This is a genomic window from Brevibacterium renqingii (assembly GCF_017808095.1).
In the GTDB taxonomy this organism is placed as follows: Bacteria; Actinomycetota; Actinomycetes; order Actinomycetales; family Brevibacteriaceae; genus Brevibacterium; species Brevibacterium renqingii.
This window is the reverse complement of the sequence record NZ_JADBHG010000005.1, coordinates 54,802-111,744: the sequence shown is the minus strand read 5'-3', so window position 1 is coordinate 111,744 and position 56,943 is coordinate 54,802. Positions and strand designations below refer to the sequence as shown.

The 56,943-nt window shown below is 66.5% G+C and carries 51 protein-coding genes (2 of these 51 cut by a window edge); 29 read left to right on the top strand and 22 right to left on the bottom strand.

The features are described 5' to 3' along the window. The 4 genes from IIE29_RS11045 to IIE29_RS11030 form a co-directional block, all read right to left on the bottom strand. Positions 1-367 carry the 5' portion of a 3-oxoacid CoA-transferase subunit B gene (locus IIE29_RS11045; RefSeq protein ID WP_209325309.1) on the bottom strand. 296 nt of this gene lie to the left of the window's left edge, so only the first 367 of its 663 coding nucleotides appear in the window; it begins with the start codon at positions 365-367; its stop codon lies off the left edge, out of view. An 11-nt stretch (positions 368-378) separates the two neighbouring features. After that, positions 379-1,149 (bottom strand): CoA transferase subunit A, encoded by a 771-nt coding sequence (locus tag IIE29_RS11040; RefSeq protein ID WP_209325308.1) that lies wholly within the window; start codon positions 1,147-1,149, stop codon positions 379-381. Further along, complete coding sequence (locus IIE29_RS11035; RefSeq protein WP_209325307.1) at positions 1,137-1,835, bottom strand: hypothetical protein; 699 nt, start codon at positions 1,833-1,835, stop codon at positions 1,137-1,139. Before IIE29_RS11035 ends, IIE29_RS11040 begins: the two co-directional genes overlap by 13 nt. A 103-nt stretch (positions 1,836-1,938) precedes the next feature. Further along, positions 1,939-3,066, bottom strand: a complete 1,128-nt coding sequence (locus IIE29_RS11030) for a coenzyme F420-0:L-glutamate ligase (RefSeq protein ID WP_209325306.1) — start codon at positions 3,064-3,066, stop codon at positions 1,939-1,941. Between the two features lie 350 nt (positions 3,067-3,416). Between IIE29_RS11030 and IIE29_RS17160 the strand changes: the two genes are divergently transcribed. The 3 genes from IIE29_RS17160 to IIE29_RS11015 are packed head-to-tail and all read left to right on the top strand — an operon-like array spanning position 3,417 to position 8,364. Continuing rightward, positions 3,417-3,857 (top strand): WhiB family transcriptional regulator, encoded by a 441-nt coding sequence (locus IIE29_RS17160; RefSeq protein ID WP_343071877.1) that lies wholly within the window; start codon positions 3,417-3,419, stop codon positions 3,855-3,857. After that, a complete protein-coding gene (locus IIE29_RS11020) occupies positions 3,854-6,910 on the top strand; it encodes a glycosyltransferase family protein (protein ID WP_209325305.1) in 3,057 nt (1,018 codons plus the stop codon). Before IIE29_RS17160 ends, IIE29_RS11020 begins: the two co-directional genes overlap by 4 nt. Next, on the top strand, positions 6,907-8,364 hold the full coding sequence (locus IIE29_RS11015; RefSeq protein ID WP_209325304.1) for a DUF5719 family protein: 1,458 nt from the start codon (positions 6,907-6,909) through the stop codon (positions 8,362-8,364). Before IIE29_RS11020 ends, IIE29_RS11015 begins: the two co-directional genes overlap by 4 nt. Positions 8,365-8,452: 88 nt before the next feature. Here IIE29_RS11015 and IIE29_RS11010 read toward each other — a convergent pair whose 3' ends face one another. Beyond that, complete coding sequence (locus tag IIE29_RS11010; RefSeq protein WP_209325303.1) at positions 8,453-8,815, bottom strand: metallopeptidase family protein; 363 nt, start codon at positions 8,813-8,815, stop codon at positions 8,453-8,455. Positions 8,816-8,903: 88 nt separating this feature from the next. On the opposite strand from IIE29_RS11010, the gene IIE29_RS11005 reads away from it, so the two are divergent. The 3 genes from IIE29_RS11005 to ahcY all read left to right on the top strand — a co-directional run bounded on the left by IIE29_RS11005 (position 8,904) and on the right by ahcY (position 12,285). After that, complete coding sequence (locus tag IIE29_RS11005) at positions 8,904-9,260, top strand: DUF3499 domain-containing protein (RefSeq protein ID WP_209325480.1); 357 nt, start codon at positions 8,904-8,906, stop codon at positions 9,258-9,260. Beyond that, on the top strand, positions 9,257-10,741 hold the full coding sequence (locus IIE29_RS11000) for a phosphohexomutase domain-containing protein (protein WP_209325302.1): 1,485 nt from the start codon (positions 9,257-9,259) through the stop codon (positions 10,739-10,741). Before IIE29_RS11005 ends, IIE29_RS11000 begins: the two co-directional genes overlap by 4 nt. A 71-nt stretch (positions 10,742-10,812) precedes the next feature. Beyond that, entirely contained in the window at positions 10,813-12,285 is a 1,473-nt protein-coding gene (gene ahcY, locus IIE29_RS10995; RefSeq protein ID WP_209325301.1) for an adenosylhomocysteinase, read from the top strand. Here the strand turns inward: ahcY and IIE29_RS10990 are convergent. Further along, a complete protein-coding gene (locus tag IIE29_RS10990; RefSeq protein WP_343071876.1) occupies positions 12,279-13,184 on the bottom strand; it encodes an RDD family protein in 906 nt (301 codons plus the stop codon). The genes ahcY and IIE29_RS10990 overlap by 7 nt on opposite strands. A 66-nt stretch (positions 13,185-13,250) precedes the next feature. Here IIE29_RS10990 and IIE29_RS10985 point away from each other — a divergent pair, with 66 nt between their 5' ends. Then, positions 13,251-14,249 carry a stage II sporulation protein M gene (locus IIE29_RS10985; protein ID WP_209325300.1) on the top strand — a complete coding sequence of 333 codons (999 nt, stop codon included), beginning with the start codon at positions 13,251-13,253 and terminating at the stop codon, positions 14,247-14,249. 13 nt (positions 14,250-14,262) lie between these two features. On the opposite strand, the gene IIE29_RS10980 is transcribed toward IIE29_RS10985, so the two are convergent. From IIE29_RS10980 to IIE29_RS10960, 5 genes are read right to left on the bottom strand one after another with little or no spacing between them, the layout of a single operon-like run. Continuing rightward, on the bottom strand, positions 14,263-15,549 hold the full coding sequence (locus IIE29_RS10980; RefSeq protein WP_209325299.1) for a DUF58 domain-containing protein: 1,287 nt from the start codon (positions 15,547-15,549) through the stop codon (positions 14,263-14,265). Beyond that, positions 15,550-16,584: an AAA family ATPase gene (locus tag IIE29_RS10975; RefSeq protein WP_209325298.1), complete on the bottom strand. Its 1,035-nt coding sequence runs from the start codon at positions 16,582-16,584 to the stop codon at positions 15,550-15,552. Then, complete coding sequence (locus IIE29_RS10970; protein ID WP_209325297.1) at positions 16,581-17,834, bottom strand: DUF4350 domain-containing protein; 1,254 nt, start codon at positions 17,832-17,834, stop codon at positions 16,581-16,583. Before IIE29_RS10970 ends, IIE29_RS10975 begins: the two co-directional genes overlap by 4 nt. Beyond that, on the bottom strand, positions 17,831-18,538 hold the full coding sequence (locus IIE29_RS10965; protein WP_246475896.1) for a DUF4129 domain-containing protein: 708 nt from the start codon (positions 18,536-18,538) through the stop codon (positions 17,831-17,833). Before IIE29_RS10965 ends, IIE29_RS10970 begins: the two co-directional genes overlap by 4 nt. After that, positions 18,535-19,584, bottom strand: a complete 1,050-nt coding sequence (locus IIE29_RS10960) for a DUF7847 domain-containing protein (protein WP_209325296.1) — start codon at positions 19,582-19,584, stop codon at positions 18,535-18,537. Before IIE29_RS10960 ends, IIE29_RS10965 begins: the two co-directional genes overlap by 4 nt. A gap of 135 nt (positions 19,585-19,719) precedes the next feature. Between IIE29_RS10960 and mtrA the strand changes: the two genes are divergently transcribed. The 7 genes from mtrA (at position 19,720) to secA (ending at position 29,791) form a co-directional block, all read left to right on the top strand. Further along, positions 19,720-20,400 (top strand): MtrAB system response regulator MtrA, encoded by a 681-nt coding sequence (gene mtrA, locus IIE29_RS10955; RefSeq protein WP_181275618.1) that lies wholly within the window; start codon positions 19,720-19,722, stop codon positions 20,398-20,400. After that, complete coding sequence (gene mtrB, locus IIE29_RS10950) at positions 20,397-22,319, top strand: MtrAB system histidine kinase MtrB (protein WP_209325295.1); 1,923 nt, start codon at positions 20,397-20,399, stop codon at positions 22,317-22,319. Before mtrA ends, mtrB begins: the two co-directional genes overlap by 4 nt. Further along, positions 22,316-24,040 (top strand): LpqB family beta-propeller domain-containing protein, encoded by a 1,725-nt coding sequence (locus IIE29_RS10945; RefSeq protein ID WP_209325294.1) that lies wholly within the window; start codon positions 22,316-22,318, stop codon positions 24,038-24,040. Before mtrB ends, IIE29_RS10945 begins: the two co-directional genes overlap by 4 nt. Positions 24,041-24,132: 92 nt before the next feature. Next, entirely contained in the window at positions 24,133-24,855 is a 723-nt protein-coding gene (locus tag IIE29_RS10940) for a ComF family protein (protein ID WP_209325293.1), read from the top strand. 66 nt (positions 24,856-24,921) lie between these two features. Beyond that, complete coding sequence (hpf, locus tag IIE29_RS10935) at positions 24,922-25,584, top strand: ribosome hibernation-promoting factor, HPF/YfiA family (RefSeq protein ID WP_209325292.1); 663 nt, start codon at positions 24,922-24,924, stop codon at positions 25,582-25,584. A gap of 220 nt (positions 25,585-25,804) precedes the next feature. Next, complete coding sequence (locus tag IIE29_RS10930) at positions 25,805-27,046, top strand: winged helix-turn-helix domain-containing protein (protein ID WP_246475895.1); 1,242 nt, start codon at positions 25,805-25,807, stop codon at positions 27,044-27,046. Between the two features lie 54 nt (positions 27,047-27,100). Then, positions 27,101-29,791, top strand: coding sequence for a preprotein translocase subunit SecA (gene secA, locus IIE29_RS10925; protein ID WP_209325291.1), 2,691 nt, complete (start codon positions 27,101-27,103; stop codon positions 29,789-29,791). 18 nt (positions 29,792-29,809) lie between these two features. Here secA and IIE29_RS10920 read toward each other — a convergent pair whose 3' ends face one another. After that, entirely contained in the window at positions 29,810-30,193 is a 384-nt protein-coding gene (locus IIE29_RS10920; RefSeq protein WP_209325290.1) for an Rv3235 family protein, read from the bottom strand. A 101-nt stretch (positions 30,194-30,294) separates the two neighbouring features. Further along, positions 30,295-31,011, bottom strand: coding sequence for a LysM peptidoglycan-binding domain-containing protein (locus IIE29_RS10915; protein ID WP_209325289.1), 717 nt, complete (start codon positions 31,009-31,011; stop codon positions 30,295-30,297). 149 nt (positions 31,012-31,160) lie between these two features. On the opposite strand from IIE29_RS10915, the gene IIE29_RS10910 reads away from it, so the two are divergent. After that, positions 31,161-31,676: a hypothetical protein gene (locus IIE29_RS10910; RefSeq protein WP_209325288.1), complete on the top strand. Its 516-nt coding sequence runs from the start codon at positions 31,161-31,163 to the stop codon at positions 31,674-31,676. 37 nt (positions 31,677-31,713) lie between these two features. Here the strand turns inward: IIE29_RS10910 and IIE29_RS10905 are convergent, their stop codons facing one another. Further along, a complete protein-coding gene (locus IIE29_RS10905) occupies positions 31,714-31,935 on the bottom strand; it encodes a helix-turn-helix domain-containing protein (protein ID WP_181275627.1) in 222 nt (73 codons plus the stop codon). A gap of 141 nt (positions 31,936-32,076) precedes the next feature. Here IIE29_RS10905 and IIE29_RS10900 point away from each other — a divergent pair, with 141 nt between their 5' ends. The 3 genes from IIE29_RS10900 to IIE29_RS10890 are packed head-to-tail and all read left to right on the top strand — an operon-like array spanning position 32,077 to position 34,449. Beyond that, positions 32,077-32,724 (top strand): SAF domain-containing protein, encoded by a 648-nt coding sequence (locus IIE29_RS10900; RefSeq protein WP_209325287.1) that lies wholly within the window; start codon positions 32,077-32,079, stop codon positions 32,722-32,724. Next, positions 32,724-33,974, top strand: a complete 1,251-nt coding sequence (locus tag IIE29_RS10895) for a CpaE/TadZ family protein (protein ID WP_209325286.1) — start codon at positions 32,724-32,726, stop codon at positions 33,972-33,974. The genes IIE29_RS10900 and IIE29_RS10895 overlap by 1 nt, the downstream gene beginning before the upstream one ends. 10 nt (positions 33,975-33,984) lie before the next feature. Continuing rightward, positions 33,985-34,449 carry a DUF6912 family protein gene (locus IIE29_RS10890; protein ID WP_209325285.1) on the top strand — a complete coding sequence of 155 codons (465 nt, stop codon included), beginning with the start codon at positions 33,985-33,987 and terminating at the stop codon, positions 34,447-34,449. 87 nt (positions 34,450-34,536) lie between these two features. Here IIE29_RS10890 and IIE29_RS10885 read toward each other — a convergent pair whose 3' ends face one another. Further along, positions 34,537-35,001: a DUF2505 family protein gene (locus IIE29_RS10885; RefSeq protein WP_209325284.1), complete on the bottom strand. Its 465-nt coding sequence runs from the start codon at positions 34,999-35,001 to the stop codon at positions 34,537-34,539. A gap of 140 nt (positions 35,002-35,141) precedes the next feature. Here IIE29_RS10885 and IIE29_RS10880 point away from each other — a divergent pair, with 140 nt between their 5' ends. Together IIE29_RS10880 and IIE29_RS10875 are read left to right on the top strand one after the other, a co-directional pair. Beyond that, positions 35,142-40,022, top strand: coding sequence for an NAD-glutamate dehydrogenase (locus IIE29_RS10880; RefSeq protein ID WP_343071875.1), 4,881 nt, complete (start codon positions 35,142-35,144; stop codon positions 40,020-40,022). A 124-nt stretch (positions 40,023-40,146) separates the two neighbouring features. After that, a complete protein-coding gene (locus tag IIE29_RS10875; protein WP_209325282.1) occupies positions 40,147-41,661 on the top strand; it encodes a sensor histidine kinase in 1,515 nt (504 codons plus the stop codon). Positions 41,662-41,779: 118 nt separating this feature from the next. Here IIE29_RS10875 and IIE29_RS10870 read toward each other — a convergent pair whose 3' ends face one another. Continuing rightward, positions 41,780-42,028, bottom strand: a complete 249-nt coding sequence (locus tag IIE29_RS10870; protein ID WP_009374875.1) for a WhiB family transcriptional regulator — start codon at positions 42,026-42,028, stop codon at positions 41,780-41,782. 262 nt (positions 42,029-42,290) lie between these two features. Here IIE29_RS10870 and IIE29_RS10865 point away from each other — a divergent pair, with 262 nt between their 5' ends. From IIE29_RS10865 to IIE29_RS10850, 4 genes are all read left to right on the top strand, one after another. Further along, entirely contained in the window at positions 42,291-42,842 is a 552-nt protein-coding gene (locus tag IIE29_RS10865; RefSeq protein ID WP_209325281.1) for a gamma carbonic anhydrase family protein, read from the top strand. A gap of 110 nt (positions 42,843-42,952) precedes the next feature. Beyond that, entirely contained in the window at positions 42,953-44,377 is a 1,425-nt protein-coding gene (locus IIE29_RS10860; protein WP_209325280.1) for an NAD(P)H-quinone dehydrogenase, read from the top strand. A 141-nt stretch (positions 44,378-44,518) separates the two neighbouring features. Then, positions 44,519-44,860: a YciI family protein gene (locus IIE29_RS10855; protein ID WP_209325279.1), complete on the top strand. Its 342-nt coding sequence runs from the start codon at positions 44,519-44,521 to the stop codon at positions 44,858-44,860. After that, positions 44,860-46,140, top strand: a complete 1,281-nt coding sequence (locus tag IIE29_RS10850; RefSeq protein WP_209325278.1) for an RNA polymerase sigma factor — start codon at positions 44,860-44,862, stop codon at positions 46,138-46,140. The genes IIE29_RS10855 and IIE29_RS10850 overlap by 1 nt, the downstream gene beginning before the upstream one ends. 26 nt (positions 46,141-46,166) lie before the next feature. Here the strand turns inward: IIE29_RS10850 and IIE29_RS10845 are convergent, their stop codons facing one another. From IIE29_RS10845 to IIE29_RS10835, 3 genes are all read right to left on the bottom strand, one after another. Next, positions 46,167-47,978, bottom strand: coding sequence for an acetyl/propionyl/methylcrotonyl-CoA carboxylase subunit alpha (locus IIE29_RS10845; RefSeq protein WP_209325277.1), 1,812 nt, complete (start codon positions 47,976-47,978; stop codon positions 46,167-46,169). Positions 47,979-48,101: 123 nt separating this feature from the next. Beyond that, positions 48,102-48,782 carry a Maf family protein gene (locus IIE29_RS10840; RefSeq protein ID WP_209325276.1) on the bottom strand — a complete coding sequence of 227 codons (681 nt, stop codon included), beginning with the start codon at positions 48,780-48,782 and terminating at the stop codon, positions 48,102-48,104. Beyond that, positions 48,779-49,699 carry an SGNH/GDSL hydrolase family protein gene (locus tag IIE29_RS10835; protein ID WP_343071874.1) on the bottom strand — a complete coding sequence of 307 codons (921 nt, stop codon included), beginning with the start codon at positions 49,697-49,699 and terminating at the stop codon, positions 48,779-48,781. The genes IIE29_RS10840 and IIE29_RS10835 overlap by 4 nt, the downstream gene beginning before the upstream one ends. 64 nt (positions 49,700-49,763) lie before the next feature. Between IIE29_RS10835 and IIE29_RS10830 the strand changes: the two genes are divergently transcribed. Then, complete coding sequence (locus tag IIE29_RS10830) at positions 49,764-51,209, top strand: AI-2E family transporter (RefSeq protein WP_209325275.1); 1,446 nt, start codon at positions 49,764-49,766, stop codon at positions 51,207-51,209. A gap of 102 nt (positions 51,210-51,311) precedes the next feature. On the opposite strand, the gene greA is transcribed toward IIE29_RS10830, so the two are convergent. Together greA and IIE29_RS10820 are read right to left on the bottom strand one after the other, a co-directional pair. Beyond that, entirely contained in the window at positions 51,312-51,806 is a 495-nt protein-coding gene (greA, locus tag IIE29_RS10825) for a transcription elongation factor GreA (protein WP_209325274.1), read from the bottom strand. A 257-nt stretch (positions 51,807-52,063) separates the two neighbouring features. Further along, entirely contained in the window at positions 52,064-52,489 is a 426-nt protein-coding gene (locus IIE29_RS10820) for a DUF4307 domain-containing protein (protein WP_209325273.1), read from the bottom strand. A gap of 123 nt (positions 52,490-52,612) precedes the next feature. On the opposite strand from IIE29_RS10820, the gene mca reads away from it, so the two are divergent. After that, the gene (mca, locus tag IIE29_RS10815) at positions 52,613-53,656 is read left to right on the top strand and encodes a mycothiol conjugate amidase Mca (RefSeq protein ID WP_209325272.1); all 1,044 of its coding nucleotides are present in this window, start codon (positions 52,613-52,615) and stop codon (positions 53,654-53,656) included. Next, positions 53,653-54,027, top strand: coding sequence for a hypothetical protein (locus IIE29_RS10810; RefSeq protein ID WP_209325271.1), 375 nt, complete (start codon positions 53,653-53,655; stop codon positions 54,025-54,027). The genes mca and IIE29_RS10810 overlap by 4 nt, the downstream gene beginning before the upstream one ends. A gap of 162 nt (positions 54,028-54,189) precedes the next feature. On the opposite strand, the gene trhA is transcribed toward IIE29_RS10810, so the two are convergent. After that, positions 54,190-54,975: a PAQR family membrane homeostasis protein TrhA gene (trhA, locus tag IIE29_RS10805; protein WP_209325270.1), complete on the bottom strand. Its 786-nt coding sequence runs from the start codon at positions 54,973-54,975 to the stop codon at positions 54,190-54,192. Between the two features lie 103 nt (positions 54,976-55,078). Here trhA and IIE29_RS10800 point away from each other — a divergent pair, with 103 nt between their 5' ends. Together IIE29_RS10800 and phoH2 are read left to right on the top strand one after the other, a co-directional pair. Next, complete coding sequence (locus tag IIE29_RS10800) at positions 55,079-55,840, top strand: isoprenyl transferase (protein WP_209325269.1); 762 nt, start codon at positions 55,079-55,081, stop codon at positions 55,838-55,840. A 267-nt stretch (positions 55,841-56,107) separates the two neighbouring features. Further along, positions 56,108-56,943: the 5' portion of an RNA 5'-3' helicase PhoH2 gene (gene phoH2 / locus IIE29_RS10795; RefSeq protein WP_209325268.1), read on the top strand. It continues 472 nt past the right edge of the window; only the first 836 of its 1,308 coding nucleotides appear in the window; the start codon lies at positions 56,108-56,110; its stop codon lies beyond the right edge, outside the window.

Here is a 56,943-nt window from a genome sequence, read left to right as displayed (position 1 = left end):
CCATCTTGCCCGGGATCATCCAGTTCGCGATGTCGCCGTTCGTGGCGACCTGCATGGCGCCGAGGATCGCGGCATTGATCTTGCCGCCGCGGATCATGCCGAAGCTCGTCGCCGAGTCGAAGTAGGCGGCGCCCGGGTTCATCGTGACGATCTCCTTGCCCGCATTGATGAGGTCGGGATCGATCTCATCCTCGGTGGGGTAGGGGCCGACTCCGAGCAGACCGTTCTCGGACTGGAGGACGAGGTGGACGTCCTCGGGCAGGAAGTTCGGCACCAGGGTGGGCATGCCGATGCCGAGGTTGACGTAGCTGCCGTCTTCGAGTTCCTGGGCGGCGCGGGCCGCCATCTGATTGCGTGTCAATGACATGGTGTGTCTCCTCAGGCTTCCCGTACGGTGCGCTTCTCGATGGGCTTGTCCGCCACCTGTTCCGGCGTCAGCGGAACCACACGGTGGACGAAGACGCCGGGCACGTGGACATCGTCCGGATCGATCTCGCCGGGTTCGACGAGCTTCTCCACCTCGGCGATGGTGATGCGAGCGGACTGGGCGGCCGGGGGATTGAAGTTCCGGGCCGAGGAATGGAAGACGAGGTTGCCGTGCCGATCGCCGATGGCGGCCCGGACGAGGGCGTAGTCCGGGGCCAGCGACTTCTCGAGGACGTATTCCTTCTCTTCGCCGAAGGTGTCGAAGACCTTCGTCTCCTTCGCCGGCGACTCCTTGACGACAGTGCCGTTCTCGTCGTACTTCCAGGGCATGCCGCCCTCGGCGACCTGCGTGCCCGCACCGGTGATCGTGTAGAAGGCCGGGATCCCGGCGCCGCCCGCACGCAGCTTCTCGGCCAGCGTCCCCTGCGGGGTGAGTTCGACCTCGAGCTCGCCGGAGAGGTACTGGCGGGCGAATTCCTTGTTCTCACCGACGTAGGAGGCGATGATGCGACGGAGCCGGCCGTCGGCGAGCAGAATGCCCAGACCGCGTCCATCGACACCGGCGTTGTTCGAGATCACTTCGAGGTCCTCGGCTCCCTGGTCCTGGAGGGCGCGAATGAGGAATTCGGGCACACCCACGACACCGAAGCCGCCTACGGCGATCGATGATCCATCTGCAATGTCGGCCACCGCCGCTGCGGGGGTATCAACTACTTTGTCCATGTGCCCAGTGTGCCACGGACCACTCCTAGCTCGTCTGCCAGGTCCATGATTCGAGCCTCGTCGACTCCGTTGGTGAGCAGGACCTCGCCGCCGCCGAGGAGGTGGCTGAGGAATTGCGGCCACTCAGCGGGAAGCGGTGTCGATTTCGACACGAGGAGTCCCTGCGGGCGCCCGGCTCCGTCACTCGCGTCGTCCTGTCGCGTCCAGTCGATGAGCTGCCCGTCGAACTCGAGTGTGCCTGTGGCGGCGAGCCGTCGGGAGGCGACATCGGGATGGGCGCGAATGGCGGAGTTGACGTCGATGAAGTCCTCGCCGACCGGTGTGCTCAGAGCCAGGGCCGGCGGGTTGAAGACGAAGACCTCTTCGGCCGCGGACACGGACTCGTCGTCCTCGTGTCCGAAGGGGACGATGGCCAGGTGCTCCTGGGCCGGAGGCGTGTCCGAGATGACCACGCGACCGTCGGCGAGGAGGACGCTGAGGATCGCGACGAGTTCGCGCCAGTGCAGGCCCTGCGGCAGGGGAGCGAAGAGGGTGAAGTCCGGGCCGAGATCGAAGTCGCCGAAGAGGCCGACGCCTTTGTTCACCCAGTTCGAGACGACCGGTCCGGTGAGGTCGAGACTGTCGTGCTCGGGACCGCGCCAGAGCAGGACCGGCCCGCCGGTGTGTGTGATGGCTGTGAGATCCATATCCGCCTTCATCGTTGTCTGGTGTGTGTCATTGCCGATTGCGGCCCGTTCGCCGAGGTGGTGCGCGAGCGGATTCCGGTTCTGTGGCCCGAAGCGCCGCTGGTCAGGGGACGATGAGTCCGATGTCGATGGTCACCCCGCGAGGGAAGGCCCCGAGCTCTCCGTCGACCCACTGGTAGTGCGTGGATGCGCTGAGGTCCTCGGCGAACAGGGCCGTGTGGAGCCGTTCGACGAGGGAACCGAGTCCGACCATGGCTTCGAGCAGAGGGGGACCGCCCGACTGTGCCGTGGCCGGAGAGTCAGAGGGGCTGAGCGTGATGCGCGAACCGGATCCCTCGATGCGCATCCTCCAGGCCGCATGTCCGGGAGTCCGCGACTGTCCGGCGCGGACGACGCGAATTGCTCGGGAGACCCTTTCGAGGATGTCATCTCCGTTGTCGCCGGCAGGGGCGCCGCCGGGCAGATCGGTCACACCGAGGCCTCGCTGGACGGCTTCGACATGTCCGTAGCGGAACCAGTCGTCGCGAAGTTCGCGCGACAGAGCCCTGGCCCCGGCTCGGCCGTTGTCGAGATATCCGCCCGCTCCTCTGACCAGAGCCATCGGCAGGCCGCGGGAGGAGCCCTTGACCAGGTCGGCCGCGGCCGCGATCTCATCGGCGACGGCGCGCACCGTCACCGTCTGGACGCGACCGTCGTCGTCGGGACGGCCGCGCTGATCGTCGAGCCCGGAGAGTCCGGAGAGGCCGAGGGCGATGTCTCCGACCCCGACCCGCCAGGGGCGCGAGCTCGTATCGGAGACGACCAGGCCGATGCGGACGGAGAACGCCTGCTCGACCCGCTTCCGCAGAGCGTCGGCGGATCGGTCGCTGTCGAGCGGGTGGAGGACGACCGTGCCGCCCGAGTTCGACTGGTCGAGGCCCGCGGCCGCCTGCACGGTGCCGGCTGGAGTGCGCACGACCTGAACAGTGGTGCCGGAGCCGTAGGAGCGTTCGGTGACGAGATGAGTGCCGGTGGCTGCGACGAGCTCTTCGAACTCGGCCCGGTCGGCCACGGTGCGCAGCCGGCCCTCGGCCTTGGACACGACCTTCGAGGCGATGACGAGGATATCGCCGTCCTTGAGGTCGATGCGGTTGCGGCGCAGCGCGTTGATGAGGATCGCGGCGAGGTCGGATCCCGGTGCGATCTCCTCCTCGACGGGAGGGGCGTAGACGGTGAGGAGACGGTCATTCATGCTCGGCCGCCGGTGATTCGACTCTCATTCCTCCATAATCCCATCGACGGCGACTCATTTCTAAATTCTCCAGATTTGCTCAGGACTGTCCTACAGGTTGTGCCCGGCAGTCATCGCATTCCCTATATATGGGGTTCCGGGCGCGTGTGCATGTGAAGGTGTGTTCGAATATGCGTTCAGGTCGTATTCCAATACTCCATGAGGGCTTGACGGAGCGGTAATGACACACGTGTAATTTATACCTAAAGGGGAACGCGCCGAGCATGAATCCTTCAGGGTTCGACCGTACATCGGACTGATCGCCTCAGTCACGGTGACGGACCTGCTCAAGCGTGAGAAAGGGGAAAGCCGTGCAAAGCGCACAGAGAGAATGGCGGGAGAGGGAAGACTTCACCGCCGCACCGGGAGTCACCTCCCGTCGTGCCGAAGACTGGTTCGTCGAGCCCGGAGCACGTACACCCGATACGCTGCCTGATCCGCTGGCCGTCGATCCGAGCGATCTGACACCTCTGCCGACGGACAACTCCGCTGTCTCGCCGCTGTCGCTGCTCCTCGGAGCCGCGGACGACGGAGAGTTGTCGTGGCAGGACCAAGCGCTCTGCGCACAGACCGACCCCGAGGCGTTCTTCCCGGAGAAGGGCGGATCGACTCGAGAGGCCAAACGGGTCTGCGCATCCTGTGAAGTCCGCTCCGAATGCCTCGAATACGCTCTGGCCAACGATGAGCGATTCGGCATCTGGGGCGGTATGTCCGAGCGCGAACGCCGCCGGCTCAAGAAAAAGGTCGTGTGAGCCCAGCCGTCACCGCCGTTGTCGCCTCGGGCGACGACGCCAGCAAGGTTGAGCTCGAAACAGCTCTGCGTCCGCACTTCCCCGAGATCCCGGTGGTGGATCTCGGGGGACGCTCCGTGCGTGAGGCGTCTGAGATCCCCGTTGTCGCGGAATCGGACTTCCTGTGGTTCCTCACCCCCGACGCCCGCCCGGAACCCGACTGCCTCGATGAGCTCCTCGACGCCATCGGGGAGACCGAATCCGTCGCCGCCGTGGGACCGAAGCTCATGCGCGGCGATCGCATCGTCTCGGCCGGGGTGAGCACCACCTCGGCGGGGGAGCGCTTCAACCCCGTCGGTACCGGCGAGATCGACCAGGGGCAGCGCGACGGTCGGACGGAGACGCTCGGCCTCGACCTGCCCGGCATGCTCGTGGCCACGGACGAGCTCGAACGGATCGGCGCTCCCTCCCGCGTGCTCGGCCCCGCCTACCGCGGAATCGAATACTCCCGGCGCCTGCGCGATCTCGGCCGTCGCGTCGTCCTGGCCCCACGGGCGCGCATGGAGATCTCCGCCCGGGCCGCCGCCCAGCTGGGCTCGTCTCCGCTGCCGCCGGTCTCGAAGTTCCAGATCCGCACCGAGCAGCGCTACCGTCTCAGCCTCGCCAGTCCCGGTCTGCCCTCGCTGTTCTGCCGACTCGTCCTCGTCAATCTGGGACACATCCTCGGCGGCCTGCTGTCGAACGACTTCCGCTCCGCCGGCTGGCATCTGAGCGCCCTCTTCGGGCTCGCTGCGGACATGACCGCCACCTCGCCGCTGCGCCGGGCCAACGCTCGCCGCAGCCGACTGGCCAAACGGGCGACCACCTCCCATGTGGCCGCTCTCTACGCCGATGCCGACGAACTCGCGGTCCAGCGCAGATCCATGAGCGGCGATGCCGCGGAAGAGCACCCCGCCGAAGTCGCGGACGGAGGAACCGACGCCGAGGCCGAGCTCAACCCGGTGGGCGATACCGAGGAGGCCATCGACTCGTTCTCCAGACTCGAGGTCTCCGGCGGCTCGAGCCTGCTCCGCGCTCCTCTGACCTATGTGGTCCTGGCGGCCGCGGTGATGAGCGGCTTCGTCTCCTTTCGGCTCTTCGGCCCCGGCCACCTCGTCGGCGGCGCGCTCGGCTCCACAGACATCGGAGTGGGAGAGATATTCTCCCGCCTGCTCGACCGTCACCTCGACATCTCGACCGGGGCGGCCGTACCCTCCGACCCCTACCACCTCGTTCTCGGGATCCTCTCCCTGCCCTTCCTCGGCCATGTCGACATCATGGTCAGGACTCTGCTGCTCGCCGCCCCGATCCTCGCCGGCATCGCCGCCTATGCCGGTGCCGGCTGCGTGCTTCCGCGCCGCTGGGTGCGCGGATTCGCCGCTCTCCTGTGGATCGCCTCCCCGCTCTTCACCTCCGCGCTCTCCGACGGCCGCCTCGGTGTGGTCTTCGTCTGGATCACCGCCCCCCTCGTGGCACTGACCCTGCGACGGAGTCTGCGCACCGGGTCGATCGCGGCCGCCGCGGGCAGCGGGCTGCTGCTGTTCGTCATCATCGCCGGAATTCCTCTGATGCTGCCGGTGGTCCTCCTCGGCACCGTGCTGCTGGTTCTCACCGGTCGCGGGCTGCGCCACCTGTGGCTGTCGGCGCCGACCCTGTTCCTCGGCTGGCCGTGGCTGTGGGCAGCGGTGCGTGAACCGGGGGCGCTTCTGGTCATGCCCGGGCAGACACTCGCCCCGGAGCCGGCTCCCACCTATCTTCTTGCCGTCGGATTCCCGGAGCCGATCGATATGTCGTGGCTGGCAAGCCTCGCTGCCTCCGTCGGCATCGATTCGATCTCGTCCGGCGTCCTCCAGATCTGGGCACCCATCCTCGTCCTGCCGATGCTGGTGCTGGCCTTCTTCACCCTCATCGAGGCGCGACTCGAACTGTCCCGGCTGGTGTGGGCCGTGGCCCTCTACCTCAGCGGGCTCGTCCTCGCTGCGATCCAGGTGCATCTGCCCGCGCAGACGGGTGCGTTCCACCTCATCGGCTCCTATCCGGCGGCAGGGCTGACACTGGTCAGCCTCGGGTCGATCCTGCTGCTCGGACTCGGCGCCGATCGCACTGCGGCGACCCGGTCCGGCAGCGGACGGATGCCCATGCGCGGGCTCGTCGGGCTCGTCGCAGTCGCCGCCATCGGTCTCATCGCAATCGGGGCCGGGCGGGCCGCAACCTCGACCGATGCCGTCACCGCCAGCGAGGACAGCACGGTCCCGGCACTGGCCGCGGATCGCGCCGACGGCGATGTGCGAGCTCGGACCCTGCGGCTGGACAATGTGGACGGGGAGGTCCTCGCCACTCTCATCTCCTCAGCCGACGGAACTGTGCTGGGCACTTCGACCGTGACCGCGGCCGAGACCGTCGGGGGCTGGCCGTGGGAGAGGCGACCGCTGCCCATCTCGGAGGATGAGGTCCTCGCCGCGCAGGCGGCGGCCGCCCTGTCCGCCGATGACACCGGTGACGTCAGCGAGATCCTCGGCCAGCTCGGTGTCGACTTCGTCCTCGTCGGCTCCGATGCCGAGAACCTGCAGAACTCGGTGTCCGTGGCACAGGGACTCATCCCGGTCGGTCCCACAGAGTCGGGTCAGCTGTGGCGCGTCGACAAGCCCTTCAGCGGGCGGTTCCTCATCCGGGACGGCGAAGGAGCAGTGAGCTCCGCGACGATGCACGGCACCACCGCCGAGGTGCCCGCCGGGAAAGACGGGCGCACCCTGATCGTCGCCGACGCCTCCGACGACATCACCGCAAGCCTCGACGGTGAGCAGCTGCCGCCGGCGAAGCAGGCCGATGAGTCCTGGGCGAGCGAATTCGACCTCCCTGCCTCCGGCGGACAGGTCGAGATCTCACTGAACTCACCGCTGTATCCGGTCGGCGTCATCGCCGGCTGGGCGCTCGGCGTGCTCAGCCTCGTCGTGGCCGTTCCCTTCGGTGAGGCCGACCGACGAGGCAGGAACTCCCGCTCTGCGGGGCGGAGCAGCGAGGAGACGACAGCATGAAGCAGCTGCGCAGCATCGTGACCTTCGGGGCCATCGCCGTGCCCGGAGTGCTCGTCGCCACGACCTCTTTCCTCACCCCACTGACCCCGGGCACCCTCGACCGCAGCCCCGAACAGGTGCGTATGCCGACGGCCGACACCCGCGTCGTCTGCCCCGGCCCGCTCCTGACCGACAGCGAAGCCGAAGGCACCGACGCCGAATTCGTCGACGATTCGAAGGTCTCGACCCGGGTGGTCTCCGCCTCGGCACCGATCGGAGCGGCCGACGGATCGACCTCTTCGGCCCGGCTGCAGGTTGCCGACCTCGGCGGCTCAGTCGATTTCGACAACCCGGCCGGGCAGGGGTTCGTCTCCGGAGACGACAGCATCGACTCGACGAAGCTCGTCACCGGCTTCGCCCGCCCCGGCGCTCCCGCGCTCACCACGGGGCTCGAGACCATCGAAGGCAGTTCGGGCGACCTCACCGGTCTGGCCACCCTCACCTGTGCGCAGGCGTCGAGCAGCTTCCGGATCCTCGCCGGATCCGGTGTCACCGGATCGAACTCCCAACTGCTGCTGAGCAACCCCGGCGATGTGGCCGTCCAGGCGAAGGTCGCTGTGATGACTCCTTCCGGCCGGTCGGGCGATCCCACCGAAGTGAGCATCAGAGCCGGCGAGCAGAGGGCTGTGCGACTGGGCGGTCTGGCAGCCGGAGCCGAGTCGCTGGCCGTCGACGTCACCGTCGACGGGGGAGTCGTGGCCGGTTCCGTGCAGGAGTCCGTCCTCGACGGTCTGAAGCCCCAGGGCATCGATCTTGCCGCCGGTGGCGCCGATGCCGCCCGGCAGCAGGTGCTGACCGGTCTGAACGGCAAGGATGTGCGTGTGCGAGTGGCGAACCCGGGCAAAGGCCTTGCTGAGGTCTCGCTCAAGGCCTACGGACCTGACGGGGAGATCGACATCCCCAGATCCTCGATGACCGTGGTCGGCCACGGGGTGGCCGAAGCCGAACTCGGCGATCTCGAGGCCACGAGCCTCGTCGTCGACTCGGACCGGCGGATCCAGGCCGGAGCCTTCATCGGTCAGGACGGAGACGACGGCGCATCCGACTTCGGCAGCGTCGCGACCACGGACTCCCTGGCCGAGAGCCAGCTCCTGGCGCTGCCGCGCACCGGCAGCAGCTCCCTGCATCTCTCACCCGGCCAGGGACGGGTGCAGGTGCAGGGAATGCTCGACGACGGTTCGCTCACCGACCCGCAGTCCGTGGATCTCAATCCCACGGGAACGACCGTGCTCGATCCGGCCGAGGTCTCCGACGAAGCGGTGCGGGCACTGGTCCTCAAGGGCACGCAGGCCCAGGGGTCCCAAGCCGACGGAGTGCATGCGACCCTCGTCGTCGCCACCGACGACGGAATCTCCACCGTCGCCCCGGCCCCGGCCCCGGCCGGCGTGGCCTACCGCGACATCCGCCTCGGCTGAGACACTGTTCGGTTCGCAGCGATCGACCTGGCTGGGAATCGACAGGGCAGGGCATGGCTGCACCGAGACGAGGGCCGGGGGCCGCACATCAGGTCCGGCGCAGGATATCGACTTGATCGGCCACGACCTCGGCGATGAGAGCATCTCTGACTTCGCTGCCGGCGTGGTCCTCGATGACCCGTCGGTAGAGGACGATGTGAGTCGTTCGATTCGCAGTTGCGGGGAACACACGTCCGAAGCTCGGCTCGGTCGAACTCGCCGGCGGGACGGCATCGACGGCGAGCACCACATCGGCGAGCAGACCCGGCTCCCGCTCGCGCAGACGAGCGAATTCCGCGGCCGCGACCTTGGCGAAGCTCTCGGCCCGAGTCAGCCGCGCCGGCACCTGCGCACGGTGCAGCGGTGACCGCAGACCGCGTCCGTGCCGGTCACGATGTCGCCTTGCTCTCATAGCACGTCATTCTACGTGCGAGGCCGCTGCGCCTGAACGAATCGCCGCTCCGCGGCGTGTAGAGTGGTGGACTGTGTCAGCCGTGAGAATGTGTTCAAAAGTCAGCTGCTCGCGTCCCGCCGCAGCCACCATGACGTACGTGCACGCTGATGCGACCGTCGTCATCGGTCCCTTGGGCAGGCGGGCCGAGCCGGGTGCCCATGACCTGTGCGCCGAACATGCGGCGAAACTGACCCCGCCCGTGGACTGGCAGCTCATCCGCATCGATTCCGGGCAGGCACCGCCCGAGCGCAGCCATGACGACCTCCTGGCCATCGCCGATGCGGTGCGGGAGGCAGCCGACCGCGCGGACGCGACCTCACCGGGCCGCGAACGCAGCACAGCGGACGATCCCGCCGCGACCGGCCGCAGACACGGCCATCTGCGGATCATCGGCGACTCATGAGCGAAGCGGGCCCGCAGCCGTCCGCACCCGGTCCGACAGCCTCGCTCGCAGCGGACTCGGAACTCACGCATGCCAGGGTCACGGCTTTGGCAGCCGCCGTCGGTGCCTACGACATCCGCGGACGCATCCCCGATCAGCTCAACGAGGACATCGTCTTCAGCCTCGGATGGGCGACGGCCACGACGATGGCGGAGCTCCACACCGCCTCCGAGATCGTGATCGGCCACGACATGCGGCCGAGCTCGCCCGGGTTCGCCCGAGCCTTCTGCGCCGGGGTCGAGTCCGCCGGATCCACGGCGACCCTCTTGGGCCTGTGCTCGACCGACCAGCTCTATTTCGCTTCGGGCATCTTCGGACTGCCGGGAGCGATGATCACAGCCAGCCACAATCCCGCCGACTACAACGGCATCAAGATCTGCGGCCCGCATGCCGCCGGCGTCAGCCTGGAATCCGGGCTGTCGCGGGTGCAGGAGCTCGCCCCCGCAGCACCGGCAGCCGACGGCCGGACCGTCGCCGCCGATGCTCGGACGGCGGCGATCATGCGGGAACGCTATGTCCGCCGGGTGCGTGAACTCACCCGCGTCGACGAAGTCACGGGTCTCAAGGTCGTCCTCGATGCCGGCAACGGAATGGCCGGCCGCCTCCTCGGCGAGGTCTTCGGCACCGACGCCGGAGACGACCGAGTGCCCTTCGAGGTGATCGGACTGTTCACCGAGCTCGACGGCACCTTCCCCAACCACGAGGCGAACCCTCTCAGGCCCGAGAACCTCGTCGACGCCGCGCGTGCTGTCGTCGACGCCGGTGCCGACCTCGGGCTGGTCTTCGACGGGGATGCCGACCGCTGCTTCTTCATCGACGAGACGGGAGCGACGATGTCGGCCTCGGCCGTCGGCGCACTCGTCGCCGAACGTGAGATCGCACGGGCCCGGTCCGAGGGGACCGAACGGCCGACCGTCATCCACAATCTCATCACCTCCCGCAGCGTGCCGGAGACGATCATCGCCGCCGGCGGATGTCCGCTGCGTTCGAAGGTCGGACATTCGGGCATCAAGACGCTGATGCGCGAAACCGGTGCGGTCTTCGCCTGCGAGCATTCCGCGCACTTCTACTTCGAGGAGTTCTTCGGCGCGGACTCGGGCATGCTCGCCGCCTGCCACCTCATCGCCGCCCTCGCCGAATCAGCGGCCCCGGCCTCCCGTCTCGTCGCAGACTACGACCGTTTCGTCCAATCCGGGGAGATCAACTTCACCGTGGCCGATCCCGACGCCGTGCTCGCCGAGTTCGCCGCGCAGGCGGGCCAGTTCCCGCCGCACACCGTCGAGGACCTCGACGGCATCGGACTCCTGGGCGAGGACTGGTGGGTCAACCTGCGCAAGTCCAATACCGAACCTCTGGTCAGGCTCAATGTCGAGGCGGCGGACGAGGCGCAGATGAAGGCGCTGACCCGCCGAGCAGGCGATTTCGTCACCGCCCGCGGCTGACTGCTCCGCGCGTGACGGGACAAGTCACGGATACGGGCAATAGACTCGAACACGATCCGATTGTCCGCCGTATGGGAGGTACCGTGCTCGATTCCACCGACTTCAAGGTCGCCGATCTGTCGCTCGCCGAGGCGGGACGGCACCAGATCCGCCTGGCCGAACGGGAGATGCCCGGGCTGATGGCCCTGCGGGAGGAGTACTCCTCGTCCGCTCCCTTGGCCGGGGCCCGCATCGCGGGCAGCCTGCACATGACCGTGCAGACCGCGGTGCTCATCGAAACCCTGGTCGCGCTCGGCGCGGAAGTCCGGTGGGCCAGCTGCAACATCTTCTCCACTCAGGACGAGGCCGCCGCCGCGGTCGTCGTCGGCTCCGGCACCCCCGAGGCCCCTGTCGGAGTCCCGGTCTTCGCGTGGAAGGGGGAGACGCTCGAGGAGTACTGGTGGGCAGCCGATAAGATCTTCGACTTCCCCGAGGGCCCGAACCTCATCCTCGACGACGGCGGCGACGCGACCATGTACGTGCTCAAGGGCACCGAATTCGAAGCCGCCGGGGGCGTGCCCGCCGCGGCAGAGGACGACCCGGAGGAGTACAAGGTCCTCCTGACTCAGATCGCCTCGGCGATGGAATCCGCGCCTGGCCGCTTCGCCCGCCTCGCCGCCGGTATCAGGGGCGTGAGCGAGGAGACCACGACAGGAGTCAACCGCCTCTATCGTCTGGCCGAACAGGGGGCGCTGCCGTTCCCGGCGATCAACGTCAACGACTCGGTGACGAAGTCGAAGTTCGACAACCGCTACGGCATCCGCCATTCCCTGCCCGATGGCCTCAACCGCGCCACCGATGTGCTCATCGGCGGCAAGATCGCCGTCGTCATCGGCTACGGGGACGTGGGCAAGGGAGCCGCCGAGGCGCTGCGGGGGCAGGGCGCTCGCGTCATCGTCACCGAGATCGATCCGATCTGCGCGCTGCAGGCGACGATGGACGGATACCAGGTCGATCACCTCGCCGAGGTGGCCCCGCAGGCAGATATCATCATCACGACGACCGGCAACACCCGTGTTGTCGACATCGCAGTGCTGCAGACGCTCAAACCCGGCGCCATCGTCGGCAACGTCGGCCACTTCGACGACGAGATCGACCTGGCAGGTCTCTCCCGGCTGCCCGGGGTGGAGAGGATCGAGATCAAACCCCAGGTCCACGAATGGAGCGTTCCGGTGCCGGCCGATGCCGGACTCGGCCGTACGCGCACGGACTTCCTCGTCCTCTCCGAAGGCCGTCTGCTCAACCTCGGAAACGCCACCGGTCACCCGTCATTCGTCATGAGCGCGTCCTTCAGCAACCAGGTGCTGGCACAGATCGAGCTGTGGACTGCGCATGAACGCTATGACGACGCGGTGCACCGACTGGCGAAGGAACTCGACGAGAAGGTTGCGCGTCTCCACCTGCCGGCACTCGGGGCGAAGCTGTCCGAGCTGAGCAAGGAACAGGCCGAGTACATCGGCGTGGACGTGGCCGGGCCCTATAAGCCCGATCATTACCGCTACTGATCCGCCGGGCCGTTCCGGGGCGGTGCCGCCGTCTCTCGTCGTCCGGTGCCGCGCGCACGGTCGGCTGTGGCCACTCTGCGCCGGCGCAGGCTCAGACCGTGGGGGAGGGCATCGACGCCGGTCCGGAAGGCGGAAGAGCGAGCCGAACGCCGATTGAGCTTCTCGATCTCTGCGGCTCGCTGCCGGTGAATGACCGCAGAGAGGAACTGTTCGGGGAAGGTTCCCTCCGGCGGAGCGGGAGCGACGTAGGGATTGAGTTCGGTGGCGAGCTCGATCGCCCGCTGCCACCGGGATTCGGAGCCGAGCTGCGGAGCCATGGCGAGGAACGTCACGATGCGTCGATGCAGCCCCGCGGGCAGTGGGGACACATCCGTGCGTGCCAGCCAGTCCTGCAGCTGAGGTGCCACATGTGTGCGGACAGGCGGAGGCGGGGCGCTGCGCTCGCTCACCGCCACGGTTCCGGCCATATAGTCGCCCAGGCGCTTCGCCTGCGGTGAGACGAGACCGGACAGGGCCGCGATCCCGCCTCCGGTGGAGAGGATCTCGAACGGCCAGAGCAGCGCCCGGACGAACGAATGGCGCAGCCGCACCGCACCGCCGTCGTCGCGGACGATGCGCAGACCGAGGGCGAGCTTGCCGAGGGACCGGCCGTGTGTGAGCACCTCGATGAGCATCGGCAGAACCACGAAGACGGCAATCGTCATGACGGTCATCACCGAGCCCAGGAGCAGTCCATTGAGGTCGGAGGTCTTGAGCAGGAGCCAGAACATGGCGACGAGCAGGCCGATGTTCACCAGCGAGTAGGCGATGTAGTCGATGAGGCAGCTCAGCGCCCGCGCCGCCAACGCGGCGGGGCTGACGCTGAGTTCGACGGCTTCACCGGTCACCAGAGTGCTCACCCGACCATCGTGTCATATCTCGTCGGCCGCCGGGTCAGGGCAGGCGGCCTCCGTTAGGGTTGAGGCATGGATCCGAATCTTCTGGCCGAGCTGCACGGCGACGACTGGCAGGAGCTGTCGGCGTTGGCGAAGAAGAACACCCTGAGCCCGAACCAGACGAGACGGTTCCTCGAGCTCTATCGGGCCGCGTCGAAGGACCTGTCGCGGATCATGACCGTCGCCCCGGACTCACTCGAGGCCGCCCGCCTCTCCGCCATCGTCCACCGGTCGCGCAATCATCTCTCCGCTGTGCCCAGCGGGGGACTGTCGGGGCTGTCACGCTTCTTCGTCATCAGCCTGCCGCTGTCGCTGTACCGGCTGCGGTGGGACTTCGCCATCGTGGCTCTCGCCTTCCTCGCGGTCGCGGTCGTCTCCGGGATCTGGGCGGGGACGCATCCGGAGGTGCTCGAGACGTTCGGGGATCGGGAGTTCCGTCGGCAGTTCGCCGAACACGATTTCGTCGAATACTACAAGGAGAACCCGAACGGGTTCTTCGCAGTCGGGGTGTGGACGAACAACGCCTGGATCGCCGTGCAGTTCGTGCTGCTCGGCATCACCGGCGTCTACGTCGTCGCCGGACTGTTCTCGAATGCCGTCAACGTCGGATTCTCCGGAGCCATGATGTTCGAATTCGACCGTGCCTCCGACTTCTTCCTCTACATCCTGCCGCACGGGATTCCGGAGATCAGCTGCATCATCCTCGCCGCAGCGGCCGGACTCAGGCTCTTCTTCGCCTGGGTCGTGCCCGGACCGAGACCGCGGCGGGACAGACTGGCGTCGGAGGCCCGTTCCCTGCTCCTCGTCGCCGGAGGACTCGTGCTGCTGCTCTTCGGATCAGGTCTGATCGAAGGGTTCGTGACTCCGAACCCGATTCCACCCGTGCTCAAGATCGCCATCGGGGTGCTGTACACCGCGGCCGTCGTCGCCTATGCCCGCTTCTTCGGCAGGCGGGCGGCGCAAGCCGGTCTCAGTGCAGATCTCGAGGAGCATCAGGCAGGCTACTCGGTCATCTCGACTGACCGTTAGAACAGTAGCGGGCTCACAGCCCTCCTGTGACCTTGAGCCGGATGTAGTGGTCGGCGAGGGCACCGGGGAGGTCTTCGGGCGAAGCTTGGATCGAGGCGATTCCGAGCCCGCGCAGACGGGTCTGCAGCGATGCCGCGGTCAGCAGCTCCTCCTCGGCCGCGGCAGCCGTGAAGATCTCCTCGACGTCGCCGCGGGCCTCGGCCAGTTCCCGCAGCGCGGGGTCTTCGACGCCGGCGATGACCACCCGATGGTGGGCGGTAAGGGTGGGCAGGACGGGGAGGATGTCATCTGCGAGCGTGGTCTCATCGAGCGCCGTCATCATGACCACAAGCGCCTGCTGGCGAGTGGTGGCCAGCACGGCGGCGGTGATCGTTTCCCAGTCCGCGTCGTAGAGCTCCGGGTGCACCGGTGTCAGCGCCGCCGACAGCTCATGGACGGGATCACGGGCTCTGAGACTCGAAGCCACGGCGCGGACCCGGGCATCGGCGACGATGACGTCGACGCGGTCTCCGGCACCGGTGGCCAGGGCTGTGAGCAGCAGCGAAGCCTCGAGGGCGGCGTCGAAGACCGTGCCCTCGCCGCAGCGGCGAGCGGCCAAGCGTGAGGAATCGACGACGATGACGATTCGGCGGTCCTTCTCCGGCCGCCAGGTCTTGACCACGAGATCGGAGGCGCGTGCACTGGCCCGCCAGTCGATGGAGCGGACATCATCACCGTCGACATAGTCCCGCAGCGAATCGAACTCTGTGCCCATACCGCGGATCATCACGGCGGATCTTCCCTCGAGCTCACGCAGCTTCTGCGTCTTCGACGGCAGTTCGCGGCGGGACGCGAACGGGGGCAGCACCCGAATCGCCGCGGGCACCTCGACGCTCTTCTGCCGGGCGATGAGCCCGAGCACGCTGCGGCTGCGCACGGTCACCAGATCGGCGTCCAGAGCGCCTCGGCGCACCGGCCGCAGCTCGGTGCGCACCTGAGTCTCCTCGCCGGCGGCGAGCACATGGCGTGACCGGGTCTGCACTGCCCCGGCGCTCGGAGCCCAGGCATCACGGACGTCGATGCGCAGGAGGCGAGGGGAACCGTTGATGAGGGTGAGGATGCTGTGGGTCTCGTCGCCGAGCCTGACCTGCGGCCCGGGAGTGCGCTGCAGCCGCAGAGCGTGCACCGGAGGCACGAGGAAGAAGTCGACCACCGCGGCGAGGACGAGCACAGCGATGACGATCAGTGCCGTCGGCCATGCGGGCACCAGCATGATGGGCACGAGCCCGAGGAGCGTGAGCAGGAACAGCCGGGCAGTCATTCAGCGTGGCACTTCAGTGGTGGCGAGGATCGAGTCGAGGACCTGGGAGACGTCGAGTCCGTCCATCTGCGCCTCGGGACGCAGGATGACCCGGTGTCCGAGTGCCATATGCGTCAGAGCCTTGACGTCATCGGGAATGACGTAGTTCCGTCCGCTCAGCCAGGCATGCGCCCGAGCCGCGCCGAGCATCCGTGCGGCTCCGCGCGGCGAGACGCCCAGAGCCAGTGAGGGCGCCTGCCGGGTGGCGCGGGCGAGATCGACTATGTACGTGATGATCTGAGGAGCGATGTAGATACCTGAGATCGCCTCCCGGGCCTTCGCGATGAGGTCTGCATCGGCGACCGGCCGCAGGCCCGCGGCGGAGAGGCGGGCGGCGTCGAAGCCGCGCGCATGACGATCGAGGATCTCGAATTCGTGCTCCCGGGCGGGCAGGTCGAGCACCAGCTTGAACAGGAAGCGGTCGAGCTGAGCTTCCGGCAGCGGATAGGTGCCTTCGTATTCGACCGGGTTCTGCGTGGCAGCGACCATGAACGGTTCGGGCAGCCTGCGGGAGCGGCCGCCGACGGAGACCTGGTGCTCCTCCATCGCCTCGAGCAGCGCCGACTGCGTCTTCGGCGGGGTGCGGTTGATCTCGTCGGCGATGAGGACGTTAGTGAACACCGGGCCCGGACGGAACGAGAAGTCCGAGGCCGAGGCGTCGTAGACCAGCGAGCCGGTGACATCGCTGGGCATGAGATCGGGGGTGAATTGGACGCGTGAGCTCTCCAGGCTGACCGCGGCGGCGAAGCTGCGCACGAGCAGGGTCTTGGCCACACCGGGGACGCCTTCGAGGAGCACATGGCCCTGGCACAGCAGCGCGATGAGCATGCCGGTGACTGCCTGGCCCTGCCCGACGACGGCCTTGGCGATCTCGGTGCGCACACCGGTGAATGCCTCTCGCAGCGGGTCCGCGGCCGGTGCTGTGGCCGCGGCCGGGGAGTCGGGGCCGTCTTCGCGGCGCTGCGGGGCGGTGTGTTCCTGAGGCGACTGGGTCATGGGATCTCACTTTCGATCTGGGTGAGCTGATGGACGAGGTCTGTGAGCTCGGCATCCGTGCGCGCGGATGCCGTGACGAAGACATGGTGGAGATCACCGGGATCCCGCCCGGTGGCACCGGCGACGGAAGCGATGATCTCGTCGGTGCGGGCCTCGGAGCCCAGCGACAGGCGCTTTGCGATCCGCAGCAGCGCCGCCGTGCGCAGAGTGTGCAGCGCACCGTCCCGGTCGTGGCTGCGAGCGCTCAGCGCAGCCCTGCCCCGGACGGTCTCCACCGCGGGCACGATCACGGGCAGGCGTTCGACGGCCAGCGGCCCGAAGCGCCGTCCGAGCACGAGCATGAGGACGAGCGCGCAGGGGATCAGCCACAGTCCGCCGGCGAGGAACCAGCCGGGCACGAAGTCGATCGTCGACGGCGGCGGCTGTTCGGCGTCGTCGAACTGCGGATAGTAGACGACGAGGTGCGGAGTCTGCGCGAGTTCGGACAGGACGAGTGAGGCGTTGCCTTCCTCGTCGATGTGCTCGTTCGTCACCCAGTCGGAGTTGCCGATGACGCTCAGCGGTACGGGACCGGCGGCGTCGGTGATCAGCTGTCCGCGTGCGGAGCCGGGGGCCACCTCGGCGCCGTCGATCTCATCGACTCCCGGCCCGGCGAACGGGTAGCAGGCGGTGATGCCCTCGGTGCCCTTGGCGGTTTCGGCGTATTCGACGGTTCCGGTGGTCACCGTGCCGGCCGCCTGCGGTCCAGGCGCAGGACACTCCGGTTCCGAGGTGGGGTCCGGGCTGCCCAGCGGACTCGAATTGTCGTTGACGGCGATCCGATCGGTGAATTCCCCGATCGCCGGACCCGGGTCGACGAGGACCAGACGGTTTCCGTGTGTGCGCAGCGTCGATTCGAACCCGTCGACGTCCCCGCTCGACATCGCTTCGGCGTTGGCGGGGATGAGCAGAGTCGTGTCCGGTCGTGCGGCCGCGGCGCGGGCCTGCTCCTGGTCCTCGGTGGTGGTCACCTCGACATCATGGGCACGCAGCGTCTCCACCAGGGCCTTCATTCCGTTTCGGGCCGTGGAGTCGTAATGCAGCGGATCGTCTGTCTCGGCGTCGGAGGTCATGAGCAGAGTTGCGATGACCGTGAGGAGGAGGACGATGGCCGCCGCGATCCACACTCCTGCCGAACGCAGTCGGGCGCGAAAGGGAACATGGGCGCTCGAGCGGGTGCCACGGGCGGCCACATCCGACTGGGCGCTCATGGCATCGCTCCTTCCCGCTGCCCGACGGGCAGCGAGCTCAGAGTCCGATCCAAGTCGCACAGACCCGCATAGACCGCCGCCAGATCCCGGTCCGGCCGCGCACGCGTGCCGATCTGCTCGCCGTAGAGGAGATCGTTGAAGATCTCAGCGGCATCGTGGACGGCGACAGCACGGGCGGGCAGCGCAGCCTCGGCCTCGTGTGCGATCTCGCTGGCAGTCGCCGAGGTTTCGAGTGAGACGACGCCTCTGCTCGAGAGCACGGCGAAGATCGCTCGGGACTCATCGATGACTGCGGCCCGGAAGTCCCCCGCCCGCGCGGCCCGCGCCGCACTCTCGCGCCACGGCCCCGGCTCCGGCAGAGACACGACCGGGTCGAAGGCCGACAGCGGCAGCCCGGTCCGCCTCAGTCCTGCCCGACGGATGCGCCAGACGACGAGGGCGATGACCGCGGCCAGCGCAAGTGCGACGATGAGCAGCAGCCATGGCGAGTTCGCCCGCAGAGCAGCGTTGACGAGCGAGTCCCACAGGGACGAGATCCAGCGGCCGATCTGCTCCAGCGGTGTGAGGTCGTTCTCCGAGTACTCCGGCTTCGACAGTTCGCGTTCGACCCATTCGCGGCCGGTCCGACGGTCGATGGCCATCGACTCCGGTCCGAGACGTCCGATCGGCTGCGGCGAAATGTGCCCGAGCAGTGAGGCGATCATCCTTCCTCCTCGGCGCGGATGAGGACGAGGTCGAGGCCCTCCGTGCGCATCTGCTGATCGAAGAAGCAGACGGTCACGAGGCAGGAGAAATACGCGAAGAGCACGGCCGAGGAGATGAGCGTCAACCCCAGAAGGAGGGCGGCGGAGACGAGTCCGATGGCGATCTGGGCGGACTCCGAGCTCTCCATCGTGGCCATCCCCACGCCGAGGACGAACGAGATGACGAGGACGAGCGGGGAGATGACGAGCTGGACGAGCTGGTTGGACAGGAAATACCCGAGAGCCAGTTGGCCGAGCAGCCGCCAGAACCCCCGGCCGGTCAGCGCCCAGGACCGTTTGAGTCCGTCGCGAACGCTCAGGTCCTCGACTGCGATCGCAGAACCGAGGAAGGCCAGCCGCAGGTTGAGCCAGAGGAGCGCGAAGAGCCACAGGAGGGCGGCCAGCCCTGCCCAGACGAATGCGAGGACGGGGGAGTCGACCATTGCGAACAGCGCGGTGGGGGCACCGAGGGCGAGCAGGAGGCCGAGGTTGATCGCACACATGAGAGCAGCGGCGAACACGAGCCGCCGTCGCCGGCCGGCCAGCGCAGCCCAGGCCTGCGACAGAGTCGTCTTCCGTGCGCCGAAAGAGGCACGGGTGCCGGTGGCGACGAGACCGGAGAGCAGATGGGCGAGGCCGAGGCTGAGCAGGCTCAGGGCCGCCGACCCCAGTTGGGCGAGCACGAGGAATCCGGAGGTCGCATCGTCATTGCTGCTGAGGTCGCTGAGGAAGGGGAGGAACTGCAGGGCCGCGAGTGTTCCGGCGGCGGTGAGCAGCAGGCTCCAGAGCGTGAAGACGATGAGCGAGGAGCCGATGCTCAGACCGGGGACGAACCGGAGCAGCCGGAACCCCGAGTCGAGGGCCTCGATGAAGGTCAGGGCGCGTTTGGGCAGCAGACCGCGCGGCGGTGGCGGGCGCCAGTCGTGTGGCCGCGGAGACGGAGAGCGCATCTGCCACCGACCCGTGTGCCAGTCGACCTCGGAGGTCCACGCGTTCGATCGTCCCATCACCGCACAATCCTGCCATGTTTCGCCGACGGGTGCCGAGCAGCGTCCACCTGGTGCTGAGCGCTTCGGCATCTGCCCGATAGGGTAGGAGTGTCGAGAACCGAAGAACTGGCGAACATAAGGGACAATGGGAGCATGAACGCTCGAATCCTCGTAGTTGATGATGACACGGCCTTGGCCGAAATGATCGGAATTGTGCTCAAAAGCGAAGGCTTCGAGCCCTTCTTCTGTGCCACGGGCGATCAGGCCTTCGAGGAGTTCCAGAAGGTCGGTCCGGACCTCGTCCTCCTCGATCTTATGCTCCCGGGCAAGGACGGTCTCGAAGTCTGCCGGGAGATCCGCGAGGTGTCCTCGGTTCCCATCATCATGCTCACGGCGAAGTCCGACACCGTCGACGTCGTCCTCGGTCTCGAATCGGGCGCCGACGACTATGTGCCGAAGCCGTTCAAGCCCAAGGAGCTCGTCGCTCGTGTCCGTGCCCGCCTGCGGATCTCGGAACCCCAGGCGCCGGAACTGCTCACCGTCGGTGATGTCGTCGTCGACGTCGCGGGGCACACCGTGACGAAGGGGGGTTCGCCGGTGTCGCTGACACCCCTCGAATTCGATCTGCTCGTGGCCTTGGCTCGCAAACCCTGGCAGGTGTTCTCCCGGGAGACTCTCCTCGAAGAGGTCTGGGGCTATCGCCATGCCGCCGACACCCGCCTGGTCAACGTGCATGTGCAGCGCCTGCGGTCGAAGATCGAACGCGACCCCGAGAAGCCCGACATCATCGTCACCGTCCGCGGCGTCGGCTATAAGGCCGGCAGAGCCGCGTGAGTTCCGACTCGGCCGCGGGCGGGACCCTCCGCACCGCGGCCTCGGCGCTGCGAACGTTCTGGAACTTCATCCTCAGATCGTTCAGCCACTCCCTGCAGGTCAGGATCGTCGTGCTCACCATCGTGCTCACCTCGGTGGCCATCTTCGGCGTCGGCACATACATGTCCCAGCAGATCGCCCGCGGGCTCTTCGACACTCGCCTGGACTCCCTGTCCTCGCAGACGCGGTCGATCCTCTCCGAGCTGCGGTCCCTGGCCCCGGTCGACGGCCAGGCGGTGACTCAGGACACCCTGTCCTCGCAGCTGTCCTCGATCTACAACCGTTCGGCGGGCTCTGTGTATTCGCTGACCCTGGAGCCGAAGGATCCGAACACCTCGTTCTCGACGATCACCGCCGGCGAGTCGAGCGAGGAAGGGGAAGCGGCCGATGTGCCCGTCAGCGACGAACTCCGCGATGCCATCCGCAAGGCACCGACGGACGACAAGCTCTATCAGTCGGTGAGCCTGCCCGACGGCACCGGTCCCGGACTGCTCATCACGCAGGAGCTGCAGATCCCCGGCGCCGGACAGTTCCAGCTCTACTACCTCGGCGATCTCAGCGAACAGCAGGACACCCTGGACTTCGTCCAGCGATCGATGCTCGTGGCCGCCCTTGTGCTCGTCGTGCTCATCGGTGCAGTCGCCTGGATCGTCACCCGCCTCGTCGTCACTCCTGTGCGCACGGGCGCCGAGGTGGCCAGGCTCATCGCCGACGGCGACCTCGACGAACGCATGCCGGTGCACGGCAACGACGAGATCGCTGTGCTCGGTGAGAGCTTCAACGATATGGCCGACACCCTCCAGCATCAGATCGAGCAGATGGAGAGGCTCTCGGTCCTGCAGCGGCAGTTCGTCTCCGACGTCTCGCACGAACTGCGGACGCCCCTGACCACGATCCGCGCCGCGGCGGACCTCATCTACGACTCCCGCGACGAACTCGACCCGGTCACCGCCCGCAGCGCGGAGCTGCTGAACTCGCAGGCCGAACGCTTCGACAGTCTGCTCTCGGACCTGTTGGAGATCTCCCGCTACGATGCCGGTGCCGCGGCGCTCGTGGCCAAACCCGTCGACATCGGCGCGATCGTCACCGCCGTCGTCGAGACGGTCTCGATGGTCGCCGAACAGATGTCGACGGGCGTCGTCGTCCACGCTCCGTCCTCGCCGGTGATGGCCGAGGTCGACCGGGTGCGCATCACCCGCATCGTGCGCAACCTCGTCGTCAACGCGATCGAGCACGGTGAGGGCAACCCGATCGACATCTACGTCGCCTCCAACGCCGAGGCGGTCGCGGTGAGCGTCCGCGACCACGGCGTGGGCATGAACGAGGAGCAGGTCGAGCACGTCTTCGACCGTTTCTGGCGAGCCGACCCGGCCCGCAAACGCACTCTCGGCGGCTCCGGACTGGGGCTGGCGATCTCGCTCGAGGACGCGCACCTGCACAACGGCTGGCTGCAGGTCTGGGGCAAACCCGGGGAAGGCTCGTGCTTCCGCCTGACCATTCCGCGCCGGCCGGACCAGGAGATCACCTCCTCGCCGCTGCCGCTGCCGCCCCGTGATGCCCAGATCAAGGGCGCGGCCCTCGTCGCTGGTCCCCTGTCCTCCGACGGTTCCGTGCGGATCCAGACCGGTTCGATCCCGATCGTCGTCGAAACCGATCAGCCGGAGCCGTCCCGGACGGGCTTCGCCGAGGCGCCCGAGGGGGCCGGGACCCACAGCGAGGCGCCGACGACGGAGACGGTCGGTGAGCAGAAGGAGCTCCCGGCACTCGCCGAGGCGGACGCGACGACCGACGCAGGTGCCGAGGAATCCCCGGTCGACGACAGCGGATCCACCGGAGAGGCGTCCACCGGCGAGGACAGCAGCGAAGGAGGAAGGCCATGAAGAGCACCAGGTCCAGACGATCCCGAATGACGATGCTGCTCCTGTCCATGTGCGCCTCCCTCGCCCTCGTCGGCTGCTCATCGATCCCGACCTCCTCACCCGTCGGGCACATCGAAGACGACTCGGGCGACCCTGCGGCCAGCAACGCTCGGATCCCCGACGGGCCGGAGCCCGGCGACAGCATCTCCGAGATCGTGCGCGGCTTCCTGGCCGCGGGTGCGGGAACCGGCAACAACTTCTCCGTGGCCCGATCCTTCCTCACCGAGGCCGAAGCACAGGAATGGAGCCCGCAGGAGTCAGTGTCGGTGATGCCCAATGACACGGATCTCGACTCGCTGAACTCCGAGGTCACCTCCGACCAGAAGACCCTGACGATGTCAGCCCCGGTCGTCGGCCTCGTCGATTCCTCGGGCGTGTACAGCTCTACGAAGCCCGGAACGCAGTCGACCATGGAGTTCTCGCTGCGGCAGGAGAACGGGGAATGGCGGATCTCCTCCGCTCCCAACGGGCTGCTCATCTCGCAGACCGACTTCCAGACGATCTTCCTCAACTATTCTCTGGAGTTCTTCACTTCGGACTACTCCTATCTCGTACCGGACTCACGTTGGTTCCTGCGGTCGTCCTCGACGCCGACGGCGCTGATGAACGAACTGCTCAGCGGCCCGGCCCCCTATCTCTCATCAGCGGTGATCACGGCGATCCCGGATGGGGCGAAGCTCAGCGATTCGAATGTCGTCACGATCGAGAACGGCGTCGCGCACGTGGCGCTGGGAGCGCAGAGTCCTGTCCCCTCAGAGCGGGAGAAGGGCCTGATCAGGCAGCAGATCGCTGCGACGCTGCAGGTCATCCCCTCGATCTCGAGCATCGAACTGACCATCGGCGGACAGGTGGTCCCCGCGAGTCTGCAGCCGAAGACCGACTCCTCGGTCCAGGTGGACGGACCGCCGGTGGTCCTGGCCGACGGTCATCTCTCGCGTGTCTCCGGCACCACCGTGGCCAAAGTCGAGAACAGCCCGAACCTGGAGAAGGCGAAGGCGAGCGACCCCGCGGTGTCTCTCGACGACTCCCTCTACGTGTATCTGCAGAAGAACGGCAAGGAGCTCATGCGGCTGAAGTCCGATGCCGTCGACGCGACATCGATCCTCAAGGGCAAGAAGCTCGTGCGCCCCAGCATCGACAGGTTCAACACCACATGGACCGGTGAATCCGCGAACAAGGGTGAGCTCAAGGCTGTGGGACGCGACGGGAAGGTGTTCACCGTGGCCGCCGATTTCCTCGCCGGTCGCCGGCTCGTCGACGTCGAGGTCTCGCGTGACGGCACCCGGGTGGCCCTGCTCAGCCGCCACAAGGGGGAACCCGATCGGATCGACGTCGTCGGGATTCCGCGGGACAAGGCCGGGAATCCCGGTGACAGCGTGTCCGAGTCACCGATCGCCGTGGGCGCGAACTTCGACGAGGTCAAGGATGTCTCGTGGGCCGGTTCGACCTCTCTCGTGGCTTTGGCGGCGGAACGGGGGGAGAAGGCCCAACCGTTCCGCATCGGAGTCACGGGCCCCTCGGCGCAGCTCGGTGAAGTCTCCGACGGAAGCCGCATCTCCGGTGGGGTGGACGGGCGTTCGATCCTCGTGACCAGCTCCGCCGGTGAACTGTATTCCTACAATTCCAATGCCTGGCAGAAGCTCGTCGATGTCGCCGCCAAGGACCCGTCCTACCCCGGCTGACCGGGGCACGTCCGCCCCGACCGGCACACGAGAGCCTTCACCGGGCTGTGCGCAGCGGACTTCTGCCGGCCTCGGCGTAGTAGATTTCTCCCATGGGGCTGCTCGGGGAATTCGGCGAACTGCTTCTGCCCAGACGGTGTGCCGGGTGCGGGCGGGAGAACGTCTCTCTGTGCACGCGGTGCCTGCAGCTGCTCGGCGGCATTCCCCGGGCGATGGAGCCGCGCTACGGCCGGATCCCGATCGTCGGAATCTGCGAATACGATTCCCGCATCTCTCGCATGGTCGTCGGCTTCAAGGACGAAGGCCGCCGGGACATCCTCGACCCTCTGGCCCTGGCGCTGGCCCGCGCGGTCGTCGCGGCACTCGACCTCGTCGACTATGCGGGTGGTCGGATCCGGCTCTTCCCGGCTCCCAGCTCCGACCGGGCCCGACGACGACGCGGCGGATCGCATACGGTGCTCCTGGCCCGGCGCGTCGCCGAGCTCGCGCCGGAGCTGCCGCTGGAGGTCCATGATGTGCTGCTTGCGCGACGCTCCCGCGATCAGGTCGGCCTCGGAGCGCATGACCGAGCCGAGAACGTCGCCGGAACGCAGCGCCTCGACCAGCGGGAGCTGGCGAAGATCAGGCCGGTCACGTCTCGACAGGGTGCCTGCGGGCCGCCTGTCGCTTTCGTCGTCGACGACTTCTCCACCACTGGTGCGACCCTGGCAGAAAGCGCACGATTACTAGCATCGGTGCAGATCAGACCCGCTGCCGGAGTAGTTCTCGGTCTCGGGCGCGGGGGCACTCGATTTGTCTCTCCCTTTACTGTATAACGGTGTTTACCCATCCAAGGGCATGGGATCGGATGAATCCGAAGAACGAGTCGCTAAGGACACATCATGGACATTGTTGTCAACGGCCGTCAACTGACCATCTCCGACAGCTTTCGAGCCCACATCGAGGACAAGATCGCCAAGGTCGAGCAGCTCGCCCCCCGGGCTCAGCGCGTCGAGGTGCATGTCACTCATGAGAAGAACTCCCGCCAGCCCGAGACGAGCGAGCGGGTCGAACTCACCGTTGTGGCGAAGGGGCCGGCAATTCGGGCAGAGGCCATGGCAAGCGACAAGTATGCGGCACTCGATCTGGCCTGGGCGAAGCTGGTCGAGAGGCTCAGGCGGGCCCGGGATCGGCACAAGGTTCCGCGCTCCGGACTTCATCGCAAGGAATCGACCGCCGAGGTGCTGGCGAAGATGCCGGTGGCCGAGCCGATGATCCCCGACGCCGACTCCGAGGCCCCGACGGCGCAGAAGACCGAGAACGTCGATCGGACGAACGGTCGGATCAGAGCAGAGGGCGACTCACCGGTGGTGCTGCGTGAGAAGACCTTCGCAGCCGCACCGATCGGCATCGAAGAGGCCCTCAACCGGATGGAGCTCGTCGGTCACGACTTCTACCTGTTCATCGACGAGGAGTCGAGCAAGCCGTCCGTCGTCTACCGTCGCAAGGGGTGGAGCTACGGAGTGATCGCACTCGATCACGAGCTCGAGGAAGTCGCCGACTGAGCCCGGCACCGGGTCCGTGCGGACGAGCGGTGTCGTGAACTGCGCGCCGGACACCTGAGGATGACACGATCGCCGAGGCGGGAGCACCGCCTCGGCGATCGTGTTCCCTTTCATGGGCGCGAGGGCCGACGGAACCCCGCGGCCGCGCTCGGTCAGCGGCCGGGTCTCTCCGGCCGTCGCTGACATCCTCGACGTCAGCGGCATGGCCTAACGTAGGACCATGCAGAAGATGACACGGGAAGCGGCGCGCAGGACGGCGATCGCGGCGACGGGACTGGACAGGCCGCGTCCGTCGACGGTCACGGCGCGGCATCTGAAATCCGTCTTCGCCACCATGGGCCTGACACAGATCGACTCCGTGGCACGTGTCGTCCGCTCCCACTACCTGCCGTTCTTCTCCCGCCTGGGGCCTTATCCCCGCGCGACGCTCGACCGGCTGCTCTACTCCTCTCCGCGGATGGGCGTCGAATACTGGGCGCACGCGGCGGCGTTCGTCCCTCCCGAGACCTGGAAGCACTTCGCGCGCAGCCGCGCCGAATGGTGGCGCAACGACTACGGGCAGCGGCACCCGGAGACAGGGGAGCGATTCCGGGCCCTGCAGTGCTCCGTCCTCTCGGCTCTGACCACGGCCCCGAGAACGGCACGGGAGGTGGCCGAACTCGTCGACCACGATCTGCCCGAACGCCATCGGGGGCACTGGGGATGGAACCCCAGCCAGGTCAAGCTCGCCCTCGAGTCACTGTTCTCCGCCGGCGTCGTCAGCACCGCTGGACGCAATGACCACTTCGAACGGATCTATGCGCTCACCCGCGACGTCTCGGCGGAACTGCCCGAGGTCCCCCTGTCCTACGGGACCGGCGACCGTCCAGGGCTCGGCCTGGAGCCGAGTGCTTCCCGGCCGCGGGGCGTCTCAGGAGTGGAGAACGACGTCCTCGAACTCACCCGCATCGCCGCGCGGGCACTGGGCATCGCACGTCCGGAGGATCTCGCCGACTACTTCCGGCAGCTGCGTGCACCGACGGATGCAGCCATCGCCGAACTGCTGTCCACCGGTGAGCTGCGCGAAGTCGACGTCGACGGTGCTGCGGCGCTGCGATGGCATCGGGCACGGACCCCGCGAGAGGTGCATGCGCGCGCCCTGCTGGCCCCCTTCGACCCGTTGGTCTTCTACCGCCCGCGCATCGAATGGCTCTTCGACTTCCACTATCGGATCGAGATCTACACCCCGGCGGCCCAACGCGTGCACGGTTACTATGTCACGCCGTTCCTCCTGGGCGATCGGCTCGTCGGCCGCGTCGATCTGCACCGGGACAGGGCGGCGGACACTCTGCGCGCCCACCGCGTGAGCTGGGAGGCGGGGGAGGAGCACACCGACGAGCTGCTGCGCGAACTGCAGACGATGGCCGAGTGGCTGGGATTGGGCGCAGTGGACCTCGAGGGCACTCACCTGCCATTAAGCTAGAGACTATACAGTCGTTCGAGTTGTTGTCCGGCAGTCCTGCCGATTAGGAGAAAAGTGGCTAATTTCCTCGAGAAGCTTCTGCGCACCGGAGAAGGCAGAACTCTGAAGAAGCTCCGCCGATACACGGACGCCATCAACCAGCTCTCCGAAGAATTCAGCGCGATGACCGACACCGAGCTGCGTGAGGAAACCGGTCGGTTCAGGGAGCGCTATCAGGACGGAGAGAGCCTCGACTCCCTGCTTCCCGAGGCCTTCGCCACCGTGCGCGAGGCGTCGAGCCGAACCCTGGGCCTGCGCCATTTCGACGTTCAGCTCATGGGCGGCGCCGCCCTGCACCTGGGCAACATCGCGGAGATGAAGACCGGTGAGGGAAAGACGCTGGTGGCCACGGCTCCGGCCTACCTCAACGCCCTGACCGGAGAACCGGTTCACATCATCACGGTCAACGACTACCTGGCCACCTACCAGTCCGAGCTGATGGGGCGAGTGTTCCGGTTCCTCGGCATGGAGACCGGCTGCATCCAGGCGAACATGCCCTCGGACCTGCGCCGCAAACAGTACGCCGCGGACATCACCTACGGCACGAACAACGAATTCGGCTTCGACTACCTGCGCGACAACATGGCCTGGTCGGCCGACGAACTCGTGCAGCGCGGGCACGCCTTCGCCATCGTCGACGAGGTCGACTCGATCCTCATCGACGAGGCCCGCACCCCACTCATCATCTCCGGCCCGGCCGAAGGCGATGCGAACCGCTGGTACGGCGAGTTCGCCAAGGTCGTCAAACGGCTCAAGACCGACCGCGACTACGAAGTCGATGAGAAGAAGCGCACCGTCGGCGTGCTCGAACCGGGCATCGAACGCGTCGAGGACTACCTGGGCATCGGCAACCTCTACGATGCGGAGAACACTCCGCTCATCAGCTTCCTCAACAACGCCATCCGCGCCAAGGAGCTGTTCAAGAAGGACAAGGACTATGTCGTTCTCGACGGCGAGGTCCTCATCGTCGACGAACACACCGGCCGAGTGCTCAAGGGCCGCCGCTACAACGAAGGCCTGCATCAGGCCATCGAGGCGAAGGAGGGCGTGAAGGTCCAGGCCGAGAACCAGACTCTGGCCACGATCACCCTGCAGAACTTCTTCCGCCTCTACGAGAAGCTCTCGGGAATGACCGGCACGGCTGAGACCGAGGCCGCCGAGTTCATGTCCACCTACAAGCTCGGCGTGGTGCCGATCCCGACGAACAAGCCGATGCAGCGAGTCGACCAGTCCGACTTCGTCTACAAGAACGAGATCGCGAAGTTCGCTGCCGTCGTCGACGATATCGTCGAACGCCACGAGACCGGACAGCCCGTCCTCGTCGGAACCACGAGCGTCGAGAAGAGCGAGTACCTCTCGAAGAATCTGGCCAAACGCGGTGTCAGGCACGAAGTCCTCAACGCGAAGAACCACGCGCGTGAGGCGTCGATCGTGGCGATGGCCGGCCGCAAGGGTGCGGTCACCGTGGCCACGAACATGGCCGGTCGCGGCACCGACATCATGCTCGGCGGCAACGCCGAGTTCCTCGCGGTCTCCGAGATGGAGAAGCGCGGACTCGACCCGGCCGAGAACGAAGAGCAGTACGAGGCCGAATGGCCGGACGTGCTCAAAGCGGCCGAGGACAAGGTCAAGGAAGAAGCCGAAGAGGTCGTCGAACTCGGCGGTCTCTACGTCCTCGGCACCGAACGTCACGAGTCCCGGCGCATCGACAACCAGCTGCGCGGGCGCTCCGGCCGTCAGGGCGACCCCGGCGAATCCCGGTTCTACCTGTCGCTGACCGACGACCTCATGCGCCTGTTCGGTTCGGGTGCTGCGGAACGGATCATGGCCACGGCCAACGTGCCTGACGATGTTCCGCTGGAGTCGAAGATGGTCACCCGTGCCATCCTCTCGGCCCAGTCGCAGATCGAGCAGCGCAATGCCGAACAGCGCAAGAACGTCCTCAAGTACGACGATGTCCTCAACCGTCAGCGCACCGTCATCTACGATGAGCGCCGGCGCGTACTCGAAGGCGCCGACCTCGAGGAGCAGGTCGCGAACTTCCGCGAGGAGGTCATCGACGCCTATGTCGCTCAGGCCACGACGGGCCCGGTCGAGGACTGGCAGGTCGACGAACTCTTCGACGCCCTGGGCAAGATCTACGAACCCTCGATCACCTCCGAGGACCTCGCCGAGGAAGTCGGAGGGCTCGGCAACCTGACGAAGAATCGGCTGAATCAGGAGATCCAGTCGGACCTCGATCTCTTCTACGCTCAGCGTGAGGAGGAGCTCGGGGAGGAGGCCACTCGTGAGCTCGAACGGCGCGTCGTGCTCTCCGTCATCGACAAGCGCTGGCGTGAGCATCTCTATGAGATGGACTACCTGAAGAACGGCATCGGGCTGCGCGCGATGGCGCAGCGCGATCCGCTGGTGGAGTACCAGCGGGAGGGCTACGAGATGTTCACCACCATGCAGGACGGAATCAAGGAGGACGTCGTCCGCCTGACGAACACCCTCAAGGTGCAGGTGAGCACGTCCGAGCCTGCCTCCGGTGAGGATTCCGAGGTCGAGATCGACGCGGCCGAGCTGCGTCATACCACACCGAAGATGCAGCTCTCGGCACCGTCGGAGGACGGCTCTTCCGCAGTCTCCGAGTCCGATGAGGACGAGGAGCCGGCCCCGGGCAATCGAGCCCAGCGCCGGGCGAAGAAGAAAGCGAAGAGCTGAACCCGAGGCCTTCGAGCCTCACATCGTCTGCAGCGCCGTCAGCGTCCACCGGGTGGTGAGCAGTTCCAAGCGGACTGCCACCGCCCGGAATCGATTCGGGGTGCGCACGATGACCGTGACCTCGGCGACCGTCGCATTCACCCGGCAGACATGCGCGGTGCCCGGCTGGACCACTCGAGGCGAACTGAGATCGCTCGGCGGACGTGCCGGAGCGACCTCGGCGCGCAGCTGGGCCCGGTGATCGATCTTCGCCAGCAGCTCCGGATCGACCCAGCGCGCGATCGTGTCGATCCGGCGGACACCGGAGAGGATCTCGAGGCAGGCGACGGCCAGCGAGGTGGCCGTGGCCGCGATGCGTTCGCGGTCAGCGACGGACTCGCGGGTGTGGTCATGACTCTGCACGCAGCTGTGCGCCCCTCGCCTCGTCGGCGAAGTCAGAGCTGCGGTCTCCCGGCGGGGCACCGGAGCGGGTGCTTGCGGACGGCTGAGAGTGAGCGGGGCGGTCACGGCTGTATCTCCAATCTCTGGCCGGCGATGATGAGGCTCGGATCCGGTCCGATCGTCTCTCGGTTCGCCGAATAGATCTCGTCGACGAGGTCGGGAATGTCCTCGGAACCGTCGGCGAATTCGGCCCCGATCGACCATAGGCTCTCTCCGCCCGCGACCTCGTGGATAGCGTGCCGAGGTGCCTGGGGAGACGGCCATGCGGGGTCGCGCATCTGCTTCTCGTCCGCGTTCGCGGAATCTCGCCCCGCGGTTTCGTCGGTCTCGGTCGTGTGTGCCTCGTCCTCGGACGCCTCGGTGGGCGGCGGCTGCACCGTCGGCCAGCCGGGATCGATCGGGGCAGCGGCCATCGTCTCGGCGCCGGGCGGATGCGATATCGGCCCTGCTCGCCCTTCCCGCATCGGCACCGCGTGAGCTGCCTGGACGACGAGGCTCGCCGAGACCACGGTGAGCACGCTGGAAGCCAGAAGTCGGGGCATCGCACGAACGGCGAACACAGCGAGCGCCGTGCGGACACGGCCTGAGGGAAGCATGCGCAGGAGCAGTGCGACGAGGGAGACGAGGCCGAGACGTGCGAAGGCCACGGCGGCCGCCGCGATGACGACGATGACGACGATATCGCTCGTCGTCCGAGGCTGAGGAAGGCGCGTCCATGCGATCACGAGAGATACGAGCAGAACCAGCCATGAGATGGTGCAGACAAGCAGACGATACATCTGGACATCCTCCGTTGGATTTATAAATCTATGATGACGTTGGGTGCAGTTTGCTGTCAATGGCTGCTTTGCAACTACACGGCTGTAGTTCGGTTCCAGCCCGATTCGCCTCTTGAAAGTTGACTACAGCTGGGGCAGGCTTGGCGATTATGGATGACCGCATCGATGCACTCCTGGCAGATGTCGAAGCTGCCGGCACGGCTGCGGAGCTGCATGCCAGAAGGGGCGAGCTCGGCGACGAAGTGGCGGCTCAGGCGGCCGAGCGGACGCTGCTCGAGCGTCTGCGCGGGGCGATCGGGCAGAGAGTGCAGGTGGTGCTTCCTGCCGGGGGAGTGGTCGGCACGGCGGAGTTCCTCGGCCGCGGCATCGTCGTCGTCACCGGGACGGAGACCTCGGTCATCGCGATCGGGAGCATCTGCGGGCTGCGGACGGCCTCACGCAGACATCGTATGGAAGTCGGAGGGCTCGAACGGCTGGGTATGGGGTCGGCGCTGCGTCGGCTGTCGGCCTTGCATGCGGAGGTCTCCATCGACGTCCCGGGCAGATCCGGCCCGGTCCGCGGGCGCTGCGAGTTCGTCGGCGCGGACTATGTCGAGATCGCGGGCCGGATCATTCCCTTCGCCGCGATCAGTGCCGTTCACGCCCGAGTCAACCCCTTCGGCTGATTCCGAGATGAGAGTCGAGCAAGGGGTGCCGGGAGGGTCAGTCCTCGATGGACCCCGTCTTGATCTGATACTCGGTGCGCTCGTACATACGCTGGATATAGGCCTCGATCTCGGACTTCTCGACGCGCCACTGGCCGCGGCCTCCGACCTTGATCGCCCGGAGATCGCCGGAGCGGACGAGAGCGCGGGCCTGAGCGATCGAGACATTGAGCAGTTCGGCCACATCGGTCAGTGGCAGGAAGCGGCTTTCGACGACCATGAGGTGACTTCTCCCATTCCAGATGTCTGTCTGCTTGTTGATCGAGTTTGCCAAAAACATTGCTTTGGCATCATTTGATGCCCAATACTATCACTGAGAACCACTCTCTGTCATGGAAAATTCTGCCGATCTGGAGATGCAATGGAGCTCTCGAAACGAATCCGACGTCCCAAGTGGACCGATGCCCGGCTGCTGGTGGGAGCGATGCTCGTCGTGCTCGCCGTGGTCGCGACCTATCTGCTCATCACCACCGCGAATTCCACGACTCGGGTCTGGGCGAGCGCGCGGGCGCTCGTGCCCGGCGAAGTCCTCGAACCAGCCGATCTCACCGTGGCAGAGGTCAACCTCGCTGACCTCGGCAGCAAGTACCTCTCGGCCGAGGCCGATCTGCCCGAGGGGTCGAGCGTGCGCAGCGTCGTCGCTGCAGGGGAGCTGCTGGCCGCCTCGACGGTGGCGCCGCTGTCCGAGCTCGAGGGGCGGGTCGTGGCCATCGACATCGCAGGATCCGTGCCGAGCGTCGTCGATTCCGGCAGCCTCGTCGATGTGTGGGCCCAGCCCGAGCAGAACGGGCTCGACGATCTCGGCGCCGAGCCGCAGCAGATCGTCGACTCCGCACCGGTCGCCCACATCACACGTGATGTCGGCAGCTTCGGCGTCGGCGACGGTGCCCGCGTCGAGGTCTTCGTCGGCACCGGAGATCTGGCGGAGGTGCTCGCGGCGCTCGACGGGCGCAGCATGCTCTCCGTCGTGGGCGCGCCCTCGGTGACCTCCGCCGGCGGCGAGCAGTGATGACCCAGGTCCTCCTCGCCGTCGACTTCGAATTCGACCTGATCCTCTTCGAGCTGCTCAGCGACATCGATGACGTGACCATCGTCGCCCGCCCGGCCGACGAAGTGGAGCTGCTCGCCCACTGTCGCACAGGCAGTGCGGATGTCGTCATCGTCGGCCGCTACTTCCCGGGCCTCGACTCCGAAGTCGTCGCAGCGATCTCGGCCACCGGTGCGAAGGTGCTCGGCTTCGGCGATGACGGGGAGGAGCTGTCGGCTCTGGGCATCGCGGCCTCTGTCCGCACCGATGCCGATGCGTCCACGCTGTCCACTGCGCTCGAGGACGTGCGCGATTCCACGGTCGTCCCGCCCCGGCCTGCGGCACCGCCGGGCCCGATCGGCAGGCAGGGGACCATCATCACCGTGTGGGGCACGGGGTCCTCTCCGGGACGGACCCTCACAGCGGTCAACCTCGCCGACCAGGCTTCCCGGCAGGGGCATCGCAGCGTCATCGTCGATGCGGACACCGTCGCGGGCATGGTTGCGGCGACCCTCGGACTGACGGAGGAGTCCTCGCATCTGGCCAGCCTGTGCCGTGCGATCGTCGAGAGGACCTCGCACCTCGACCGGCATTCGGTGCCTCACGCCGTCGTCAGGGACGACTTCCACGTCGTCACCGGACTGACCAGGCCCGAGCGATGGCCGGAGATCCGTGCCTCCGTGCTCGAATCCGCACTCCACCGCTTGGCGAAGCTCTACGATCTCGTCATCGTCGACGTCAGCGACCGCATCGACCCCGACGACGACCTCGCCGACCCCTTCTATGATCGCCACTGCGCGACGAGAGCCGCGCTCGAGGCGGCCGACCTCGTCCTCGTCCTCGCAGCCGGCGAGCCGATCGGACTGCAGCGGCTGGTGAAGCTTCTGGGCACCCCGCGAGCCGAATCGCTGCGAGAGAAGATGAAGCTGGTGATCACGAAGGTGCGCTCCGGTGCGGTCGGCCAGCCGGCAGAAGTGCGGATCAGAGAGGTCCTCGATCGCTTCGTCCGCATCGTCCCCGACTTCATGCTCAGCGATGATCGGGCCACCGCCGATGCGGCGATGCTCGCGGGCCGAACCCTGCACGAACAGAACCCCCGGTCCGCACTCGGCCAGGACATCGCCGGAATGATCGAGGAGCTGGTGCCGGCCCGGAAGCGCACCCGCCGGAACGGCGGAGGGCGGGGGAGAGGGAACGCGCGGGCGTCGAGACGGCGAGCCCGTCAGGTCTAGGATGGAAGGCATGGCCATCCGCTGCTATATTCCGACCACTCTGACTGCGCTGCGGTCAGGACTCGCCGACGTCCGAGCCGTCACGCCCGATGCGCAGGGCCGCAGCCTGCGCGGCGAGGAGTCCGAAACCGCCGAATTCCATGCAATGAGCATCGCAGCCCTTCTCGCTGCGAATGCGGCGTTCGACCGGCCCACAGGCGAAGCTGTGCCGGAAGCCCGTGTCGTCGTCGCCTACGACGCGCCCGAATCCAGTCCGCGCGAATCGCTGACGGAGGGATTCGAGCTCCTCGGTCTCGAGCAGGTCGACATGAATGCGGTGGCGAGTTTCCACCTCGACGAGGACACTGTCTGGGACGAAGCGGTGCAGCTGGCGCGGGAGCACGGTCCGAGTGCGGCCGAGGACCGCCTCGGCGAATCCGACCTGCTGTGGTACGACGCCACGGAACTGCCCCAGCTGCTGGCGAAGCGCGACTGACAGCGAGAGTTCGAGAGCCCGGGCGAGGACGAGACCGCGCGGCCTCCCGGCGGTCTCCAGGCGGCCTTCCGGCGCCGGAGCCGTGTCTCAGACGGTCCCGAAACGGTGGAGTCGCTCACTCAGGCGCTTCTCCAGGATCGGCACCACGGCCTGTTCGATCATCGCGCCGAACATCGGGATCGACGAGCTGATCTCGGCATGCGCGGTCAGCTTCGTCCTCGACTGAGCCTCGTGCAGTTCGATGACCGCATCGATCTCGACCGGGACCCCGGCGGCGCGAGCGCTCATGCGGATCTCTGCCTCATCGCCGAGGACGTCTCCCGGAATCATGTACACCTCGACCAGCTCCGTCTCTGTCGGCAGTCGGGCGGCCAGAGCCGAGGGGAGCTCGGCTTTGGGCATCGGCGTGCGCACGGTCATCTCCGTGTCAGGGTCGATGTGTTCGGCGCTGGCGTCCGAGCCGAGCTTCTCCCAGACGGCGACATCGGCGAGTTTCGCCAGAAATGTCGTCAGATCATCCGAGTAGTCATGGTTGAGAGTCAGAGTTCGCATGGCTCCAGTCTGCCAGCGAATGAACGGTACACCACGGCATGCCGCTCGGCGTGCCTTTCTCGATATTTGGGCATAGTCTGGGGGAAGCGGCTCGAGGACGAATCGCAGGAGTAGTGCTCGTTGATCATAGAGGTGACATAGTGACTCAGGTCTCAATTTCGGACGTTGCAGAAGAGTGGAGGAAGCTGAGAGGGCAGAGTGCCCCCGAGAATTTCCTCGACGCGTACTATCCGCGATTCGAATCGGGTGAGATCGACCCCAGAGCCTATGCCGCCGCGGCAGCCAGACACTTCGCCCTCGGCACCGAATACGACGGTGAGACCCCGGCGATCGCGATCTACAATCCGGCTGTCGACTCCCCGGAGTTCCGCGACAATCACACAGTCGTCGCGATGGTGCTCGCCGATATGCCGCATCTCGTGTCCTCGATCGTCAGCGATCTCGCGACGCACGGCCGCGCCATCCGCCGTGTCCACCACCCGATCATCGCCGTCACCGGTTCCGGCGTCGACGAATCGATCATGTCGCCGGCCGAGGCTCCGGCGCTGAGCGCCGATACCGCGAGCCTCCCGCAGGTCTCCGATCCCGTCGAGTCTGATTCGGCCGATGCGCCTTCGCAGCAGTCCTGGATCCGTCTCGAGATCGACCGGATCCCCGAGGAGGACTTCGGCGAGCTCGAGGAGCGGCTGCGCAGCGTGCTCGACTATGTCGCGGCCGCGGCCCGGGATTCGCACGCGATGGCGAAGAGGGCCAAGGACATAGGGGCCGAACTCGGCGCCCATGCGCCCCGGCCGGAACTGGCCTCCGAGGCTGAAGCCGCCGCCGAGCTGCTCAGCTGGCTCGACGGCCACTTCACCTTCCTCGGCTATCGAGAATACGACTACACACACGATGCCGAACACAGCAGTCTCGAACCGATAGAGAACACCTCCCTGGGCATCTCCGCTCTGCGGCCGTTGGTGAAGTCCCCGCTCAGCCGTGCCGTGGCCGATAAGGCCCTGGAGCCGCATGTGCTGGTGCTGACGAAGGCGAACTCCCGCTCGCGCGTCATCCGCTCCTCCTTCATGGACTACATCGGCGTGAAGACCTTCGACTCCAATGGCGAGATCGTCGGGGAACGCCGCTTCGTCGGGCTGTTCAAGCCCGAGTTCTACAACGACAGCGTCCTCAACATCCCCCTCATCGACCGGAAGGTCCGCAGGATCCTCTCGGCCAGCGGCTTCCCCGCCGGTTCGCACTCGGCCAACGAGCTCCTCGGCGTGCTCGAGACCTACCCGCGTGACGACCTGCTGCATGAGGACGCCGAGTCGATCTTCGAAGTGGTCATGCAGATCGTCGACATGCAGGAACGCCGGGAATCGCGGGTCTTCGTCCGCACCGATCCGTATCAGCGCTTCGTCTCCGTGATCCTCTACCTGCCGCGCGACCTGTACGACACCGACGCCCGTGTCCGCGTACAGGAGGTCTTGCGCGAGTACTACAACGCCGCCAGCGTCGACTTCGACGTGCTGCTGACCGAATCGGCGCTCGCCCGCGTCCACTTCGTGGCCCGCGTCGCCCGCGACGGGCAGCTTCCGCAGATCGCCGCCGAGCAGGTCGAACAGCGCATCGTCGGAGCTGTCCGCTCCTGGGCGGAAGACGTCCACGCCTTCCTCACCCCGTCCGGAGTCGGCGACGCCGGTGCCACGAACGCTCGTGCCGCTCTGTGGTCGAAGGCCTTCCCGCCCAGCTACGAAGAGCATCACACTCCCGCCGAGGCGGTCGCCGATGTCGCCCGCTTCGAGGCCCTCGACGCCGGGGACGGCTCCGCGGTGCGCCTCTACCGGCCCGAGCGTTCGGGCGATGCGACCGTGCGCCTCGTCCTCTACCGCCATGAGAGGGTCGGCCTGTCCGAGGTTCTGCCCTATCTCACGGCCTTCGGCGCCACCGTCATCGACGAGCGTCCGCACGAACTCGACCTCGCCGACGGCAGCCACCGCTACATCTACGATTTCGGGCTCAGCTTCGCCGAAGACCTCGCCGATGACGACTACGACCGCATCTCCGCCGCCTTCATGGCCGGTTGGGAGGGCAAGAAGGAAGCCGGCGTCTTCGACCGCCTCGTCGTCACCGGTCTGAGCTGGCAGCATGTGACGATCATCCGCGCCCTGGGCAAGTACCTGCGCCAGGCCGGCTTCACATATTCGGATGCCTATGTCGGCGAGGTCTACAGCGACAGTCCGGAGATCTCGAAGCTGCTCGTCGACTACTTCACCGCGAAGTTCGACCCCGAGGTCGACGATGCCGGCCGCGAATCCGCGATGACCGAGATCGACGAGTCCATCGAGGCCGCGCTGAGCGATGTCGCCAGCCTCGACGCCGACCGCGTACTGCGGTCGTCTCTGGAGCTGCTGCGAGCCACACTGCGCACGAACTACTACATCGACGAGACAGGTGAGCTGCCGACGGCGCTCGTGCTCAAGATCCGTCCCACTGAGCTCAGCTTCGTGCCGAAGCCGAAGCCGGCGCTCGAGATGTGGGTCTATTCGCCGCAGGTCGAGGGTGTGCATCTGCGCTTCGGCACCGTGGCTCGCGGCGGCCTGCGCTGGTCGGACCGCCGAGACGATTTCCGCACGGAGGTCCTCGGCCTCGTCAAGGCGCAGATGGTCAAGAACGCGCTGATCGTGCCCACCGGCGCCAAGGGCGGCTTCTTCCCCAAGCAGCTGCCTCCGATGAGCGACCGGGATGCATGGATGGCCGCCGGGCAGTCCGCCTACGAGGTGTTCATCGAAAGCATGCTCGAGGTCTCGGACGACCTCACCTACGGCAGCGATGACTCCAGCGTCGTCGTCCACCCCGACCGCGTGGTCCGTCACGACGGTGACGACTATTATCTCGTCGTCGCCGCCGACAAGGGGACCGCACGGTTCTCCGATGTGGCCAATGCGATCGCGCAGCGCCGGGGATTCTGGCTCGGCGACGCCTTCGCCTCAGGCGGATCGGTCGGCTACGACCACAAGAAGATGGCGATCACCTCGCGTGGTGCCTGGAAGTCCGTCGAACGTCATTTCCGGGAACTCGGCCTCGACACGGCCGCCGAGGACTTCACTGTCGTGGGCATCGGCGATATGAGCGGTGACGTGTTCGGCAACGGCATGCTCCGCAGTGAGCACATCCGCCTCGTCGCCGCCTTCGACCACCGCGACATCTTCCTCGACCCGAACCCGGACGCCGCACGCAGCTTCATCGAACGCAAGCGCCTGTTCGACCTGCCGCGCTCGAGCTGGCAGGACTACGACCGGCACCTCATCTCCGCTGGCGGCGGAGTCTTCTCCCGCTCGGCCAAGTCGGTCGACCTCAGCCCGGAGGCCGCCTCGGTGCTGGGAGTCGAACCCGGTCGACGCAGCCCAGCCGATCTGATGTCGGAGATCCTCAAGGCTCCCGTCGATCTTCTGTACAACGGCGGAATCGGGACCTACATCAAGTCCTCGCAGGAGAGCCACGCGGAGGTCGGGGACAAGTCCAACGACGCCATCCGGATCAACGGTGCCGATGTGCGCGCACGCGTCATCGGAGAGGGCGGCAACCTCGGCGTCACACAGTTGGGACGTGTCGAGGCCGCCCTGACGGGCGTCGAGATCAACACCGACGCGGTGGACAACTCCGCGGGTGTCGACAGCTCCGACCACGAGGTCAACATCAAACTGCTCCTGCGCACCCTGCTGCACAAGGGAGCGTTCGCCGCCGAGGAACGGGAGGAGGTGCTGCACTCCTTCACCGATCAGGTCGCCGACCGGGTGCTGTCGAACAACTACTCCCAGAACGTCGTCCTCGGAGAGGCGCGTGCCCAGACCGAATCGATGTCGGGCACTTACGGACGGATGCTGAGCTACCTCGAGAAGCACGCGGACCTCGACCGCGGCGTCGAATACCTCCCGAGCGCCGACGAGCTGGCCAAACGCGAGTTCAGCTACTATGTCTCGCCCGAGCTGGCCGTGCTGCTGGCCTATGTCAAGATGCACGCCGCCGACGAGATCCTCGCCAGTGCCGTGCCCGATGAGTCCTGGATGCGCAGGGAGCTCGTCTCCTACTTCCCCGAGTCGCTGCAGGAGAAGTACGGCGAGCTCATCCCCGAACACCCTCTGCATCGGGAGATCGCTACGGCGAAGCTCGTCAACCGGCTCGTCGATCGCGGCGGCCTGACCTACGTCTATCGGATGCTCGAGGAGACACCCGCCTCGGTGCCGCAGATCGCGCGCGTGTTCGTCGTCGTGTCGGAGATCTTCGACCTCGACGAATACTTCGATGCGGTCTGCGATCTCGACAACAAGGTGCCGACCGAGGTGCAGGTGAAGCTCCAGCACGATTATGTGCGACTGCTCGACCGCTCGTCGCGGTGGCTCGTGCAGCAAGCCCCTGACAGCCTCGACGTCGACTCGGGCATCGAGACCTACGGCAAGGTCGTCGAGGCGCTGCGCTCCCGGGTGCCCGAGCTCGTCGACGGCTACGATGCCGAAACCATGCAGGCCGAGGCACAGGGCTACATCGACGACGGTGTGCCCGAGGACCTGGCTTGGCGGGCGGCGGCGCTGCTCGATGAGTTCGTGCTGCTCGACATCGCACAGCTCGCGGCTCGGTCGAACGAATCCGCCGAGGACGTGGCCGAGGTCTACTACGCCGTCAACGAACGCTTCTCCGGTTCGCAGGTGCTCAGCCTCATCGGCGGCCTCGATCGCAGTGATCGGTGGTCGGCTCTGGCCAGAGGATCCATGCGCGACGACTTCTACTCCGCGATCCTCTCGGTCGCCGGTTCGGTCCTCGAAGCCACGGATTCGCCGATCTCCGGCTCCCCGGACGCGCGCGCCAAGCAGCGACTGGCCGAATGGCTGGACCGCAATGAGACGGTCGTGAGCCGTGTCATCGAGACGACGGAGACGATCCTCGGGCTCGACACCGTGACCCAGGCCCCCCTGTCGGTGCTCCTGCGCTCACTGCGGTCGATGGTCCGGTCCTCGGCGTGGGAGAGCGAACACAGCGCCTGAACCGTGCCTCGGCCGCTGTGGGATGAACGGACGGCCGATGATCGGTGATAGCGTCTGATCATCGACATATCAGCAGACCCGGGCCGGACCCGGGTCTGCTGATCTCACCTGGGAGGAACGAATCGTGCTCAACGAACTGCTGGCTGCCGAGGGCCTCACGGATGAGTCGGACGTCGAACACATCCATCTGCTCGTCGCGGACTGGCAGCTGCTCGCCGATCTCTCGTTCGCCGACCTCGTTCTCTGGGTCCCTTCGCCCAGCGGCGCCTACACGGTCGTCGCCCATGCGCGGTCGACGACGGGGGCGACGCTGTTCAACCGGGACCTCATCGGGGCCCGGGCGACCGGCTTGGAGAAGGAGCTGCTCGATGCGGCCACGGATTCCCGGACCTATGTCACCCGCGTGGCAGCGGCCGGCGAGCTGGGGGTGAGTGCGGGATCGGCCGATGTCGACATCCTCGCCGAGGCGGTCCCGATCGTCCGGCACGGGGAGGCGATCGCGACCGTCATCCGCTATTCCGAGGAAGTCCGCCGTCGCAGCTCCTCCCGTCTGGAGAAGTACTATCGCGAGACCGCCATGGCGCTGATGAGGATGATCGTCCAGGGCACCTTCCCCGACCGTGAGGCACCGAGCGGCGCCCGTCACGGAGACCCCCGAGTCGGCGACGGCATCTTCATCCTCGACCGTGATTCGCATGTCCAGTACGCCTCTCCGAACGCAGTGTCCCTCATGCACCGGCTCGGCCACGGTGGGGAGATCGAAGGCAGCTACCTCGCCGAGGTGGTGTCGAGTCTCGGTGCCGAGCTGCGGCAGGTCGACGAGACTCTGCCTCTGGTGCTCACCGGGCGCGCCCCTTGGCGCACCGAGCTCGAGGTCGGGCGCACCAGCATCTCCCTGCGGGCGATTCCGCTGACGGATGACGGGGAGAGGATCGGCGCCATCGTCCTGGCGCGCGATGTCTCGGAGATCCGACGACGCAAACGCGAGCTGCTCTCCCGCGACGCGATGATCAAGGAGATGCACCATCGGGTGAAGAACAACCTGCAGACCGTGTCCGCGCTGCTGCGGCTGCAGACCCGCAGGATCGACAGTCCCGATGCCAAGAGCGCGCTGACCGAGGCGATGCGTCGTGTGTCCATCATCGCCGTGGTGCACGACGTGCTCAGCCAGGGTGTCGAATCCGAAGTCGATTTCGACGAAGTCGTCGACAAGGGGCTGCGTTTGACGCCGGAGCTGACGAGTCCGCTCGTGCACATCGAACTCAAACGGTGCGGCAGCTTCGGTGCGATCTCCTCGGCCGATGCCACCTCATTGGCTCTGGCGATCACGGAGCTGATCACGAACGCCATCGAACACGGCTTCCCTGCGGAGCAGCAGGAGGATCTCGCGCCGGGGGAGACCCTCAACGGGCACGTGTGGGTGACGCCCGAGCGGCAGGGCGACCATCTGCAGGTGACGATCGCCGATGACGGAGTCGGACTCGGGGAGACTCAGAATCCGGGAAACGGCCTGGGCACTCAGATCGTCAGAACACTGGTCTCTGCCGACCTGGCCGGATCGATCCAGTGGCAGGCACGCGAAGGAGGAGGGACCATCGCCATCCTCGACGTCCCGCTGCGCCCGGACTCGTACGACTGAACGCCGTCGTTGCGGATATGACTGAGTCCCCTGCCCGGGCGACGGTGTTCCGTCGCTCGGACAGGGGACTCAGGCAGTGTGCGGAGGTCGGGACGATGCCGACGCTGCGACCGACGGTTCAGCCGGCGCGGCGGGCACGAGCGGCGCGACGCTTCAGCGCCCGACGCTCGTCCTCGCTCAGACCGCCCCAGACTCCTGCATCCTGTCCGGATTCCAGGGCCCATTGCAGGCAGGTCTCTGCTACTTCGCAGCGGCGACAGACGGTCTTCGCCTCCTCGATCTGAAGCAGGGCAGGCCCGGTGTTGCCGATCGGGAAGAAGAGCTCCGGATCCTCATTGAGGCATGCTGCACGGTGTCGCCAATCCATGGTGACCTTTCGACGAATTCAGTGAACGCGGTTGACCGCGCCCGAATTCCAGGCGCGCAACTCTCTCAACCAAGGTTCACACAACGCAATTGGGCGCACAAGGGTCCGGCAGTGTGAAATTTCTGACAAATATTTTCCCTATTGTCCTGCTACGCGGGCGATCGTGCAAATCGGTCCGATATGCGTCCTTCCGCTCCCTGTGCCAGCACTCTGCCTAGACTGGCAGGCGAAAGCAGACAATCTGTGAACCAATGGAGGACACATGACCAACGATCTCGACCGCCCCCGCATCGTCTCCGTCGGCGGCCACACACCCCGGATCGACCCCGGCGCCTTCGTCGCCGCCGGTGCGACTCTCGTCGGGGACGTGCATGTGAAGAGGGGAGCCGGCATCTTCTACGGCTGCGTGCTGCGGGCCGAGGCCGCACCGATCACGATCGGTGAGGATTCGAACGTCCAGGACAACACCGTGATGCACACCGACGCGGGCAAGCCCGTGGTCATCGGCGATCGTGTCTCGATCGGCCACCAGGCCCTCGTCCACGGGGCCGTGGTCGACGACGATGTGCTCATCGGAATGCACTCGACAGTGCTCAACGACGCCCATATCGGCAGCGAGTCCCTGATCGCAGCCGGCGCCGTCGTCCTCGAGGGCACGCAGATCCCCGCCCGCTCCCTCGTCGCCGGGGTGCCGGCGAAAGTGAGGAGGGAGATGACCGAGGACGGTGTGGAGAAGGTCCGACAGAACGCCCAGTCGTACGTGCATCTGTCGACCCTGCACAAGGACACCGCCGAGGTCGTCGACGAGTCCTGATCACAGCGGTCCGGGGGCCTGCGGCGGCAACCCGGCCCGCAGCGGCCGGGCCGCAGATCGTCGGCCCCCGGCCATTCGCCAGCGCCGGGGCGATTTGAGACAATCACATTGTGAACACAGAATTTCAATCCACTGCAGATCGTGTCGTCATCATCGGCGGCGGTCCCGGCGGCTACGAGGCCGCGCTCGTCGCGGCTCAGCTCGGTGCCGATGTCATGCTCATCGAGCAGAACCGCTGCGGCGGCTCCGCCGTGCTCACCGACGTCGTCCCGTCGAAGTCGCTCATCGCCACTGCCGAGATGATGGACGAGATCGGTCGCTCGGACGGTCTGGGGATCCGGATCTCGAATGACGAGACCACCGAGGCCGATGTGCCTCGGGTCACCGCCGATCTCAAGGCCGTCAACAAGCGCATCCTGGCATTGGCCGATGCCCAGGCCAATGATATCTACGAGGGCCTCATCCGGTCCGGTGTCAAGGTCATCCAGGGCCGGGCCACCCTCGCCGGTCGGGATCAGGTCCACGTCGTCGAGACCGGAGGCACCGAATACACGCTCGATGCCTCGACGATCCTGCTCTCCGTCGGAGCCCACCCGCGTGAGCTGCCGACCGCCCAGCCCGATGGTGAGCGGATTCTGACCTGGACTCAGCTCTATGATCTCGATGAGCTGCCCGAGCACCTCATCGTCGTCGGTTCCGGTGTCACCGGAGCCGAGTTCGCCTCGGCCTACCGTGCCGTGGGCACCGAGGTGACGCTCGTGTCCTCCCGGGAGAAGGTCCTGCCGGGCCAGGACGAGGACGCCGCAGACGTGCTCGAGTTCGTGTTCCGCAACAAGGGCATGAACGTCCTCTCCCGCTCCCGCGCCGCATCCGTCACCCGAACCGAGGCCGGCGTCGAGGTGGTGCTAGCCGACGGCCGCCGCGTCGAGGGGTCCCACTGCCTCATGGCCGTCGGCTCGATCCCGAACACCGAGGGCCTCGGACTGGAGAAGGCCGGTGTGCGTGTCAGCGACTCCGGTCATATCGTCGTCGACGGGGTCTCGCGGAGTTCCCGGGCCGGGATCTATGCGGCCGGAGACTGCACCGGTGTGCTCCCTCTGGCGTCGGTGGCCGCGATGCAGGGGCGCATTGCGATGAATCACGCTCTCGGAGATGCCGTGCAGCCGCTCAAGCTGCGCAATGTCGCCTCGAACGTCTTCACCGCGCCCGAGATCGCGACCGTCGGCTTCACCCAGCAGAACTACCGGGAGAACCCGACGGACATCGACACTGTCATGCTGCCTCTGGACACGAACCCGCGGGCGAAGATGCTGGGCATCAACGACGGCTTCGTCAAGATCTTCGCTCGGCGCGGATCCGGCTCCATCCTCGGCGGAGTCGTCGTCGGGCCGCGGGCCAGCGAGCTCATCCTGCCGATCACGATGGCCGTGGAGAACCGACTCACAGTCGACCAGCTCGCCGCCTCGTTCGTCGTCTATCCTTCCGTCAGCGGGTCACTGACCGAAGCGGCACGGAAGCTCCACCGCCACCTCTGAGCCGCCCGGCAGGGGGCCGAAGAACCCTGCCGGACGAAATAGGAGAGATTGTTCCCCTCACCTGTCGATTTCGGCGCTGCCCGACCGTCATGATGGTGTCAGGCCGTCCGGCACGACATCGTCGAAGACAGGGAGAGGGACATGAAATACGCACTTCTGCTCATGGGACGCACCGAAGACCCCGAGTGCGGGGAGACGGGAGGCGCGGACCCGAGCGAGTTCATGGCCTTCGACGAGAAGATCACCGAGGCGGGCATCGTCGTCGGCGGATTCGCCCTCGAAGGCCCCGAATTCGGGATTCGCGTCAGCGAGTCCGAAGGCGAGCCGATCGTCACCTCCGGACCGTTCGCGGAATCGAACGAGTTCGTCGGCGGAAGCTACGTCATCGATGTGGATTCGGTCGATGAGGCGATCGCGTGGGCGAAGATGAGTCCGGGGGCGAAGACCGGACACATCGAGATCCGCCCGGTCGCGGACTACTGATGGCCCGTCCGGTGCCCCAATCGGTCGCCCGTGTCCTCAGCGTCTTCGGCGAGGAGGACCACGGGCGGCTGCTCGCGGCACTGGTCAACCGGTTCCGCGACTTCGACCTCGCGGAGGAGGCTCTCCAGGAGGCCGTCCTCCGCGCGGTCGAGACCTGGCCCCGTCGAGGCGTGCCCGACCGCCCTCAGGCCTGGCTGATGGCCACGGCGAGGAACTGTGCGATCGATCTCATCCGGGCTGATGAGGTCCGCATTCGCCATCTCTCTCGTCTGCACATCGAGGACGGATTGCGGCGAGGCGACCATGAAGACCACGCGATCGGCCTCGCCGAAGCAATGGATCTCGCCGACATCCCCGATGAACGGCTTGGACTGTTCTTCACCTGCGCCCACCCGACATTGCGCGAGGACGAACGGATCGTCCTCATCCTGCGCTTCCTCTCGGGGCTGACCACGGCAGAGATCGCTGCGGCCTTCCTCGTCGAGACTACGACGATGCAGCAGAGGATCGTCCGTGCCAAGAAGCGGATCACGACCACCGGCATTCCCTTCGGCAGGCCCGAACCTGCCCGTATCGTCGAGCGCCTGCCGGGGGTGCTGCGGGTCGTCTACCTCATCTTCACCCAAGGCTTCACCGCGACTGCGGGAGACGTCCACACACGGGTGGACCTGCAGGAGGAGGCGATGCGGCTGGCTCGGCTGTTGTCGCAGTTCCTCCCGGAGGAGACGGAAGTGCGCGGACTGCTCGCCCTGCTTCTGCTCACTCACGCCCGCGCCCGGGCTCGCGTGAGCGCCGACGGCACCCCGGTCCCGCTGGCCGAACAGGACCGCGCGCTCTGGGACTCCGGTCTCATCGCCGAGGGACTTGACTATGTGCGCGGCGCTGCCGGCGAGACGGGTTCGGGCACCTACACCATCCAGGCGGCGATCGCTGCCCTGCATGCTGAGGCACCGAGCTTCGATGAGACCGACTGGCCGCAGATCCTCGTGCTCTATCGTCTGCTCTCCGACGTCGATCAGTCGCCGGTCGTCGCACTCAACACAGCGATCGCACTCGGGCAGGCTGCAGGTCCCGAGCCGGCGCTGAAGGCGCTGAACGAACTCGCCGACGAACCGCAGCTGCTGCGTCATCGACCATTCCACATCGCTCGGGCCATCACCCTGAGCGACCTCGGCCGCGCCGCGGAAGCCGAGTCGGCTTATGCCCGAGCGCTCGAATGTCCGGGCAACGAGGCCGAATCCGAATACATCATCGCCCGGGTCGCCGACCTCGATCGGTGACCCGGGCGATGGCTCGGCACATGCTCTCAGGATGTGAAGCGGAGGATCGTCTCGTCCGTCTTCACTGCGGCACCAGCCGCGACGAGCACCTCTGAGACGGTGCCCGAATGACCGGCCTTGAGCGGCTGCTCCATCTTCATCGCTTCGATCACGGCCAGAGTGTCGCCGGCCTCGACCGTGTCGCCGGCTGCAACGGCAATAGAGACGATGGTGCCCTGCATGGGAGCATTGAGCGCGTTCGAGTCATCGGCGATCTTCGCACCCTTGCGGCTGCTGAGATTGCGTTTGCGACGCGGCACGGTGGGGCTGGGGACATGACCGAGGTCGGAGATGACGTCCTTGGGGACCGAAACGGTCATCCGACGGCCATCGACCTCGACCACGACGCTGAAGCTGTCGGTCGGAGTACTCATGGGATCTCCTGTCTGCGGATCGGCGAGCGGGTTGTCGAAGGCGGTCTCGAGCCAATTGGTCCAGACCTCGAAATCGGTGGCGAAGGCCTTCTCCGAGACGAGCACGCGATGCAGCGGCAGCAGCGTCGATACTCCCTCGATGCGGTATTCGGACAGTGCGCGACGGGCACGGGCCAACGCCTCGTCGCGGGTGGATCCGGTGACGACGAGTTTGGCCAGCATCGGGTCGAAATCCGTGCCGACGACACTGTCCTCACCGATGCCCGAGTCCAGGCGCACGCCCGGACCCGAGGGAGCGCGGTAGTTCTTCACGGTGCCGGTGGCGGGGAAGAACGTGGTGGGGTCCTCGGCATTGATCCGGAACTGGAAGGAATGGCCCCGAACGGCCGGGAACCGATCCGGCAGCGACTCGCCGGAGGCGATGCGCACCTGCCAGCCGACGAGGTCGACTCCCGTGATCTCCTCGGTGACGGTGTGTTCGACCTGGATGCGCGCATTGGCTTCCATGAAGATGATCGTCCCGTCCTCTCCGAGGAGGAACTCGCAGGTGGCGGCACCGACGTAGCCGACATGGGCGAGCAGCCGTGCGGAGGCCTCGGAGACGATGCTCTCCTGCTCGGCCGACAGGAAGGGTGCGGGCGCCTCCTCGACGATCTTCTGATTGCGACGCTGGAGGGTGCAGTCGCGGGTGGACACGACGCGGACATTGCCATGGGCGTCGGCCAGACACTGCGTCTCGATGTGACGCGGACGCACGATCTGCTTCTCGATGAGGCACTCGCCCCGGCCGAAGGCAGCCTTGGCCTCACGGGTCGCAGCCGTGTAGGCGGCTTCGAGGTCTGCGGCGGACGCGCATGCTCGGAACCCGCGTCCGCCTCCGCCGTGGACGGATTTGACAACGACTGGGAAGCCGATGCGATCGGCGATTTCGGCGGCTTCGGTGAGATCAGCCACGGCACCGTCGGAGCCGGGCGCGACGGGCGCGGAGACCGCCTCGGCGACAGCCCGGGCACCGGATTTGTCGCCGAGGAGCTCGATGGCAGCCGGGGGAGGGCCGATCCAGGTCAGCCCTGCATCGATGACGGACTGGGCGAAGATCGCGTTCTCGGCGAGATAGCCGTAGCCCGGGTGGATCGCATCGGCTCCGGAGCGTTTGGCCAGTGCGAGGATCTTCTCGACATCGAGATAGGTCTCCCCGGCTCCGGAACCGTCCAGCAGCCACGCGTCGTCGGCGAGGTCGACGAAGTCGGCGTCGGAGTCGGCGCGGGTGTACACGGCGACGGCCTTGATGCCGAGGTCATGGGCGGCCCGGATGATGCGCAGAGCGATCTCACCGCGGTTCGCGACGAGGATTCGGCTGACGGCCGCGGTAGGCACAGTGGTGCGCAGCACCGTGGTCGTCGTGTCGGGGAGGACTGTGGTCATGGCGCTCCTTTGTATGATCACAGAACAATTTAGAGAACGAGACCAACGCTTTGTAGGACAGCGATAAAAAGTTCCAGCGAAAACTTCAATGTCCTCGGGCGTGTCCGGCGGTCTGCACCGATTCTAGTCCGCGCGGGACCACAGATCCGGCCAGAACAGGCCCATGTCGGTGACGAGTGCGCGCACGACCGGCAGACTGAGTCCGAGAACGGTGAGATGATCGCCGTCGAGGCGGTCGACGAAGGCGCCGCCGAATCCGTCGATGGTCAGCGCTCCGGCCACTTGGAAGGGCTCCTCTGTGGCGATATAGGCCTCGAGCTCGTTCGGACTCGGGGATCCGATGAGCACCGAGGTCGTCGACCGGCGCGAGCGGATCGCGCGGAGCTCGAGGCTCGTGTCTCCTCCGTTCACCCTGTCGGGCGCCTGGGTGAGCAGGGCGACCGTGTGCCCCGTATGCAGCTGCGTCCACCGGCCGGCGATCTCGGACCACACGGAGCGCGTCCGTTCGGCCGATTCCGGTTTGCCGATTGCTCGCCCCTCGAATTCGAGGAGCGAGTCGCCTGCGATGACGACGAGGGAGTCGTTATCGGGAATGTCCGGGGGAGGGTCTGCGACGATGCGCTCGATGACCGCACGGGCCTTCGCCGCGGACAGTGAGGTCGTCAGGTCGGCGACGGTACCGGTGAATCCGGCCTCGATGGCACGTTCGTCGACTTCGGAGACGATGATGATCGGGTCGATCCCGGCACCGGTGAGGATCTGTCGGCGGGCAGGCGACTGTGAGGCGAGGACGACCGGGATCATGAAGCGGCCGCCGGGGGGCTCGGCTGGGGGTCGGGGACGAGATCATGGCGGCGTGCCGACTCGCCCTTCTCGGGCACATCGAGGCTGCGGTCGACGACGACGGGGGCTTCGATGCGCTCGGCGATCGCGGCCAGGAGGGTCGAGGACAGCTGCGCATATCCGAGTTCGCTGGGGAATCGGCCGGACTCGCTGAGCAGCGACTTCCTGGTCGTCCCGCTCAGCGAATTCGTCGCCCGCAGCGGAACCGCACGCGCGGCCAGCGCCGCCAGCCACTGGGAGCCGGCGAGGACGCGGGAGGTCCGCCGCAAGGAGGTCTTGAGCGGATCGCGCAGGCCCGGCAGGCCTCCGAGGTTGGGGCAGACGAGGACGAAGACCGTGTACCGGCCTTCGCGCTGCAGCCGGTTGATGGCCTGATTGAGGACGGGGATGCCGATGGTCGCTTGGATCGGATGGATGATGTCGCCGGTGCCGATCGAGATGATCGCGAAACGGCGCGATTCGCTCCACTGGTCTGACAGCTGCCGTGACAGCCAGGGCGAACGGAGGATCTCATCGACCTGTCGGTGGAGGTCGTCGGACAGGGCTGAGGGGCGTGCTGTGGTCTGCACCCGCACGGTGGTGCCGAGCATGCGGGCGAGTCCGCGGCCGATGAGCGTGGGCGGGGCATGTTCGGGATCGACGTCGACCCCGCACAGCCAGGAGTCGCCGATGATGGCCAGCGCGGCCGAATCGTCATCGTCGCGATGACGTGGAGCGGCGATCGCCTCGGCGAAGATGGAATGACGACGGTTCTCGTCGTCATCGAAGGCTCTGCGCAGCGATCCTGCTTGGTGGCGGAGGAGACCGGCTGCCGACGCTCCGGCGCCGACCGCCGTCGCGCCCATGGTGGCGAGAGCGCAGATCATGCGTTTTCCCACGGAAATCCCTCCTCAGGCGTCATCATTGCACCTTTGTCAGCGCATCAACAACTATTGTTGAGCCATGACCGAAAACGATCAGCAGCATTCCCCGAACCGATTCCGAGGGGCATGGGAGGCGTTCCGTCGAGGACGGGATTCCTCCCGGTCCGAACCTCAGGCCGAGGATTCCCAGGGAGTCAGTCCAGAAGCGATCGCTCTCAGCCGCATGGAAGCCGAGGCTCAGCCCTACGTGTCCCCGGGACTCAAGCTCGCCGCGGCCTGGTCGTGGCGTTCTCTCCTCGTCCTCGTCGCCCTCGGCGTGGCTCTGTGGCTGCTGTCGAAGATCTCCAGCGTCGTGCTGCCGGTGCTCATCGCGCTGCTGCTCGCCGCCCTGCTCGCCCCTCTGACCGGATGGTTGGCGAAGAAGGGTCTTCCCCGCGGTGGGGCCGCGGCGATCGCCTTCGTCGGTTTCATCGTCGTCGTGCTCGGGCTCTTCGGCCTGGTCGGTCAGCAGATCTATTCCGGGATGCCCGATCTCGTCAAACAGGTGATCGCCGGTGTTTCGGGAATCAGCAGTTGGCTGGCCACGAGTCCCTTCGGCATTGACTCCTCGACGATCTCGGGCTATATCGACGAGGGAATCAGCACCGCGACGAATTTCTTCCAGAACAACAGCAGCCAGCTCCTCGGCGGTGCCTTGGAAGCCACCTCCTCGGTCGGAACCTTCCTCACGGGGATGGCAGTGTGCCTGTTCACGACCTTCTTCTTCCTCTATGACGGAGAGAAGATCTTCAAGTGGGTGATGGGTCTGCTGCCGCTGCCGGCCCGCCCGGTCGCCACCGGAGCAGCACTGCGCGGATGGACCACCCTCGTCCAATATGTGCGCGTGCAGATCCTCGTTGCGGCCGTCGACGCCATCGGCATCGGCATCGGTGCGGCCTTCCTCGGCATCCCGCTGGTCATCCCCATGACCCTGCTCGTGTTCCTGACGTCCTTCGTCCCGGTCGTCGGCGCCATCGCCTCCGGAGCCGTGGCCGTGCTCGTGGCTCTCGTGTCCAACGGGCTGGTCAGCTCCATCATCATGCTGGCCGTCGTCATCGCCGTCCAGCAGATCGAGAGTCAGGTGCTGCAGCCCTTCCTCATGGGCAAGGCCGTGTCCGTCCATCCGTTGGCCGTGATCCTCGCGGTCACCGGAGGCGGGTTCCTCTTCGGCATCGTCGGCGCCCTGTTCGCAGTGCCGCTGGTGGCGGTGCTCAACAGCGTCGTCGGCTATATCGCACGAGCGAACGGCTCCGAGGAAGCCGGGGCTCCGCCGAGTGATGTCGAAGCAGGGCAGGCCTCGGCGGGTGCGCAGCCGTCGCCTGACCGGTCCGCCGGAGGCGGCGAATCCGCCGTCGGCTCCGAAGCCGGTCCGCCTGCCGATGCGGACGGAGGCTCCGCAGCGGAGTCCGCAGACTCTGCGAAGGACTCCGGAGGCCCGGGGGAGAGCGGGGCCGGACCGAAGGGCGCCCGCGGCCGGGGGAAGTGAATGGAGTGAAGCGAATACACCAGTGGGCGGGAGAGATCTCCCGCCCACTGGTGTACGTGCCGAAGGAACGCGGAGCGCCCCGACCCGGCCGAGCACTCGGACTCAGCCGGTGAAGGCCTCGACTGAATCGACCTTGACCTCGATGGTCTTGCCGTTGGGCGCTTCATAGGAGCTCGTCTCTCCGGCCTTGACGCCGATCACAGCGGCGCCGAGCGGCGACTTCTCCGAGAAGACGTCGATATCGGAGTCTCCGGCGATCTCGCGGTTGCCCAGCAGGAACCGCATCGAGTTGCCGGCGACTGTGGCGTTGACGACGGAGCCTGGAGCCACGGTCTTGCCGTCGCTCTCGCTGGAGCCGACCTTCGCGTTGCGCAGCAGCACCTCGAGCTGGCGGATGCGCGCTTCCTGTTTGCCCTGCTCATCACGAGCTGCGTGATAACCGCTGTTCTCCTTCAAGTCACCCTCGTCGCGGGCGGCTTCGATCTTCTCAGCAATCTCTGCACGACCCGGTCCGGAGAGATGCTCGAGTTCCTTCGACAGTCGGTCAAAGGCTTCCTGGGTCAACCATGTCTCTTCCTGGGTGACTTCCTCGGTCATGACTTCTCCTTCTTCGGTTCGGTGCACTGACGGGCGTGTCAGGCAACGAAAAAACCGGGCGTATGGGCACGCCCGGAAGTTGAATGAAACTACAGTGTAACGCATCGGAGCGGAAACACGATGATCTCGGTCACGTTTGCGGCGTCGAGGCGGAGGAACACGCGACAGAGGCCGGAGGCGTGCGAGAGCTGTTCGAATCGCCTCGCTGCTCAACCGGCGGGAGTCCTGCTCGAACCAGGGCCTATTCGAACCAGGACCTACTCGAACCAGCAGGAGTCGACGTGCCCCGACGAGGCCAGCTGCGTCGTGGCCAGGTCGACGTCGATCTGCTTTGGCGAGTTCGGATCGGCGTTCGGATCGGCGGGAACGGTCACCTCGGTGAAGCCGACGACCGCTTCGTGCTCGTTCGTGGCCTGGACGGTGCAGTGCACATCGCGCTCCCGATCAGGAAATATTCCGACACTGACCTGTGTTGAAGAGGAGTCGACAACCGAATATTCGAGGGTCCGCGGTGTCGTGGGACTCGTCTGCGGGCGGAAGGCCCAGAAGGCGATGACCGCGATCGCGACGACGAGGACGATGGCGGCGATGATCCTCGCCCTGCGGCTCAGACCGCGCTTGGGCTTCCGGGCTCGTCCGTAACGATCATCGTGCAGTGGTTCGGCCACTGTTACCTCAGTCATTGAATTCCTCTTTAAGAACTTCGCGCACTAACCTAGAGTAGTCGATCCTCTGCCGGTGATCATGTCAGCCGCAACTCCGGCAGCGGAAGGCCACCCGGCTGAATCGAAAGGGACATTTAGGACATGACTTCGCTTCCGTACCATGGGCTGCGCCTGCTGGCGGTCCATGCCCACCCCGATGACGAATCCTCCAAGGGTGCGGCCACGAGCGCGAAGTACGCTTCGCTGGGAGCACGAGTCCTCATTGCGAGTATGACAGGCGGCGAAGCCGGAGACATCCTCAACCCCGCCCTGCTGCAGAGTCCGAAGGCCAGTCGCGATATCGCCGGTCTGCGGCGTGAGGAGATGGCGACCGCGGCTGCCGCGCTCGGTGCCGAACACGTGTGGGTCGGTCACGTTGACTCGGGACTGCCCGACGGCGATTTCGAGAACCAGACGCCCCCCGGCTGCTTCTACCGTGTCCCCGACGAGGTGGCCATGCTGCCGCTGGTCCACATCATCCGCACCTTCCGTCCGCAGGTGGTGACCACCTATGACGAACTCGGAGGGTACCCGCACCCCGACCACATCAAGAATCATGCGGTGACCATGGCCGCCGTCGCAGCCGCCGCGGACGAGGCGGTTCACCCCGAACTCGGCGAGGCCTGGCAGGTGCAGAAGGTCTACTACAACCAGGACCTGTCGGCGAAGAAGTGGATCACGATCCACGAGAAGATGACCGAAGCAGGCCTAGAATCCCCGTTCGCAGAGCATCTCGAAGATTTCAAGAAGCGCGACAAGCAGCGCAGCAATTGGCTGAGCACACGAATCGCCTGTGCCGAATTCTTCGGTGCCAGGGACCGGGCGCTGCTCTCGCACGCTACACAGATCGATCCCGAAGGCGGATTCTTCTCGGCGTCGCGCAAGGCTGCGCGCACCTACTGGCCGACGGAGGAGTTCGAGTTGGCCGTCGACCGGACGGGGCGTGACCCGCTGATTCCGGGCGTGGACTTCCAGGAGGACGATCTCTTCGCGAGTGTGACCTTCGACGACGGCCGTCGCGTTCCTGATGCCGGGATGCTCCCGGACACTCCCGACCCGGAGAAGGCGGCCGCTGATCCCGCGACCGATCCGGAATCGGCCACAGGAGATGCCGCCACGATGAGCGAAAGTGACTCCCACGCATGATTCTCGCGTCCACGCCCGAATCGACCCCCGGCGGAGCCCCGGATCCGGACTTGGTGACACCGGGGACGATCGGGTTCCTCGTCACCTTCGCCGTGGTCATCGGCGTGATATTCCTCATCCGCGACGCTCTCCGCCGGGTTCGCCGTGTGCGGGCACGCTCGGGCGCCAGCGACGCGTACCCGATTCCCCTGCGCAGGCATGTGGTCCCCAACCAGTCGACGCTGTCGGGACCTGACGAGCCTGAGCAGGCTTCGGCGACCGAGGACTCGTCCGACACAGCGATCTCGAAGACCGAGCCCGGTGAAGGCAGTGCCGACCGAGGCGATGGCAGGCCCGCGGACGATTCGCAGCCTCCGGACGAACGAGCCTGAGACCCTGTCGAGAGGAAGGGCGCGATCACCATAAGGTGATCGCGCCCTTCTCTGTGCGGTGTGCCGGGTTTTCCACGGTGCCGTTCGCCGCTGCCGTTCGAGGGAAGTGCGTCCCGCCGGCGGCAGCGGCGCGACGCATCTGCGACGGCGCCGAAACGAGACTCAGTAGGCGGCGACGGCCGCGACGATCAGTGCCGCGAGGTGGCAGCCGTAGCCGAAGATCGTGAGGATGTGGAAGATCTCGTGGAAGCCCAGCCATTTCGGGGAGGGATTCGGGCGTTTGATGCCGTAGATCACGGCCCCGGCGATATAGCAGACGCCGCCGATGACGACGAGGAGGCCGACGGCGAGATTCGCCGCCCAGATCTGGGGGATGTAGCCGATCCCGGCTACGCCGAAGCCGACATAGATGGGAACGAAGAGCCACCTCGGCGCGGTGGTGAAGATCGTGCGGAAGGCGGTGCCGAGCGCAGCGGCTCCCCACAGGACCGACAGCAGCAGGATCGCCTGGTCGGTCCGCAGCATGAGCACGGCCAGGGGAGTGTAGGTTCCGGCCGTGATCAGGAAGATGTTGGCGTGGTCGAGGCGGCGCAGGATGAGACGGGCTCGGGTGCGCCAGCGGCCGCGATGGTAGACGGCGGAGGTGCCGAAGAGCAGCATTCCGGTGATCGCGAAGATCGCTGCGGCGATGCGCGACTCGACCGTGGGGGAGATGATCACGAGCGCCAGTCCGCCGAGCATCGCCAGCGGGAACGCGCCGGCGTGGAACCACCCGCGCAGCTTCGGCTTCACGTGCCCGGCGAGTTTGGTCAGCTCGGCACGCAGAGCGGAGCGTCGGCGGGCGATGTGCACGGGATAGGCCGGAGGCATGGTCTCCCGCACTGGTGGGCCATCGGCACAGGAGCCGTCGGAAACGACTGGTGAGGATTCGGTGACCGGAGCATTCATGTCTCCATGATAGCGAGCGGTCCTGGGGGCTCATTCAGCATCGTCGGCTAGTACTCTGTAAAGTGTTCGAAGCTACCTGCGATCAACGCGAAAGAGGACAGCTGTGGCGCGACCGGTGAACCTGCTCTATCGGCTGTACGAGCGACGGCTCAAACGCGAGCTCGACAAGTCGGTACCGGTTCCCCGCCATGTCGGTGTCATCACCGACGGCAACCGTCGCTGGGCCAAGGAGTTCGGGGCCACCACCGCCGACGGGCACCGGGCGGGGGCCGCGAAGATCGTCGAATTCCTCGGCTGGTGCTCCGAGATCGACGTCGAGATCGTCACTCTCTACGTTCTGTCCAAGGAGAACCTCGCGCGTTCGGCCGAGGAGGTGTCGATCCTCATCGAGATCATCTCCGATCTGGTCGAGAAGATCGCGGCCCTCGACGGCGTGGGAGTGCAGCTGGTGGGTGATCTCGACATCGTCCCGGCGGACCTGCGGTCCCGTCTGGAAGCTGTGACCACGGACTCCGACAGCCCGATGCGCGTCAACGTGGCCGTCGGCTACGGCGGTCGGCAGGAGATCGTCAACGCGGTCAGGTCCCTGCTGCGCGCTCGCACCGACGTTGGCACGGATCTCGAGACGATCATCTCCGAACTGTCCCCGGAGCAGATCGGCGAACATCTCTACACCAAGGGCCAGCCCGACCCCGATCTCATCATCCGCTCCTCCGGGGAGCAGCGGCTCTCGGGGTTCCTGATGTGGCAGAGCGCCTATTCCGAGTTCTACTTCTGCGAAGCCTACTGGCCGGACTTCCGCCGCACGGACTTCCTCCGAGCCGTCCGCGACTACGGGCTGCGGCAACGCCGGTTCGGCAAGTAGGGGCTTCTTCGGACCTCGAACCGGGTACGGCCCGGGTCCTCGGAACGGATGCGGCACGGTCCGCTTGTCCGGTGCGTCGCGATTCCTCGGATTGCACGAATCTCGCCCGTTCAGACGAAGTTCACGATGGCGACTTCCCCGAACGCGCGTGCCGGTACCCAACCCAGGATCGAACCGGGTTAGGTTGGCAGTAGTTGGTCGACACCAACCCGAGATCGGGGGATGTCTGAACCGGATCTCGGCGGAACTCACGCCACAGAGGTCCTCATGGCTGAAAACGTCCACACCTACATCCTCGACACATCGGTGCTGCTCTCTGATCCCGGTGCGCTTCTGCGTTTCGCCGAACACCATGTCGTCATCCCACTCATCGTCGTCTCCGAGCTCGAGGGCAAGCGCAACCACCCGGAACTCGGCTTCACCGCCCGCAAGGCTCTGCACATCCTCGACGACTTCCGGTCGGATTTCGATCGTTTGGACCAGCCCATCCCCGTCGGCGAGGCGGGCGGAACGCTGCGCGTCGAACTCAACCACATCGACGCTTCGACCATGCCGGTCGGATTCGATCGCACGGAGAATGACACCCGCATCCTGGCTGTGGCACGCAATCTCTCCGCGCAGGGCCATGATGTGGTCGTGGTGACCAAGGACGTGCCGATGCGTGTGAAGGCATCGGCATTGGGCCTGCACGCCGAAGAGTATCTGGCGGAGCTCGCCACGGACTCGGGCTTCACCGGGATGAGCGAGCTCGGACTCGACGACGAGCAGATGAGCGAACTCTACGACTCGGGATCGGTCGTCACCGACGCAGTGTCGGACGAGATCGTCAACACCGGACTCGTCATCACCTCTCCACGCGGATCGGGCCTCGGCAGGGTGCAGCCAGGCAATCGGGTGAGCATGGTGCGAGGGGACCGCGACATCTTCGGGGTCCATGGCCGTTCGGCGGAGCAGAGGATCGCCATCGACATGCTCCTCGACGATGCGCTGGGAATCGTCTCCTTGGGAGGGAGAGCCGGAACGGGGAAGTCCGCGCTGGCCCTCATGGCCGGTCTGCAGAAGGTGCTCGAAGAGAACCAGCACTCGAAGATCATGGTCTTCCG

Coding starts and splice junctions, on each gene's coding strand:
- IIE29_RS11040 (WP_209325308.1), bottom strand. CDS start 1,149: ATGGACAAAGTAGTTGATACCCCCGCAGCGGCGGTGGCCGACATTGCA.
- IIE29_RS11035 (WP_209325307.1), bottom strand. CDS start 1,835: ATGGATCTCACAGCCATCACACACACCGGCGGGCCGGTCCTGCTCTGG.
- IIE29_RS11030 (WP_209325306.1), bottom strand. CDS start 3,066: ATGAATGACCGTCTCCTCACCGTCTACGCCCCTCCCGTCGAGGAGGAG.
- IIE29_RS11015 (WP_209325304.1), top strand. CDS start 6,907: ATGAAGCAGCTGCGCAGCATCGTGACCTTCGGGGCCATCGCCGTGCCC.
- IIE29_RS11010 (WP_209325303.1), bottom strand. CDS start 8,815: ATGAGAGCAAGGCGACATCGTGACCGGCACGGACGCGGTCTGCGGTCA.
- IIE29_RS11005 (WP_209325480.1), top strand. CDS start 8,904: ATGTGTTCAAAAGTCAGCTGCTCGCGTCCCGCCGCAGCCACCATGACG.
- IIE29_RS11000 (WP_209325302.1), top strand. CDS start 9,257: ATGAGCGAAGCGGGCCCGCAGCCGTCCGCACCCGGTCCGACAGCCTCG.
- ahcY (WP_209325301.1), top strand. CDS start 10,813: ATGGGAGGTACCGTGCTCGATTCCACCGACTTCAAGGTCGCCGATCTG.
- IIE29_RS10985 (WP_209325300.1), top strand. CDS start 13,251: ATGGATCCGAATCTTCTGGCCGAGCTGCACGGCGACGACTGGCAGGAG.
- IIE29_RS10980 (WP_209325299.1), bottom strand. CDS start 15,549: ATGACTGCCCGGCTGTTCCTGCTCACGCTCCTCGGGCTCGTGCCCATC.
- IIE29_RS10975 (WP_209325298.1), bottom strand. CDS start 16,584: ATGACCCAGTCGCCTCAGGAACACACCGCCCCGCAGCGCCGCGAAGAC.
- IIE29_RS10970 (WP_209325297.1), bottom strand. CDS start 17,834: ATGAGCGCCCAGTCGGATGTGGCCGCCCGTGGCACCCGCTCGAGCGCC.
- IIE29_RS10965 (WP_246475896.1), bottom strand. CDS start 18,538: ATGATCGCCTCACTGCTCGGGCACATTTCGCCGCAGCCGATCGGACGT.
- IIE29_RS10960 (WP_209325296.1), bottom strand. CDS start 19,584: ATGGGACGATCGAACGCGTGGACCTCCGAGGTCGACTGGCACACGGGT.
- mtrA (WP_181275618.1), top strand. CDS start 19,720: ATGAACGCTCGAATCCTCGTAGTTGATGATGACACGGCCTTGGCCGAA.
- IIE29_RS10945 (WP_209325294.1), top strand. CDS start 22,316: ATGAAGAGCACCAGGTCCAGACGATCCCGAATGACGATGCTGCTCCTG.
- IIE29_RS10940 (WP_209325293.1), top strand. CDS start 24,133: ATGGGGCTGCTCGGGGAATTCGGCGAACTGCTTCTGCCCAGACGGTGT.
- hpf (WP_209325292.1), top strand. CDS start 24,922: ATGGACATTGTTGTCAACGGCCGTCAACTGACCATCTCCGACAGCTTT.
- IIE29_RS10930 (WP_246475895.1), top strand. CDS start 25,805: ATGCAGAAGATGACACGGGAAGCGGCGCGCAGGACGGCGATCGCGGCG.
- IIE29_RS10915 (WP_209325289.1), bottom strand. CDS start 31,011: ATGTATCGTCTGCTTGTCTGCACCATCTCATGGCTGGTTCTGCTCGTA.
- IIE29_RS10910 (WP_209325288.1), top strand. CDS start 31,161: ATGGATGACCGCATCGATGCACTCCTGGCAGATGTCGAAGCTGCCGGC.
- IIE29_RS10905 (WP_181275627.1), bottom strand. CDS start 31,935: ATGGTCGTCGAAAGCCGCTTCCTGCCACTGACCGATGTGGCCGAACTG.
- IIE29_RS10900 (WP_209325287.1), top strand. CDS start 32,077: ATGGAGCTCTCGAAACGAATCCGACGTCCCAAGTGGACCGATGCCCGG.
- IIE29_RS10895 (WP_209325286.1), top strand. CDS start 32,724: ATGACCCAGGTCCTCCTCGCCGTCGACTTCGAATTCGACCTGATCCTC.
- IIE29_RS10890 (WP_209325285.1), top strand. CDS start 33,985: ATGGCCATCCGCTGCTATATTCCGACCACTCTGACTGCGCTGCGGTCA.
- IIE29_RS10885 (WP_209325284.1), bottom strand. CDS start 35,001: ATGCGAACTCTGACTCTCAACCATGACTACTCGGATGATCTGACGACA.
- IIE29_RS10870 (WP_009374875.1), bottom strand. CDS start 42,028: ATGGATTGGCGACACCGTGCAGCATGCCTCAATGAGGATCCGGAGCTC.
- IIE29_RS10865 (WP_209325281.1), top strand. CDS start 42,291: ATGACCAACGATCTCGACCGCCCCCGCATCGTCTCCGTCGGCGGCCAC.
- IIE29_RS10855 (WP_209325279.1), top strand. CDS start 44,519: ATGAAATACGCACTTCTGCTCATGGGACGCACCGAAGACCCCGAGTGC.
- IIE29_RS10850 (WP_209325278.1), top strand. CDS start 44,860: ATGGCCCGTCCGGTGCCCCAATCGGTCGCCCGTGTCCTCAGCGTCTTC.
- IIE29_RS10845 (WP_209325277.1), bottom strand. CDS start 47,978: ATGACCACAGTCCTCCCCGACACGACGACCACGGTGCTGCGCACCACT.
- IIE29_RS10840 (WP_209325276.1), bottom strand. CDS start 48,782: ATGATCCCGGTCGTCCTCGCCTCACAGTCGCCTGCCCGCCGACAGATC.
- IIE29_RS10830 (WP_209325275.1), top strand. CDS start 49,764: ATGACCGAAAACGATCAGCAGCATTCCCCGAACCGATTCCGAGGGGCA.
- greA (WP_209325274.1), bottom strand. CDS start 51,806: ATGACCGAGGAAGTCACCCAGGAAGAGACATGGTTGACCCAGGAAGCC.
- IIE29_RS10820 (WP_209325273.1), bottom strand. CDS start 52,489: ATGACTGAGGTAACAGTGGCCGAACCACTGCACGATGATCGTTACGGA.
- mca (WP_209325272.1), top strand. CDS start 52,613: ATGACTTCGCTTCCGTACCATGGGCTGCGCCTGCTGGCGGTCCATGCC.
- IIE29_RS10810 (WP_209325271.1), top strand. CDS start 53,653: ATGATTCTCGCGTCCACGCCCGAATCGACCCCCGGCGGAGCCCCGGAT.
- trhA (WP_209325270.1), bottom strand. CDS start 54,975: ATGAATGCTCCGGTCACCGAATCCTCACCAGTCGTTTCCGACGGCTCC.